Genomic DNA, 57,671 nt, shown 5'->3' on the forward strand with positions numbered 1-57,671 from the left:
GAAAAGTTGAGTATAACGTGAAATAACTCATAGCAAGATTTTGGCTGTGGGTTATTTGAGTTAAACGGAAACTTTTGGTTGTTGGAACACGTCTAAATCAAAGTGTGACTTCAACTGGGAAAAATCACTTGTTCATAATAAAGGGACCAGATCAAAATCTTAATTTTGAACTAGTCCCTTTAATTTTTATTGATAAATATAATCACGTGTTTTAGGCAAGTTCTTGCCACTTGGTCCCTTTGAAATCAAATACTGAATACAGTCAATGTTACCTGATTCAAATGATGCAGCACATGCTTGTAAATATAAATCCCACATTCGAACAAATTTATCATCCATTTGTTTCGAAATCTCATCTAGATGATTTTTGAAGTTTTCATCCCAAATTTCCAATGTATGTTGATAATGACGTCTTAGTGTCTCTACATCAAAAACTTGCATCCCTGCATCAACAATATGCTTTAAATTTTCATTTAAGCCTGGAATATAGCCACCCGGGAATATATATTGGTTAATCCATCCATTATAGGCACCACCTTGTTGCCTTGTTATTCCATGAATTAAAGCCACTCCATCATTACTCAAATATTTAGCAATCGTATTAAAATACGTCCCTAAATTTTCTTCGCCGACATGCTCGAACATCCCAACACTAGTAATATAATCAAATGGTGCATGTTCTAACTCACGATAATCTTCAAGATAAACCTCTGCTTGTTCTTCAAGCCCTTCATCTGCGATACGTTGTTTAACAAACTTATATTGTTCCTCACTCAAAGTTATTCCTGCAACCTTTAGCCCAAATTCCTTAGCTGCTGTCAACATTAACGTTCCCCAACCACAACCAATATCCAACAATGTCTTTCCTTGTTGCGGGTGAAGCTTTTTGATAATGTGACGTACCTTATTCATCTGAGCTTGCTCTAAGCTATCGTCTTCCTTCTCAAAGTAGGCACATGAATATGTCATCGTTGGATCCAACCATAACTTATAGAAATCATTTCCTAAGTCATAATGGCTATGAATATCTTCTTTGCTACTTTTTTGTGAATGAGATTGCTTTGGTAAAAATTTTTTTAGCTTGCTATTATAAAAGAAGCTTTCAGCTGAATCATACGCTGCCTTCACTAATTTTTGAATAGATCCTTCAATCTGAATTCTTCCATCCATATAAGCTTCTCCTAATGCAATAGAAGCATTCCTCATTATATCCTTTACCGGAACAGATTCTTTGAATGTGATAGTTACTTCAGGTGTTCCTTCGCCGTAAACTTCACTTTCTCCATCCCAGTAATTTACACGTACAGGGATACTAAAAGACTTGCTTAATAGTTTCTTATAAAAAATTTTATCAATCACAGTAAACCGTCATCTACCTTCCACTTACAATTAATCACTAAACAAATCAATTCTATCACTTTTTTCGAATTATTTCTAAGACTAGCTCATAAAAAAAATTAATTTACCCAATGATAACCTTTTCAGTTGGGTATTTATAATTAAAATCTTGTTCCTTTTTAGAAACAAAGAGCATTAGCATATACAACATTCCAACCCGGCCAATAAACATCAATACAATTATTACTATTTTTCCCACTAGACTAAGCGAACTTGTAATTCCTAATGATAGTCCTGTTGTCCCAAATGCAGATGCAACTTCAAAAACTAAAGAAACCAATGACGCTTTTTCAGTTAAAGACAAAATTAAAATTGCGACTGCACACAACATTATAGACAAGTTAACCACCACAACTGCCTTTTGAATATCATCTTGATTTATTCTTCTTCCAAAAATATTAACGTTCCGTCGTCCACGAATAAAAGATACCATGTACAACATTAAAATCCCAATAGTGGTTGTTCTTACCCCCCCACCAACTGAACTTGGACTTGCACCAATAAACATTAAAATTGAAAAAAGCAAAAGCGTGGTCGTTCTAAATCCCGTTAAAGAATCTAGTTGCAAGCCGGCATTTCTTGTAGTCGCACTATAGAACAACGAAGTAATCACCTTTTCTCCCCAAGGCATGTTAGTAAAACTATGGTTCATTTCAGAAAGGAAAATCAAGACAGCTCCCAATATAAAAAAGATGATTGCAAAAAAGAAAGCTAATTTTGAAAACAACGAAAATCGATACTTTCCCTTTCCTCTAGTCTTTATTTTCAGTAAAAGCCATTCACGAAATTCTATTAAAACAGGGAATCCGATTCCACCTACTAAAATCAACAAAATGACGAGCAGTAAAAAAAAATAATCATGTCGAAATGGCATTAAAGACTTGCCAGTAACATCAAATCCGGCATTTGTCACAGCCGATATTGAAATGTAAAACCCCTCAAAAATTGCACTTTTTAAATCATATAAGCTATCTGTAATATATAAATATACCGAAAAAACAATTCCAAATATAAACTGTAATGCCATCATTAATCCAAATACAGAATATACCAGCCGTACAGTTCCACTTAATCGCGGTTGATTCATATCAACTTGAATCAGTTGCCGATGCTGTAATGAAATTTTTCGACCCGTAATAACCATTCCAACGGTGGCTAACATAGTTACACCAAAACCACCAATTTGAAACAAAAATTCAAGTAAAATCACGCCATAGTTATTATAAATTTCGTGCAACGGTACAGTTGTAAGTCCCGTCACACTGATTGTAGAAACTGCCATAAAAAAGGTATCCAAGAGTGATATCTTCACCCCAGGGTACCTAAAAATTGGAAGGCATAACAAGAAAAATGTAACAACAATTAATCCAAAATATGCCAAAACTAATAATTGAATTGGCGTAGCTTTTTTTCTTGTTCTGGCAATAAAAGTCATAAAAGTAGACATTATTTTTTCTTCCCTTTTCAAAATTAATTTAAAAGTTTCATCTTGGAATAGCTAATAACTACTTTTTGTTTTAAATCAAGTGCCGTCTCAGAATTGCTGAATTCATTATCAAAATCAATAATTGCTGAATTTTTCAGTTGCTTTTCAACAGTTCCCTTAAAATGTTGCCTATTAAATATAAATGACACATGAACACTCTTTTGAAAAGGTTCTCCCATCTTATTAATCTCGATTATCTGCTTATTTTTTTCGATCTTTTTTTCATCACTCAAAACTATTCCTCCTTAGAAGCTAATTCCAATTGTACAAAAAAATAAAGACATATATTAATTGCGACTTTGGCAGATTCTATCTCTTATCATGTGTTAACTAAGCTTCTAACTTAATTTGCATAACTTTACCAACATACTTAATTATAACGCTAATCTTTAATCTCGACTAATAAACTAAATTAATTCAGTAAAAAAGTACTCCATGGCTTTATTTTTTTTAATAAAAATAAATTGCTCTCCAATACTTTACCAATCACATTGCGTCGTCCGTCATTTTTAATGTCTAATAAGGCTATCTGCATCTCACCACTATATTGTCCGTAATTATCATTAACCATAATTAAATCACCACACTTAATATCATGGGTATCATGTGCCTTGATACTAGTGTCCTTAAACTTAACCCGCGTATTTTGATCTCGCAATAAATACTCTGACGTATCTCCACGATACAAGTGCACCATATCTAAAACTGCCTCACGTTCAACATTAGAAATAGTTTCTGCTAATTCTACTTGTAAAACCGGATGAGCACTAAAAAAGCTACGAGCCACAACTTCTAATTCTTCATCTGTAGCAAATGCATTGCCAATTATTACATCATCAATTAGTCCAAATGACTTGAGATGTTCTACTTGCAATTCAATTTGTCGTTGCCTATCCTCTTCTATTGTTGGTAACCCATCTTGAACTGGCCACGGTCCAACTGTAGCGCTATTAGAACTAACAAACGCTGCAGTATTTAATGAATATTTTTTAAAAAGCTGTGAATACTTTTCCACAAAACTTTCACTAAGACCTGTATAGGCTTGTGGATAAAAATTATGACATCCAAGTAAATTTTCAGTTTTGGGTGAATATGACATAATATTTTCTAAATAATTAGTACCTGTGCTCATATTAACTTCAATTTTGAGGTCGTACGGATTACGTGTCATTAATGCCTCTTCAAGGCCTGTAAACCCAAGGTCTAATCGAATTCCCCAAACTCCTAATTTTTTAAAAAAGGAAAGATCATCATAACCTATCCCTAGCTGTTTAAAAAGCGTGGGGTTAATATCTATGATTGTTTTAAAATTTAATTCATTTGCAAAATCTATAACTGCTTTAAATTTTTCTAGCACATCTTCTTTAGACCCTTTTATTTCTAAAAGTGATGTAAATAATCTAGAATAGCCAAGTTTTGCTGCCTTTTTTATGTATTCAAAATTCCTTTTCAGATCTGTATGTTCTGGATAGACAGATATTCCTAATTCACCCATAGTAGACACGCTCCCATTTCATTTACTTTTATCTTATCATGGATGCTCACTTATTATCGTCATGATTTACAACTTTACATTTTACAAAATATTTGTTAGACTATGTATGTTTTTAAGAGATTAACAAACTGGGGTGCCTAATGGCTGAGAATTACCCATTGACCTGATCTGGACAATACCAGCGGAGGGAGTTTTGTATCGATTGATATTTTCACTTATATTAGTCAAAACAAACTGCTGGCATACTCATAGAGTGTGGTAGCTTTTTTTATTAGTACCCCTTTTTGTTATCTCCAAATTAAAAAAGGAGAGATTTTTTATGCAAACTATTAATAATACAAAAAAAGGTTGGTCTGTTAAAGATGTAATCTTTCTAGCAATTATCGGAATTTTCTTTGGCATTATCTATCAAGTTTGGAGCTATGCCTACTATGCTTTAGCCGCAACACCACTGAAACCATATGCTAACGATATTACACTTGGTGTCTGGATTATGGCCGGTCCCTTAGCCGGAGTCCTACTAAAAAAAGTTGGAGCTTCTTTGATTGGCGAACTTCTCGCTGCTGCCGTTGAAATGTTGCTTTTTTCAAGTTGGGGAGCTGCTACTTTAATTTCTGGTTTTATTCAAGGTATAGGAAATGAACTTGGATTTGCTGCAACAGGTTACAAAAACTGGGATAAATTAGGATTATTGTTATCTACAATTGGCTCTACAATTATTACTTTTATTTGGGACTGGTTTCAAAATGGATATAACGAATATCACATGGGACTGCTAGTAACGCTATTTATCATTCGTTTCATTTCTATTGGTTTCTTTTCTGGAGTGCTAGTCTATTGGATTAGTAGACTAGTCAATAAATCAGGATTAGGAAAATGAAAAACTCTTTAGTAATTCAAAATCTAACTTTTGCATATGCTGAAGATGAGCCGAATATCTTCCAGAATTTCGATTTTGAACTCCCTATTCAAAACTTTAATCTACTTGTCGGCCCTTCAGGAAGTGGAAAATCTACCATCTTTAAATTAATAGCAGGTTTGTATCCTCAGTATCGTGGCATCAAACGAGATGGCAAAATTTTATTGAATGGGCAAGAAATAAGCGAAGTTGTGCCATTTGAAAGAGCGCAACATGTTTCAATGCTCTTTCAAAATCCAACAAGACAATTTGCGATGAAAACGACCTTTGAACAAATTGTTTTTGTATTAGAAAACATTCAATATCCAGAAAACAAGATCGTTCCAAAAGTTAACGAAATTCTTGAAACAATGCATCTTAATGCCTTTAAGGACAGAAATCTGCAAACACTTTCCGGTGGTGAACAACAGCGGGTGGCACTCGCAATGACATTAGCACTAGATAGTCCAATTATCTTGTTAGATGAGCCTTTTGCTAATATTGACTCGAAATCAAGAATTGAGCTTCTGCATGAATTAAAAATTCTTCAAAAAGACCATGGCAAGACCATCTTTATCTCTGATCATGATATCTCTAATTACGATGGCCTTGTAAATCATGTTTATCAAATGAATGTCGAAAAGAAAAAAATAGTTGAATTGTCACTATCTTTTCTAAAAGATACCCTTTTGGAACAACATTTTGCACAAAATACTTTAAGTTCTTCACAAATTTTCAGTTGGAACCACCTTGGATTTAAAAGTGGTGATCGCACACTATTAAATGATAGTTCTCTCTTTCTCCCCCAAGGACAAATTGGCCTGTTGTCTGGAGATAACGGCATTGGCAAATCGACATTTTTTGCTGCTTTATCACACCAAAAGAAGTATACTGGATCAATTTTATTCAAAGATAATCCTTCGGAAAAAGTAAGACTAGGCAAATGGGCAAAAATAGTTGCTAATATTTTCCAAAATAGCAGTGATCAATTTATCAGATTGCATGCTCATGAGGAACTAGAACTGTCCGCTAGGCATTCACTTCGCAGTGATTATTGGAACGATAATCGAATAAAGAAAGCTATTTCACATCTCAATCTTACAGATGTACTAAATCATGTTAGCTATCAACTATCAGGTGGACAACAAAAAAAGCTCCAAGCACTTGCCGTTTTGATAATGTCACAGCCTATCATGCTTTTTGATGAGCCTTTTGCGGGGCTCGATATCGACTCTGTTAAATCTTTAATGGATATTATTACGGAAACTACCGTGGATCTCGAATTAACTTCATTAATTATCTCCCATCAAAGAAAAGGTATCGATAATCGAGTCAATTATGAACTGATCATGGCTGATCAAAAAATTAGACGACAAAAGGAGTTCTAATATGTTCACACACAGATTAAATCCTGCAATCTTGTTAATTATTATGCTAGGAATCGGTCTTCAAATAACATTTGCACGTAGTTTCCTAACAAATGTCGCTATTGTAATTATCGGCTTATCGTACTTGCTTTATTGCAAAATATCTATCAAACTTATTTCAATTATGATTTTGTCTGCTTTCCCAGTTGCATTAGGGAGCTGGTGGTCTTTTATTGCCTTTGGAACCAGTGATGTGTGGCATGTTGGCTGGATCTATGCAAGCCGTGTTTATGCTTATCTTTTTTTAGGTTCAATTTTGACACTCACAGTACCAATAAAAGATATTTTACTTAGTCTAGAAAAACATCTCAAACTTTCATCCACTTTTGTATATGGTATTCTAGCAGCTTTTAATCTAGTTAGTCGCATCAAAACACAATATAAAATAATTCGCTACTCAGCTACAATGCGTGGAACCGAGTATCATTTATGGAATCCTGGGCTTTACCTACGTATTATTATAGTTGCTCTAAATTGGTCTGGTGATCTTGCCGAAGCTATGACTTCTCAAGGATTTACTGAAGGTGGTGCCCGCTCAAGTATCTATCATGATAATCTACCTTTTTGGCAATGGCTTTTATCATTCGTACTAATTCTAATATATTTTTTCTTCTCATTCATAGTCCGTCCTTGGTAGTAAAATTAAAGCTTTTGGGAAATCAATATCTTGCTAAAAATAGTTTTATGACTAAGACTCCATAATGATGTATTTTCTGAATTTAAAAAGTTTAATATCAGAAAACAATTACAAAAAAGAAAGCAAAAGTTGAAGCATGCAACACTTCAATTTTTGCCTTCTTTTTTCTATATATCATTAATTAATAAATACAACAATATTCCCAAAATCTAATTAGTTTTCAAAACCAAAGTTTACTGGCTGTTAATACACAAACTGCAAGTATTGTTGAAGAAATAAGTACAGCTACAAAAGCAGGCAATCCTCTTTTTAGAATCACTTTAAAATTAACACTTGTTCCTAAAGCCGCCATTGCCATTCCTAAAAAAATATATGCGGCATTCACTAGGTAACCTAATACAATATTTCCTAAAGGTAAAAATGTTCCTAAAATACTGGCAACTAAAAAGCCTGCCATAAACCATGGAATTGGCAATTTTGCATTTGTATTATCTACAATTCCTTTTTTTACATTTCTCTTTTGATACCACATGCCTATCGCCAATGCAGCTGGAGCAAGCATTAAAACACGTGATAATTTTGTTATAAGCGCACTTGCTAATCCTACTTGACCTGCTGCACTTCCAGCAGCCACAGCATGTGCTATTTCATGAAGTGATCCACCCACAAAGACACCAAATTGTGTCGGAGTGAGATGTAATGCCTGCCGTAAGCCCAAATCAATAAAGGTAAATAAAGTTCCCATAATAGAAACAATAGCAACTGCTAAAACTTCATTTTCCCGTTGACGCTCCATTTTCTCTTTTGTAACCTTAATCTGTGGTGATATCCCCATGATTGCCGCCGCTCCACAAATTCCTGTTCCGCTTGCCGTCAAAATTGCTAATTCTGGCTCAACTTTAAATCTACGTTGGATAAAATATGTCATGCAAATACCGCCAACAACTATAACTATTCCAAGTAAAATTGTTTTAATCCCTGCCTGGGCTAACTGAATCAAGTTCAGTTTAAAACCTAATAAAATAATTCCTAATCTTAAAAACTTATTTGAAATAAAGCTAATACCTTTACTTGCTTCATTGACAAGTCTAGTTTCTGACTGCATAATCATTCCCAAAATAAGAGCTAATACCAATGGACCAAGCAAACTTAAATAAGGTATTTTTGCAAGCACTGAACCTACTAATGCACATATAAGAGTAATAATAGCCGCTAACCAGAATGACTTTGTCTTTACTATTTCTGTTACTTTCATTTTTCCCCTCCTTAATTAATATCTTAATAATACTAATTATGTTTCATAAAATAAAATTATGTTTTATTATATATTCATAACTATTACTTATAAGGAGAAACCATGTTAGCACAAGAATATCAAACTTTTTTAATCTTAAGTCAGACACTTTCCTATACAAAGACTGCCCAAATTATGTACGTTTCACAACCAGCGATTACACAACAAATTAAACGTTTAGAAACCAAGTTAAATCTACAATTGGTAACCTATAAACGTCCAAAGCTTATCATAACTCCAGCAGGTCAAGAACTTGCTAGTTTTCTGACTAGTACTCAAGCTCAAGCAGATAAAGTTTTAAATCATTTAAAAACAAATAATTATCAAGGAACAATTTCTTTTGGCATCACACGTTCCATTGCCGAAAAAATCGGAAGTAAACTAATAACTAGTATGCAAACTACTGAAAGTATGAAAAAGATAAATTGTAGTGTTGCTAATACAGAAACAATTCTCTCCCAAATTCAAAATGGTATGATTGACTTTGGCATTATTGAGGGAAATTTTCCTAGAGACAATTTCTCTTACCACGTAATTCGCAATGAATCGTTTATTCCCGTGGTAAGTTGCTCACACCCACTTGCATTAAAAAAACAAGTCACATGGTCAGACCTCTTAGAATATCCATTGCTGATTAGAGAACAAGGATCTGGCTCTCGTGACATTTTATTATCACTAGCACATGCGGAAAACATTAGTATTTCTGATTTTAAACAAGTTATCACAGTCTCAGAACCATTATTAATCAGGAAGTTAATTACACAAGGAGTTGGTACTAGCTTTATTTACAAAATTCTTGTAGAAAATGAATTAACAACTGGTAAAATCAAGCAACTCAACATAAGAAGAGGTTACGTGGAACATGAATTATATTTTGTTTATTCGAAAAATAATTACTTTTCAGCTGACTATGACAAATGGTTTTTACAACTCAAGTCACTAAATATTTAAGTATTTATAAAATTTCTAAAAATCTATTTATAAACTTTGCTTGTCCTCTTTCTTTCATCCCAAAATATGCTATTCTACACAAAAAAGGAATTCTTCACAGGTTCATAATTATGGGGTGGTTATAATGAAACGCAAACTCTTATTTACACTTATTGTAATGATATTAATTTGCGTCTCGAGCTTGGGACTTGTACACAGTGATAATATTAGAGCAAAAAGGTTTAAAAAAACAGATATTCCGACATTCTATATTCACGGCTATGGCAGTAGCTATCATGCCGAAAAATATATGGTTGATTCTGCACTTGAAAATGGTGTAACTAATACTGTTGTCCGTGCAAATGTTCGCCGCAACGGGTCAATTAGAATTTTGCATAATTATCGTTGGACAAACAAAAGTTATAATCCATTAGTGGAAATCAACTTTACAGATAACCATAACCGCAACTATCCACGTTATGCCTCATGGTTTGGACAGATTCTAAAAAAATTGCAATATCAACATCATTTTAAAAAATACAATGTAGTTGCTCATTCTTTAGGTAATCTCGACTTAATGTATTATCTACTAGGGAAAGAACGCAAGCCTGCTGAATTAGTTCATCAAGTCGATATTGCCGGACCTTTTGATGGCTCCAATATCGATGGTTTCAATTTTCCAAATAATACGCTAAACGCTCAGAGTCGTCCAAGTCAAATGAGCCCGTTTTACCGCTTTTTTTTGACTAATAGAGATTTGTATCCGATTGACCAAGTCAATGTTTTAAACATTTACGGTAATTTAGACAATGGTTCAAATACTGATGGTCGTATTAGTACAACTTCAGCTCGTTCTCTCAAATATTTAATCGGTAATCGTGCAAAAAGCTATCATCAAATAGAATTTAGAGGCTGGGATGCCGCACATAGTTTATTACGCCGTAATCCCGTAGTCAGCCAAAAAATTATTGACTTTATTTGGGGAAAAGATGAAACTTCATAGTAGATAAATTAAAAATATATAGGGCTAGGTCAATTTTCTATTATGACCTAGCCCCTAATTTATTTAGCGTAATCCCGTAATCTTAAATTTTCATTCATTTACAATCAATAAAGACTTAATAGCTTCTCTATTGTCCATTGCTTCATATGCAAATTGGACATCATCAATATTAAATTTTTTTGTAAATACTTTTCCAGGATTTATTTCGTTGTTAAGAACCGCTTTTAACAACAAATTCTTATCATAAGTAGTAACTGAAGCAATTCCCCCACGTAAACCAATATTTTTCCAAAATAAGTTATTAGTATTCATATCAGATTTTTGCGGAACACCAACACGACCGACGATAGCCCCGGGCCGTCCCAATTGAATAGCGATTTCAACTGCTTCTGCAGTGCCAACACACTCTAAAACAGCATCGGCTCCATTTCCAGTTAAAGTCATCACCTGATCAACAGCACGTTGGCCACGTTCTTCAACAATATCTGTTGCTCCGAATTCTTTGGCCAAATTTTGTCGATCTTCATGGCGACTCATAATAATAATACGTTTGGCTCCCAACAATTTTGCGGAAATCACCCCACATAAACCGACTGCACCATCTCCCATAACTACAACTGTATCATCTTTTGAAACCTCAGCTGTTTTGGCTGCATGATAGCCTGTTGCCATAACATCAGCCAACGTTACAAAAGAATTGAGTTGTTCATTATTATAATCAGCGGGTTCACCTGGAATTTTGACTAATGCCCAATCTGCATTTTGGAATCTTATATACTCCGCTTGATACCCTGAACCACCTGATTCTTTTTGATTCAAACAGTTTCCATCAAAACCAGCTAAGCAAGCAACACAATGCCCACATCCATGAGTAAACGGCACTATTACAAAATCTCCTACCGCAATATTATGAACATCTTCACCTACTTGTTCAACTATACCTATTGCCTCATGTCCAACCAAAGTGTTAGTCGCACGTTGACTGATACCTCTAAAAAACCATAAATCTGATCCACAAACACTAGCACGCACCACCTTGATAATTGCATCTGTGGTTCTTTTAATTATTGGCTTCTTCACTTCATGAACTTCAACTTTACCTGGCTCAATAAATACTGTTGCTTTCATAATTTTCTCCTATTTCATGTTTTTATCGATTCTGCAACAAATGATGTATCTTTTATTCAGACTTTTTCGAATCTACATAAATCATCCGCCAACGTCGATTTTCTTTCAGTATAACACATTAAGAAACACACACCGTTTATCACAACTTAGCTAGCATAAAATATAACCCTAAAAAAGAATCTTAGACACGTTCAATATTTGCATGACTAACCAACTGTTGATCGCTAAGTGTTGCCAAGAGATTAAAAATTTCATTGAAGAAGGAATATCCCCTGTGCGGATACTTATTTGATGCTATCTCAGAGATAACACTTAACATTGCAGTTGCATAAACAATACTGCAAAGCGATTTCTCAGATGCATAAAAAGCTGCAATAATTCCATCAAGCATATCTCCTGAACCAACATTTATTTTTAACTGTGCATCTCCATTTTTTACAGAAAATGTATTTGTTCCATCCGAGATAAAATCAGTTTCTCCAGTAATAACGACAACACACTGATATTTTTGTGCTGCGCTTATCACAAGGTTTATTGTATCCATTTTTTCATTACCAACATCAATTCCGTGTGAACTAATTTCCAAATCACAAATTGTCGCAATCTCAGAAACATTGCCACGAATAATCGAAAAATCTACCTTTTCTACAAGTGAGTCAAATACATCACGTCTAAATTGTGATGCTCCTACTGCCACTGGATCAATAATAATAGGTATCTTTTTTTTATTAGCATATTGTCCCGCAACAATTGCTCTTTGCAACAATGAATCTGTTGGTGTGCCTAGATTAATCACTAAACTGTTGGAAATATTCAAAAGATCCTCTGCTTCACGTACGTCGGAAAACATAATTGGTGAAGCCCCCAAAAAATTAATCGCATCTGCTACATGTTGCTGTGTAACAGTATTAGCAATATTAAGAACAATGGGATTCTTTTGTCGTAATTTTAATAATAGGTCTTTATCAATCATTTTATTTTTCACCTAACCTTTTAATTGTGTTTTTTAAATCTTCACTATTCATTATTGCGGAAATAACTGCTACACCTTCCACACCCATTTTTTTTATAACGCCTACATTTTCTAAGCTAATTCCTCCAATTGCCACAATTGGCAAAGTTACCTGATTCATTAATTCAGTTAATCCACCAATTCCAATTGGTCGGTGTGCGTCACTTTTGCTTGATGTTGGAAAAATTGGTCCGCAACCAACATAGGATAATCCGCTTAAATCACCAGATTTTTTCAGCTCAATGAGTGAACTGATTGACAGTCCAACAAACATGTTATTTTGCTGAGCTAACGGAATTATTTCATGAAAATCTCGATCCCCTTGTCCCACATGAATTCCATCTGCCTTGACCTTTACCGCTAAATCAAAATCATCGTCAACCACAAACGGAATACTATACTTTGTAGTAATTTTTTTAGCTGCTACAGCAAGTGCAGCTCTTTTTTCTCCAACAAGTGAACCCTTTCCTTTTTCTCTAAACTGAAATAATGTGATTCCATTTTTACATGCTAATTCCAATTTATATAAAAACTTAGCAACGTCTCCTGCAACATCTTGGCTTCCCGCAACTAGATATATTCTTAAATTCTTACTATCAAATTTCATCGCGAAACTCCTCTGCAGCCCAATGATTTAACGGGCCGTGACCATGTCCAACAATGATTCCAAACTCAATTGTTTTTGTAACAACCTTTCGCCCAAATCTGATTGCCTCTTCAACAGAGTGGCCTTTAGCTAACGCACTAGTAATTGCTGATGAAAGTGTATCTCCAGTTCCATGGGTACGATTTGTTTCAATCCGCTCACTTTCTAAAAAAAACTGCTTTTGATTTTCTAACAGTACAAAATCACGAACTCGCTTTTTATCATCATGACCACCCTTAATAATCACATTTTTTGAACCCATCGCTTGGATTTTTTTAGCAGCTTGCATAATGTCATTTTGATTTGAAATTTTGTGACCAACAATGACTTGTGCCTCCGGTAAATTAGGAGTTGTAATAAGAGCAAGTGGTAATAGTTGCTTTTTTAACGTCACAATTGCATCATCATTCAAAAGTTTTGCCCCACCCTTTGCAACCATTACTGGATCAACAACTAAACGATTTATTTTAAATTTAATTATATTTTCAACAACACACGTAAGTGAAACTCGATCAGCTAACATTCCAGTTTTTGCAGCTTTGATATTAAAATCTGCAAAAATCGAACTAAACTGTGCATTGATTAATGAAACAGGAATATTCAAAGAGTCTTGAACACCGAGAGTATTTTGGGCTGTAATCGCAACAATTACATTTGTGCTATAAACGCCACATGCTTGCATTGTTTTAATATCTGCTTGAACACCTGCACCACCACCTGAATCCGATCCTGCAATAATTAATGCTTCCGCGACATTATTCATTTGTATTACCTATTAGATTAGCAAATCGCCAATTTTGTTGGTAGAATGCCTGCTCCCAAAATTCAAATTCAAGTTCACAACTAATCAAGAAAAATTTTTTTGCTGTTTTTAATTCTTTTGGTGAGGCATTAGCTGCCAATTTATCAATCCAGTTAAAAAATTTTTCAGTGAACGTTTTTTCTTCCGGGCTTTGACTTTGGTTGGTATGATAAAATTCAATCCACTCCTTAAATGGATTATCATTAGAGTTCTTGTGTTCCTTTACTAATTTATCGGCAATTTCAGAATAGGTCCACGGGCATGGCTGAAATGCACAAAGAATGTTTAAAATGCTCCCGGTTTGAACAGCCCTGTGCATATGAGATTCATATAAATATGCCTTTGGTGATGGCTGTGCATGTTGCAAACTTTCGTATTTAACACCCGCAATATCACAAAAAATATGATGAGGATGACTCTCACTATTTAAAATAAAATCCATTGAATTCGTAAAATACTTCATTTCCAAACGGTCATTAAGCTTTGTAACAACACCCGCATAAATTTTGATGAATTCAGTTAGATAGCGGTAATCTTGTTCAACATATGAAATCAACGCTGCATCCTCGACAAACCCATCACCAATTCCTTGTACAAAGGGGTGCTGATGAATAGCTGTCATAATGGGTGTAGCACTTGATATTAATTCTTTAGAAAAAAGCATAACATCTCTCCTTTTTTCCACAAAAAAAACCTTTTCAAAAGTAGAAAAGGTGTGCGCAAAAAAAGCAGCACCACTTTCCTACGCTAGTTCTAACTAGATCAGGTTCAAAGGGATTGGTGTAAACACCATCTCAGCCATAAGGCACCCCTAGTGGAATTTTTTTATTTTATTCACTTTGACTTTAGCACATAAATTAAACACGTGCAATAAGCATAAATGTTACCAGTTATTCAGTCTGATAATCTTAAAACTAATATAAACTCAAGGAAGTTAATATTCACAAAGAAATTTCCAATCCCAATATTGTTTTTTTATTCCAAAAAAGATTTATTGGATTTGTTAATCTTTTCAATCTCTTCCAAACGCTTATCAATATTTGGTATCTGTTTGGAGACATCTCTCATTAGTAAATTGATTAACAACAAAGGTGTACTGTACACATCGAAAACTGACGAAATTGTAATTGGAGTTATTAAAGCGACATCAGCATAAGGAATAACAGGCGAAAGATTACTATCTGTCAATGCAACAATTTTAAATCCTTTATTTTTTAATTTTTTTATCTTTTCAAGTAAAGTTCGCGAATACCTAGGGAAAACTGTTGTGAAAACAACTGCTTCATTTGGGTCTCCAAATTCGATATTCTCCCATTCTGGAGAGCCATATTTAAGTTCAAATACATTTGCCCGTAATCTACTTAAAATATAATTCATGTATGGAAGAATTGTTGCAGACATTCTATTTGACATTAAATAAACATTCTGACTTTTTCCAAGTAGTCTTACAGCATCAACATACTCAGTTGTCCTTGAAAGTTCTTGTAACTCTTGCAAATTATTGACCTCTTGATTAAGAATATTTAGATTTTTATCATCTTCATTTTCTTTATCAAGCATCGAAAAGCGCTTGCTTGTTGTCATCTCAGAGCTAATAATCTTTTGTAGGTATCTCAAAAAATCATTGTACCCTCTATATTGCATTTTTACACAAAATCTCGAAATACTACCTTGACTAACACCAATTTCTTGGCTGATTTTATCGGCAGTCATAAATACAATTGAGTTATAATTTTTTTCAATATACATCGCTATTTTTTTGTTAACTGCTGATGTTTTTCCAACCACCATTAGTCGCTCTATTAACTCTTCTTTATTCTTAATCTCTTTAATTTTCGCCTCAGCCAGATTAATCACCTTTTTTCACTTCGAATAATACTATGCCGTATATATCACCAAATAAATCTATATTAATCTCTAATAACTCTTTGTTTGTGTTTTTAATAATAACACAGTCCCTGGAAAATAATGTTACCTTTTGTTCTCCGAAGCTAACTTCGGCCTTTTCATCCAAATTGTAAAAACATATAAAATTTGCATCTGTTTTAATTTTATTTTGGGTCTCGTCTAACATCCCCATATTTCCTACAAGCCCCCGTTCAAACATCAGATTAACATCTGTTGAAATTCCTTTTGACTTGATTGGGTCAGCACCATCAAAATTAAACACTTGCTTTGGCCTTACCTGTGTTATTTCGCCATTTTTACTTAGTTCTATCTCATCTGAAAGTGGCATGATTATACGTTTGAATTTTGGAAGAGAGGTAAATGTACTTTTTTCAACATCGACTGTCGCAAAGGACAAACGAAATTCAAAGTTTCTTTCCTTATAAGAGCTTGTTTCTGGATAAATATATAATTCAGTTGTTTCTCCTCCAGACCATTTAATTGTCTTATAAGTAGCTGCTTTTTTCAAAAACATTTCTATCATCTACACAGTCCTCCAATTCAAAATCAATTATTTCTCAAAAACTAATTTACCACTTTTTACAACCTTTTTTACCACATTAATCCCAGTGTTGTACATCAAATAACGATAGTCAGGATACTTTAAGAATACGAAATCAGCATCTTTTCCGACCTCTATGCTTCCTTTTTTCTCAGCGGCATTAACAGCTGCCGCACCATTTAGAGTAAGTGCAGTCAATACCTCTCCCATAGTCATCTGCATTTTAAAGGTCGCTAGTGCAATTATCAATGGAATTGAGCATGTGAATGAACTTCCTGGATTATAATCAGAAGCAAGTGCAACTGCACAATCACTATCAATTAATTCTCTTGCAGGAGCAAAGTTTTCCTGAAGACAAAAAGCAGTACATGGCAACAGTGTAGCAACAGTTTGCTTCTTTTCACTTAACTGTGTGATTTCTTCAGAGGATATTTTAATCAAATGGTCTGCTGAAGTCGCTTGAATATTAGCTGCAAGTTCAGCCCCATTTAGATTTGCAATTTCGTCTGCATGCATTTTAACCTTAAATCCAAGATTTTTTGCAGCTACTAATAATTCTTGTGATTGCTTATAATCAAAAACGCCTTCATCACAAAAAACATCGACAAATTCAGCCAGTTTTTCTTTTTTAATTTTAGGTAATATTTCTTCAATCATTAATTTAAGATAACCTGCTGCATCATTTTGAAACTCCAATGGAACTGCATGAGCACCTAAATAAGTAATTGCAATGTCTAGTGGTTGTGAAAAATTCAATTCTTGAAGTACTCTTAATTGTCTAAGCTCAGTTTCAGTATCTAGACCATATCCACTCTTACCTTCAACTGTTGTTACCCCTTGCTCAATCATCTCATTCAATCTTGACATTCCCAATGCTTTTAATTCTTCTTCTGTCGCCTCTCTTGTAGAATCGACAGTTGCTTGTATTCCACCACCATTGTTCATGATTTCCATGTAAGATGACCCTGATACTCGTGCATAAAATTCCTCAACACGATATCCTGCGTAAAGAAAATGCGTATGCGAATCTACAAAACCTGGAACAACAGCTTGTCCTTTAGCATCAATTACTTCATCAAAATCACTAATTCCTTTAATACGTAATTGTGTCAAAACCTCGTCTGTCTTACCAACATTGACGATAATTCCATCTTCAACGTAAATTGCTCCATCAGTAGTTATTTGGATATCATCCATTGCTAAACCATGTTTCATAGTCTTACCAACAGGCGTTGCGATTTGATCAACATGAATTACTAATAAATTTGACATTTACTCTTTACTCCTTTGGAAAACTCTGATTAATTGCAGTATTAATGACTTGTTCATCTGCGAGATATGGTTCAGTGATATGTGCATCTTGTTGGTGTAACTGATTAAACTCTACAGTTGTCGCCATAGCATTTTCATTCCTAGCCCAGTTTCTTCGAGCAACACCACCCATAACATCCCACAAAATAGCTTTTTTAATAATTTCGTCAATTCGCTGGCTACCATCTAATACTAGTCCAAAACCACCATTAATTGAACGACCGATTCCAACACCACCACCATTATGTAGTGCCACAAGACTCATTCCACGTGCCGCATTTCCAGCAAAACACTGAACCGCCATATCCGCCATTACATTACTTCCATCATAAATATTTGAAGTTTCTCTAAATGGTGAATCAGTCCCACTTACATCATGATGATCTCTCCCAATCATAACCGGTCCCACTTTGCCTTCACGAACTAGCTTATTGAATTTGAGTGCAATTTGAACCCTGCCAATTGCATCCTGATAAAGAATACGAGCTTGTGTCCCCACAACTAACTTATTTTCTTCCGCATCTCTAATCCAGTTATAATTATCCATATCTTGATAACGTCGATTTTTATCAATTGACTCCATTGCCGCCTTGTCTGTTTTGTGTAAATCTTCTGATTTTCCAGACAAGCATACCCAACGAAATGGTCCATATCCATAATCAAATAAATTTGGTCCCATTATATCTTCAACATACGAAGGAAAAATGAACCCATCTTTGTCATCAATCCCATTTTTTGAAACTTCTTTAACACCCGCATCATAGATTGCCTTTAAAAATGAATTCCCATAATCAAAGAAGTATGTTCCCTTCTCATCCAATTGTTTGATTAATTCAAAGTGTTTCTTCAATGTTATATTAACCAATTCATTAAACCTGGTACGATCTCTTTCAAGCAATTCTGTGCGCTCTTCGAAAGTTATTCCTTGCGGACAATAACCACCTTCATATGCAGCATGACATGAAGTTTGATCAGAAAGTAAATCAATCTTAATATTATTTTGCACCGCATATTCCAATAAATCGACAACATTACCTTCATATGCAATCGAAAGTGCCTTTTTCTCAGCTTGTGCCTTACTTGCCGTTTCAAAAACTTGTTTTAAATCAGATAATGCAATATCCACCCAACCTTGATCATGTCTTGTCTTAATCCTTGAAGGATCAACTTCGGCGATAATCGAAACAGACCCAGCAATTTTTGCTGCTTTGGGCTGTGCTCCACTCATTCCGCCTAACCCTGAACTAATAAATAATTTTCCGGCAAGATCTTCATCCAAAGGTATATTTAGCTTCTGTCGGCCAGCATTCAAAAGTGTATTATAAGTCCCATGAACAATTCCTTGTGGCCCAATATACATCCATCCTCCAGCAGTCATTTGGCCATAGTTAGCAACACCCATTTCTTCAGCTATTTCCCAATCATCTTGATTATCAAATTCCCCAATCATTAATGCGTTAGTAATAATAACACGTGGGGCTGTCTCTTCTGAAGGAAATAATCCAACTGGGTGTCCTGATTCAATAACTAATGTTTGCTTATTCGTCAAACGCTCCAAGTATTTCTTAATCAAACGATATTGCATCCAATTTTGACAAACACTTCCTGTTTCGCCATACGTTACAAGCTCATACGGATAAAGTGCTACCTCAAAATCAAGGTTATTTTCAATCATAACTTGGAATGCTTTTCCCTCTGTACAATTCCCTTGATATTCATCAATTGAATGTCCATAAATTCGTCCTTCTGGGCGAAAGCGATATCCATAGATTCGTCCTTTTGTATACAATTCATCTAAAAATTCAGGGATCAGTTCCTTATGAAACTTGACAGGGATATATCTTAAGGCATTTTTCAATGCAATTTGTGTTTGTGCCTCGGTTAGTCTAAATCCACGTGAAGGAGCACGCCTAATTCCTTCTAAAAATTTTGGATAGGCTGGTAATTTGTCATCTTCAAATAGTGTTAATTCAATTTGTTTTTCTTTTTCTTCAAGATTTGCCATACTAAATATTTGCCCCTTTCAATTAATTATCTAATTGTTTCAAAATACTTCATTGTTTCATTAACTTTTCTCAATACTTTATTTTCAGTTATATTTACTAATTCGCCATCACTAACAGTTTCTTTTCCATTCACAATAACTGTCTTGATTGCATCTGGTTGCAGTGAATATACAATATTTGGTAACATCTGTTCTAAATCGTCACTTAGAGGATTCATTGAAAAATTGTTCAAATCAATCCCTACAAAATCGGCTAATTGACCAACCTTGATTTCTCCAACATCTAAATCGAGCTGCTTACCACCATTCTTAGTACCCATATCAAAAACTTGCTTGCATTTCACACACAATGCATCTCTAGTTGCTGCTTTTTGCAATAAAGCTGTCATCCGCATCTCTTCAAAAACACTAATCCGGTTATTACCACAAGCACCATCACTTCCTAAAGAAATGTTAATATTGTTGTTGACCATTCTTGGAATATTAGTAATTCCATCAGCTAAAAACATATTACTTGAGGGACAATAATTAAGTGATGCATGATTTTCACCTAAAAGTTTAACCTCATTGTCCTCTAACCACACACCATGTGTAATTACCAAATTTGAATCGACTACCCCTAATTCGTCAAGGTATTCAACAGTTCTTTTTCCATGATCTTTAATAGTAGCATCAACTTCAAATGTTTCTTCGGCAACATGCATATGAAATTTTGTACCTAATTCATTTGCCAAATTATGACCTGCCTGAATCATTTCTGGACTGGCCCCATGTAAGCTATGAGGCGCTGGAATGATTGTAATCATTGAATCATTTTGGTATTTTTTAGCAAGATCACGTGTATTTTTTACTGCTTGATCAACCGTCTCTAGATAACCGTTTGGTGCCCCATCCCAATCATACATTGTTCGTGCTAATACTAATCGAATACCAATATCCTTAGCTGCTTGAATCACTGCCTCATCAGATTCAGTTCCATAGTTATGCAGATAAAAGAAATCACAAACAGATGTTACACCACACTTCATCATTTCTGCATATGCAAATAATGCACCATTGTATATATCTTCCAATCTCATTTGAGGCGAGTACTTATACAACGAGTTATCACGCCAAGTTAAAAAAGGTTGATCAATTGCTATTCCTCTTAACAGACTTTGAAAAGAATGATTGTGAGTGTTTACTGTTCCTGGAACAAATACAGTATCCGAATATTCTTTTTGAGCAAATTCAGGATAAAGTTCTTTTATGACTTCAGCGGGTGCTATTTTAATAATTTTATTGTCATCAATAGCAATTCCATAATTTAATACAAATTGATCTTCAAAATAAATATATTTAGGAAGTAATATTTTTTTCATTAATCCAACTCCTTATCAAGTCGTAAAATCGTATTCAATAATACATTCCCTGCGACTTCAATATCATCTATTTGTGAAAATTCTTCTTTACAATGGCTTTTCCCATCAACACTTTTCACAAAAAGCATCCCTGCTCGACCAATCCGTGCAAGATTTGCAGCATCATGGCCTGCCATACTTGTCATTTGTTGTGGTTGATACTTATATTCTTCTTCTGTACTTGCCACTAATGCAGCGCTAATTTGTTTATTTAAATCAGCTGGTTTTTGGTACAATATTTTTTCACGTTGATTTTGAATTCCCTTCTCCCATAATTGTTCAAAACATTCATCGAGAAAAGTAATCGTTTGTTCAACTTTCTGCCAGTTACCAGATCTAATATCAATATTGAACTTTACACTTCCAGGAATTATATTAGCAGCGTTCGGTAAAACTTCTGCAAACCCAATGGTTCCAACAACAGGATCAGTTTCATCAAATTCAGATAAAAATTTTCGCAGTTCAAGATTTATCCAACTCATAGCCAATAAAGCATCTTTACGATGTTTCAAATCAGTTGTTCCTGCATGATTTGATTCACCTTTTAATTCAACTAGTTCACGATAAATACCTGTTATACTTGAAACAACTGCAACTGGTTCTTCTCTCTCAAACAATCGTCTGCCTTGCTCAATATGGCATTCCAAAAATGCAGCAAAACTATCTGGTTTTAAAACATTTTCATCAATATGCTGAAAATCACCACCTAAGCGATCAATAGCATCTGCCAAAGATTCTTTTGTCTCAATATGACTAAATTTTTTTAAATTGTCTTGTCCGACAACACCCGAAATAATTTTGCTTCCTAAGGTTGAGATTTGATAAGGATTCGGTTCTTCTCCAGTCAATGAAATCACCTTCAGCGGATGTCTCAATGTAATCTCATTTTCAGACAATGTTTGACTAACTTCTGTTGCTAAAAGGACACCTAATGCTCCATCGTATTTACCCCCTTCAGGAACACTATCGTTATGCGATCCGATAATAATAGGAGCTAATTCTTTCTCACTTACATAAGGATAAGAACCCCACAAATTTGCTCCAACATCTGTCGTAATTTCACTAACAACATTCTTCAACCAATATTCTTTTATCCATTTGCGAGAATCAATATCAGCCTGACTGGCAAGTGAACGATTAACCCCACCTTTTTGACTGAGACCTATCTCTCCTAACTCAAGAATATTGTGTTGAATTCTCGCCTTATTGACCTTTAAATTCAACATACTAATTTCTCCCAACCTGATTACCTTCTTACTTACATACTTTTTTTAAATTACTTTTTCAAGAAACTTCTTTGTCCGTTCTGTCTTTGGAGCATAGAATAGTTCTTGCGGTGTACCAGTCTCCACAATCTTTCCATTTTCCATAAAAACAACTTTATTAGCAACTTCTCTTGCAAAACCCATTTCATGGGTAACAACTACCATTGTCATACCATCGTCAGCCAAATCTTTCATAACCTTCAAAACTTCACCTACCAACTCTGGATCAAGTGCAGAGGTCGGTTCATCAAAAAGCATTAATTCTGGATTCATTGCAAGTGCTCTTGCAATTGCTACACGTTGTTGTTGCCCACCTGACAACTTTGATGGGTAATAATCAACTCGATCAGATAATCCAACTTTACTAAGAAGTTCACGAGCTTTTTTTTCACTTTCAACTTTATCAGCTTTTTTCACTCTTATCGGGGCTATCATGACATTCTTTAAAACGGTCATGTGTGGGAATAAGTTGAAACTTTGAAAAACCATTCCCATTTTTTCTTGAACTTTTTCAACACATTTTTTATCATCTTGAACTAGTTCAATTCCATCAATATTAACTGATCCACTATCTCTTTGCTCTAAATTAATTAGACATCTTAAAAATGTGCTTTTACCTGCTCCTGAAGGCCCGATAATCGCAATAACATCACCTTTTTCAACATCAAGATTGATATTATCTAGAACCTTGTGATCATTAAAAACTTTATCTAATTTATCAACTTTCAACATAACCATATTTATAATCCCTCCTAGTATATTGATAATTTGGCTTCTAGTTTGTTAAATATATATGAGAATATTGATGTTAATAACAAGTAAATTAGTGCTGCTGTTATATAAACCTCAGTATATTTAAATGTTGCTGAACCAATTAACTGTGCTTCTCTCATTAACTCAACCATTGCAATTGTTGAAACTAATGAAGTATCTTTCAACATACCTATGAATTGATTGCCCATAGCAGGCAAAATATTTCTCAATGTTTGCGGTAAGACAATATGAAACATCGTTTGAATGTAACTCATACCCAATACATTAGCAGCTTCATACTGTCCTTTTGAGATAGAAATAATTCCTCCACGCACAATCTCCGCTGTATAAGCTGCACTGTTAAAGGAAAGACCGATAACTGCTGCAGCAAAGGGACTTAGTGTGATTCCCCATGACGGAAGAGCATAGTATAGAAAAAATAATTGTAAAATTAAAGGTGTCCCTCTAAAAATCCATAAATAAAATCTGGCAATTGCATTTATAACTTTTTGTTTTGATATTCGCATAAATGCTATTATTATTGCCAAAATCGTCCCGGCTACCAGTGAAACAACCGTTAGCTCAATAGTCATTACACTCGATTGCAACATAATTGGCAATTTTTCTAATGTGAATTGTAAGTTCATCTTTTAAACCTCCAGAATTTATTTATAAACGTCATAATCAAACCATTTCTTTGAAATCTTTGTAAGTGTTCCATCTTTCTTTAATGAATCCATTGCTTTTTGAACTGCCTTTTGTAACTGCTTATCATTCTTTCTAAATGCTATTCCATAAGGTTCCTTAATATTCAAAACTACTTTAGAATATGTTCCCGGTACTTTTTGCATATAATAATTAGCAACTTCAAAATCATCAACATATGCAGCAATTCGTTTATTTGCTAAATCCTGTAAAGCAAGTGTTGCTGAATCGTACTTTTTAACCTGTTTAACACCCTTAATTGCATCTACTCTATCGACAATTGCTTGTGCTCCAGCTTGAACACCCACTGTCTTGCCCTTCAAGTCACTTAAGCTCTTTATCTTCTTAACATTAGTTACCTTTTTATTGACGATAATCGTCATTCCACCATTAAAATAGGGCTTTGAAAATGAAACGGCCTTTGCACGTTCTGCTGTAATTCCCATTGCAGAAAGTACCATATCGAATTTCTTTGATTGTAAAGAAGGAATGATTCCATCCCAATCCGTTGGGATATTGTTAATCTTGACACCTAATTTAGCAGCCAATGCTTTGTCTACATCGATATCAAAACCAGTTAACTTTCCATTACTATTCTTGAAGTCCATTGGTGGATATGCATCGTCTATCCCATTTTTTATCTCACCAGACTTTTTAATTCTGGAAGGTAAAAGCTTATACAAACTTTTGTCTTCTTTAACCTTACCTACTTTTGCAATTGAAACAGTTGAATTTTCTTTATTTGAACTTTTAGAACTACATCCCACCAAAATCACGCTAACTAGAAAAAACATCAAAGTAGTAAAAATTAATTTTCCTTTTTTCATAAATAATTTCCTCCTAAACATTTAAGTCGACTCCGACACTTCCCACTATTTCTTCTACCCTATCTATTAAAATTCCTTGATTTAATATTTTCTTTATATTGACTAAATCATCATAGAAGGCTCTATCATGTTCAATCTTTGGAACGGTCTTTCGCATCTCGCTAATTACACTTTGCAAACTCGGAGCTAATTTTTTAATATCCAAAAATTCCAATGCTTCCTTGGTTACAAAAAACCAAATTGACATAACTTCTTTGAACTTTTCACTTACAACCAATGCCTTTTTTGATGCTAAATATGCAAAAGTTACTACATCCTCTTGTTCAGCTGACATCGTACTATTATTAATATTGACTGGATTAGTTAGTAACTTCATCTCGTTCAATATTCCTGCCAATGTATAATGAACAATCATTAACCCATTATTAGCACCCGGGGAACTAACTAAAAATGGAGGAAAGCCGCTGTGTCTTGTATCCAAGAACCGATTTACAATTCTTTCTATAGTATTTACAAAATTTGTTACTGCAATTACCAAGTAGTCCATATGTAGCGAAACATATGTTGCATCAAAATTACCATTCATCCATGCCTTTGCCCCATTACTATTTAACAAAACCGGATTATCACTGACAGATAGTAATTCCTCATACACACTTTGAAGGGTCTCTTTGAATACACGATCAAGTGCTCCTATCATTTGCGGCATTGTCCTAATTGACAACGCGTCTTGCACTCTTAAGTCTTGACTTTCTAACAAATTTTGACTTCCTTTTAGAATTCTTCGTATATTAGCTGCCACTTCATATTGCTCTTGATGTTTCTTTAACTCCATTACATTTTCATCTAACTCACTAAATGCGCCTTTTAAACCTTCAAAACTAAGAGCTGCTCCCAATTCAACATTCTTCAATTCAGAATAGATATTGTAAGTTGCTAGAATTGCAATCCCAGTAACGGCCATAGTCCCTGAAATTAATGCCAATCCTTCTTTTGGTTGCAACTGTGGAATTTTAATTTTTAGTCTAGTAAGTTCAATTTGACTATCTATTATTTTTGAATCAACAAATACCTTACCATCACCTATCATTGCTCTGTATATATGAGCCTCAATGCTGAGATATCCCACAGATCCTTCCCCTGGGGCAAATGGATAAATATGTCGATTCAGCATTTCTTTGACACTTATTAAAGTTTCTAATGAAACTCCAGAAAAGCCCCTGCCTAAATTCACTAATGCCATTAACATTATTGCTCTTGTTTCTGCATAACTTAAAGGGTTCCCTACAGCAACAGAATGAGAGCGAAGAATATTTTTTTGTAGATTAGCTTGTTGTTTATAATCAATTTCCTTAGTCCAATTGTCACCAAGGCCTGTATTTACACCATATATTTTTTGGCTGCTCTTTAACGCATTCTTTAGTGTTTGATTTGATTGTTCAACCTTTTGCTTATATGTTTCATCAAATTCAACTATAGCTTCGTAATTTGTAACAGCAATAAATTCGGTAATACTTATCTGCTTTTCTCCAAGAATCACTTTCGAAATTTCTCGTGGATTCCCTCTCATTACTGCATTCAAGTCCAAATATGCATTCCTCCTTTAAGAACAGTAAATAATATAATTATCAATAGCATAATAAGATTGATGGTTTCATTACTATAGGTAGTAGGTTAATATAGATAACGCTAATAATCAATCGCTAAATTAAAAAACAATTAAAAACAATAAATAAAACGGTTGCTTTTTAATTAAACAAAGCAAAAGATGGACTTCTCATAACTTTTTTTGCATAAAAAAACAGAACTCAGAAAAAGAGTTCTGTTCTATCTTACTTTATTCAGTTGTTTTTTCTTCATCTGTCGGTTCAATATAACTAATTGATCCATTCCTTCTTTTTGTAACCATTGTCACCCATAGTAATATCAAGGAAATAACCATAAAGATCAACATTATTCCAATTGATGTTGCTATTTGTCCAGATCCAAGACCCGAAGTCAAAGCCTCACGGAATCCTAAAATTGAATACGTCATTGGTAGATATGGATTAATAAGTTGGAAGAAGCCGTCCATTCCATTTGTAATATTAATAGGGAATGATCCACCTGAACCACCTAATTGAAGAACCAGAAGTATCATTCCTGCAAATCTACCAGGATTTCCCCCAGCCATCGATAATAACATTACTAGATACATCGCTGTTAATGAGAAGATAATCGCATTAAGAATCATTTGTACTGGATGATTAGGTACAAGACCTGCAGCCATCATCAATAGCGTTTCAACTAATGCCGTTCCAACTGCTACTACTGCACCAATACTTATTTTACTCAAGAACCATTCTGTACCTGTGCCATCTGGAGTCGAGAATCGACGAATTGGGTAAACAAGATTGAATACCAATGCACCAACGTACAATGCTACAGAAAGCATATAAGGTGCAAGTGCATATCCATAATTAGGTACTGTACTGTAATTCTTGTGAACAAGTTTAGATGGCGAAGCAAACATCCTAGCTGTCTTGTTAGATGTCTTAACTGCATTAACTTGCTTAGCTCCCTTATCAAGAGCCTTTGCTAGGGCTTTATTCCCTGAAGCCAACTTCAAGCTACCTTGAAGTAATGATGCAGAATTATCATTAAGTTGCGCTGTTCCGCTTGCTAACTGGGTAACACCAGATGTAAGTGTAGGAACACTGCTATTAAGGGTACCTAATCCTGTCGAAAGCTGTGAAGCTCCAGATGTTAGTGCCGCACTGTTAGCAGCAAGCTGACTCGCTCCCGAGTTAGCTTGCTTCGTACCAGAAGTATAAGTAGAAACACCACTAACTAATTTTGATACTTCAGAAGTCAGAGTTGATGTACTTGCAATAGTCGCAACTTCCTTTTGAATAGATTCAGTTGACGTTAATTCAGTCGCATCAATTTCTGGACTGCTTGCATTAACCTTTGAATTAAATTGTGTGGCACTAGTTGCAGCAGTGGCTGATAATTCTTTCAATTGCGAAACTTTATCAGTCAAAGTTAAAATTGACTTAACCATCGTTTGTGCGCTTACATCTGTCAACTTGTTGCTAGTATTCATTAAACCACTTAAATTATCAACCGCCGTACTCAAAGAATCTAGCTCTGAGACTAAACTGTCCATTGAATCTAATTCTTGCGCAAGTGAGCTCAAATCAGTTTTTGCATTTAATGTTGTAGCTGCATCCTCTATATTGCTAATTTCTCCCATGTTACTTGTAGCACTCGTATTAGCACTACTATCAGTAGTACTTCCAGACATTTCTATAATCTTCTCTAAGTTTGCCTTGTCTTCGGTTGTCATATTACTTTCAGACTCCATACTCTTAGCAAGATATGAGACTGCTGTAGAATTTTTTGCAATCTGAGTTAAACTAGCTGATAAACTGCTACTAAAATCTTTTTTTGCTTCACTTACAGTTTCCATGGTAGTTTTTAAGTTAGCAACCATTAATTTTATACTATCAGTTTGACTTGCCAAATTTTCCAGTGTACTCAACTGTTGTTGAAATTCACTGCTATTCAGCTCAGTGTTAATTTTGCTCATTTCACCATACATTGAACTAACATTATCTTTATTTGCTTGAAGAGCACTATTTATCTGACTAATATCCTGTGCTAAGGAGTTATTCAGAACATAAAAACCAGCCGCAGCAGTAGGTAACTCTGATGTAGAACTTGCCAATTCTTGTATGCCTTGATTAAGAGCATTGGAATTATTTGAAAGTTTGCTCAAACCACTTGATAATGTTCCAACTCCACTAGTATACGTTCCCAATCCACTCGAAAGCGTATTAGATCCAGTAGCCAATTTATTTACACCACTTGCCAATGTACCTGTGCTACTATTTAAAGTTTGAGTGCCATCATTGACCTTCTTAACACCTGCTGTATATGTGTTGAGCCCATCTGATAATGTTGTTGAACCTATTTTTAATTTAGTTGCACCTTTGGATGCTGTGGTAAACCCTTTTCCAACCTTTTTGATAGTTGCAAACATTGCACTAGCATATGCCTTAGTAACTGTTGAATTTATTTCGGTATTGAGCTGCTTAGCCCCTTCCTCACTAATAACTTTACCTATATAGTTCAAAGAATCATTTGTCTTATAGGTCAGCTCCATTTTCTTTGGATTCTTATCTAAAACAGTTGTAGCATTCTTCGAAAAATTCTTTGGAATAGTAATAATTGTATAATACTTCTTGTTCTTCATTCCCTGTAAAGCTTGCTTTGCAGAAACAAAATGCCATTGCAAAGAATTATTTGTCTTCAATTCCTTGACTAATTTGTCCCCCACCTGCATCTTCTTTCCCTCATAAAAAACCGCTTGGTCTTCATTAACAACGGCAACCGGGAGTGAACCCGTATTACCATATGGATCCCATACCGATTTCAGGAAGAAGACCGAGTACAAGAAAGGGATGAACATAATCGCTGATACTGTAGCAATCAGTATCTTGTGGTTCAAAATATTCTTAAACTCTGCTTTAATCATATTCACTTTTCTCTCACCTCTATATTTTTATCATCTACTTCAACAATCTATAATATACACTCAATGTCCATGAAAAACAAGAAGGCCTCATATCAGTTAACTCAACCACTTAAACTTAACATTCTCTTAACATTTTTATTTTACACCACAAAAAAAACTGAACCAACTGATATAATTGGCTCAGTCTCACATTATTTTTATCACCGGATTCAACTAATCAAGAGGCTTCGCAATCTCACATAGTTGATCTACCTAAAACAAATTGCTAAAGAAATTTTTAATTGCTCGTCCCATAATAACGAATAGATTTGCTTTCTCAATTTTTTGAGTATTTACCGCAGCTAACTTCAAAGTACTTGCCCCATCAAGATAACTAAGTTCTTGGCCCTTGACACTTAATGATAAAGTACCAATATTCCTACCCTTAGCTAAAGGTGCAACTAATCCTCCATTTTTCAACAACTTTTTATTTGCAGTTAATTTAGCAGTGATATTATTTGCTGACACTCCATTTTTTAACCACACATGTGTTGCTTGTTTGTTAACAATCTTAGCCGTTAATTTCTTTCCTTCATAAGTCGACAAACTATCTGCTTTTTTGAATGCTTTATTTGCTGCAATTGTTGCATACGTAAAATTGTCATAAACATATGACATTAACTTTTGCGTCTGCACGAATCTTGACATATCAGTGTCACTTGTATGTTGTGCTCCCATAACAACTGTGATGATTCGGTGTCCATCTTTGTGCACCGTCCCTGTAAAATCTGCTCCAGCTGTATCAGAGGTCCCAGTCTTTAACCCATCAACAGGTAATTCTGTAAATGAACTTGCTAGCCCTTTCAACATCCAATTCCAGTTTTCCATCTCAGTCTCAGTCGTTCCATTATTGAATTTCATTCTTGTAATACTTGTCGTTTTTAAAATATCTGGATAGTACTTCAAAATTTTTTCTGCCACAAGTGCCATATCTGACGCAGATAACTTATTAACTGCATCAGTTGAAGCTCCTGGATATTTCGCATTACCAACCTGATCATTATCCAGCCCTGAAACGGTATATAATTCAGCATCTTTTATGCCCCAACTCTTAACCAACGCTCGCATTTTATCAACAAAAGCCTTTTGGGAGCCTGCAACAGCATTAGCAAGTGTCATAACTGCCCCATTAGCCGAATAAATTAGACTAGCTTGATAAAGTTGTTTAACAGTATATGTATGATCTTTTAGCAATGGAACATTTGACAACGTTGTATTTTGACTCACTTCATATGAATCATTATCAACCGAAACCTTTTGATTCCAAGATAATTTGCCCTCTTTAATTGCTTGTAATACCAAATAAACTGAGATTAATTTGCTCATTGAAGCAATTGGTAGAGCTTGATTTTCATTTTTTGCATAAAGAACCTGACCTGTTGTCGCATCAATTGCAATTGCAGATTTAACATTTAAATTCAAATCTTGTACATTAGTACTATCGGCCTTAACTTTTGTTATATTAAAAACACCTGCACTTGCGGTGAATGCTGTAGTTGCTATTACCAAACTCAAAAATAACTTTTTCACTCTCTTAAATACCATCATTTTCTGTCCCTTCAAATTTCAAGTCTATTCTAGAATACCTAAAAAGGACTAACGTTACAACGTTTATTGTTACTTTTTTTCATCTTTTTCTCTCTTTAGCTGAACTTCTTGATTGATAGGAAAGTGCATAATGAAACTCGTCAGTTTTTCATCTGATTCTGCATAAATGTAGCCATGATGTAATTCAACAATACTCAAGGCAATTGCTAATCCCAACCCACTGCCACCAGTTTCCTTAGAACGCGAGCCTTCCACTCTATAAAAGCGATCAAAAAGTTGGGCAAGTGATTTCTTAGGAATCGCTTTGCCATCGTTTGAGACCCTCACAACAATCTCTTCTTCACTTTTCTTTTTAGCATCAATGCAGATTGAATGCGCACCTTCACCATACTTTAATGCATTGGTAATCAGATTATTAAAGACTCTTACTAACTTTTCAGCATCAGCCTCCATTAAGAGATTGCTTTCAATCTCACCTGTTTGAATAATCACTGATTTCTTCTTGGCCTCAAGATCAAATGAGATTGCAAGTTGCTCCAACAATTGTCCCAAATCAATCTTGCTTAAATTCAACGGTGTATCAGTCTGTCTGACTTTTGTATACTCAAATAAATCATCTACCAACAGCTTCATTTGCTTAGCTTTTTCATATGCCGTCTGCGTATATTTCAAAATATCTTCTTCTGAACCATATTGACGTTGCTCTATCAATCCTAAATACCCGATAATTGATGTCAAAGGAGTCCTAATATCATGACTGACATTTGTAACAAGTTCATCTTTTGAGCGTTCAATCTTACGTTCTTCTTCCATCGCACGCAGTGAACTATCAACAAGTGCATTAATACTTAAAACCACTTTTTGCATGTCACCTTGCAGTTGAAAGGAAATCCGATGATCCAGATGACCATCTGCAATATAATGCAATTCAGAAATAACATGTTGCAACTGCATCTGCCTGTATCTTCTTATTAAGCGCCAGTATACGATAAATACATCTATTATTAACATCGCAGTCAAAAAAACCCAGCCCCAACTCCAAAATTGAATATGGTTTGGACCAAATGCTAATGACATTTTTATCTGAAAAATACCATTTGCAAGTTCTTGATTAGACTCAACCCACTGATCTAACAATACATATATTGATAAGTTGAGCAATAAGAGCAAAATAATGGTTACAATTCCTTCACCGAACAATTCACTCTTTTCACGCGCGGTGAGTTTCATCTAGCCAGCCCCATTCTAATGTGTTTCAACTTTGTACCCAACTCCCCAAACAGTTTGAATAACTTTTTCGCCATTAGTAGCTTCTTCAATTTTGTCACGCAAATGACTAACATGTACCATAACTGTCTTTGCAGAGACAACTGATTCTTGCTGCCATACACGTTCAAAAATATCATCTGCCGAAAACACCCTATTTGGATGACTTGCTAGTAAGTGCAAAATACCAAATTCTAATGCTGTAAGTTGAATCAATGTCCCATCAACTGTTTCGACTTCGTGGGAGTCTTTCTTAATTACCAAAGGCCCTACTTCCAAAATATCTGGAGTTTCATTTTTTACCGTATGCTCTGCACGACGTAATAATGACTTGACTCGTGCCATGACCTCGAGTGGGTTAAACGGCTTTGTCACATAATCATCGGCACCTTGAATTAGGCCTTGGATTTTATCCATATCACTAGCCTTGGCTGAAAGCATTAGAACTGGTATTTGAGAATCTTTGCGAACCTCTTTAATAACCTCACTTCCATCCATCTGTGGCATCATAATATCTAATATCATCAGACCAATTTCTGGATTAGTATTTAATTTTGTAAGAGCTTCTTTACCGTTGTACGCTTTTTCAACTTCATAACCTTCATTTTTAATATATATACTTAAAAGTTCAACAATATCTTTGTCATCATCCACAACTAATATTTTCATAATATTTTACCTCACAGATATTAATTTTATTTTTCCATGCTTTATTTCTGTTTCTTACAAAGCACCGTATGATACAAAACTGCCATACTTGATATCTTTATTGTAGCAAACTACAAGCCTATCGTATCTAAAGAATTCTTTAAAATCAAGGTTTATCACCTAGATATCGTGCATTTTCTTAACTACTTCATAAAATATTCACATAACTGACATTTGAAAATCAAAATCCTCCGATTTGAATTATATATGTTATTATTTTAATGTTGAGATGTCATTTGACATTTTGGACCAATTACGTTTTTTATTTACAAGGAGAAATTAATTATGGAAAATTCAAAAACACTTTATCAACATGGTACATTAGCTTTACTTGTTCCCGGTCTATTAACAGGTACAATTACGATGGGAGAATTACTTGCCCACGGAAACACAGGTATTGGTACTGGTGAAGGTCTTGATGGTGAACTCATTATCTTAGATGGCGTTGCTTATCAAATTGATAGTAAAGGTAATGTCAATGTTCTTGCTAACGATTTTATTATGCCCTTTGCAAACAGTCATTTTGCTAATTATCAAGAACTAACTACAATTAGTGACGCAACTCCTGCCGAATTTGAGAAAGTCTCGCTTGACGGAAAACCAAATTCTAATACATTCTTTTCAGTACTAGTTAAAGGGACTTTCAGTTATATGAAAACTAGAGCTGTTGCTAAATCTTCAAGGCCATTTGACACACTCGCAAAAACTGCTGAAAAACAAAGTATTTTCGAAGCAAAAGATGTCACAGGTACCTTATTAAGTTACTATTCACCTGCTTTGTTTCATGGTGCTGCAGTAGCTGGCTTTCACAATCATTTTTTAGCTGACGATCATTCAATCGGTGGTCATGTCCTTGACTTCAAAATTAAAGAAGGTGCTGTCGGTATCCAGGTATTTGATACACTTGAACAGCATTTGCCAATTACAAACACTGAATTTATGGAACACGATTTTTCAAAAGATGATGTTGCAAGTGCCATTGCTGAAGCTGAATAAGAATTAAAAATCATTTATTACAGTAATCATTTCAAAAAAATATTCACAAAGTAGGGACTAAGTCAGAAAATAACTTTTATGTTATTTTCTGACTTAGTCCCTACTTTGTGCCATGCCTATAAATCTATAAGTTTTGTTGTAATTTATTTGCCTTTTAGATATCACGCAAATAATTATTTGCCATCTCACTAAGCACTTTTTGCCAATTATTATTGTTTTTATGTAATAAAACTTCAAGATTGCTTGCTTGTTCTTGATTAATTTTTGTTATAACCTGTTTTCCCAAATCTGTTAAAATCAACACCTTGACTCTTTTGTCTTCTTCCAAAGCCCTCGTATCTATCAATTTGCGCTCGTGAAGATTTCGGTATAATTTGTTAAACGCCTGTTTTGAAATTCGCATAATCGCCAAAACTGATTTTATAGTCGGTACATCAAGGTAATCTGTTAGGAAAAGGATTCGGTGCTGATTTTTATTAATATCATATTGTATAATATTTATTTTTTGTGAAAATTCCTGATATGCCAAATAAAATAACGCTAATTCACTCCTTTTGTCCATTTTTATCCCCCTTTGAAAAACAATTTTATAGCTAATATACCCTATATTAGTAAAGCTTGCCACTTTAATTAATAAGTAAATCTAGTTGACTTATATTTACAAATGTTTTAATCTTATTGGTGACGATATTACGTCAACTAAATTGACATAAATGGAGATGAAGTTTTTGTATACTATATCCGATTATCTGTTAGACGTTATCAACTTCATGGGAGCTCCTGAAATTTTCGGTGTCCCTGGAGATTACAATTTGCAATTTTTAGATCATATTACACATAGTTCAGACATGCGTTGGGTTGGAAATGCTAATGAACTAAATGCCGCTTACATGGCTGATGGATATGCACGTCAAAAAGGTTTTGCCGCATTTGTAACTACTTTTGGTGTTGGCGAATTAAGTGCAGTTAATGGCCTTGGTGGAAGTATGGCAGAACATGTACCGGTCTTAGAAATTGTTGGTTCCCCAACTACAACTGTTCAAAATAATCATAAACTAGTTCACCATACTTTTGGTGATGGCAACTTCTTGCGTTTCGAAGAAGCTCATCGTGCACTTGGATACGAAATTGCCCATTTAACCGCAGAAAATGCTATCAATGAAATTAATCGTATTGCTCAATATATCTTTACCACAAAAAAACCAGCTTATATTAATCTTCCAACTGATCTAGTTAACATCCCCGTAAACATTGAATTGAAATCTGATATTCATAAGCTATTTGAAGTGGATGAGAAAAATAATTCAGATTTTGAACAATATCTTGTTGAAAAACTAGAAAAGGCTAATAAATTAGTGGTTATTGCTGGACATGAAGCAGCTCGTTTTAACCTTGGTTCACAAATAGAAAACTTTGTGAAAACCAATAATATTCCCTTGAGCGTCTTAGGATTAGGTAAAGGGGCAGTTGACGAAACAATCACACAATTTATCGGTACCTATAACGGTGAGCTCTCAGATGAGACAACAAATAAAATTGTCGATCAAGCCGATACTATTTTATTAGTTGGTGTTAAACTAACTGATTCTGTAACTGGTGCCTTTACACAAAGTTTTGGCCCAAGTAAAACAATTGCACTGAACTACAATGAAGCCGTAATTTTTGGTACAAAATATCAAGGAGATTACGACTTTAAGCAAAGTCTTGATTACTTAGCTACTAACAAATTGAGTGACTCCAATACTGTTGCTAAATTGGAAAACCACTCAAAGGTTACCCCAACATCTGCAAATCTAACACAAAAATTTTATGATGAGGCTCTTGAACAATTCATTAGTTCGTCTGACACTTTTGTTGCAGAACAAGGCACATCTTTCTTTGGCTTATCATCCAATCTTTTGCCAAAAAATGCACATTTTATTGGACAACCTTTGTGGGGGTCAATTGGCTACTCATTTCCTGCGATGTTAGGTAGTCAGATTGCTAATCCAGAAAGCCGGAATATCTTATCAGTTGGCGAAGGCTCTCTTCACCTGACTATTCAAGAATTTGGCATGGCATTTCGTGAAAAACTTAATCCAATTATCTTTATCATTGATAATAGTGGATATACTGTTGAACGAATTATCCATGGAATGACAGAACCTTATAACGATGTTCCTAAGTTAGAATACAAATTAATTCCAGCTGCTTTTGGAGCTACCGAAGATCAATATCTCTTTCAAAAGGTTACTACAGAAGAAGAATTAGCGGCTACAATGGAACTTGCACGTAAAACTAAAGACAAAATGATTGTTGTCCAAGTAATTATGGGAGCAAAAGATGCTCCAGAAACTTTAGTCAAGATGGGACAACTATTCGAAAAACAAAATCATTAATTTTTAAAAATAACCTAGACGAAGAATAAGGAGCACAGGCAAAAGATAACTTTTAGTCAGCTCCTTACTTTTCACTTGATATTCTACCTACTAGTAGGTATATTATAATAAACAATCTTTTCAAAACTCATCTCAAAATAAAGGAGTCTTACTCATGACAAATATTTATGACTACTCAGCAACACTCGAAAATGGTACTTCTTATAATTTAGAAAAATATCACGGTAAAGTACTCTTACTTGTTAATACAGCGACTAAATGTATTTTTGCTCCTCAGTTTAGTCAACTTGAAGACTTATATCAAAAATACCAAAAAGATGGTTTAGAAATTTTAGGTTTCCCATCCAACCAATTTAAACAAGAGTTAAGTTCAAGTCAACAGGCTGCCCAAGCTTGCCAAACTACTTATGGAGTGACATTCCCAATGCACCAACTAGCTAATGTTAATGGAAAAGATGCCAACCCAATTTTTACCTATCTAAAAGATGCTGCACCTGGAACCTTTGGAAAATCAATTAAATGGAACTTCACAAAATTTTTGATTGGCACAGATGGGCAAGTTGTTAAGCGTTATGCACCTAAAACAAAGCCCAAAGATATTGCAGCAGATATAGAATCATTATTAGTATAGTAGAAATTCTGTATACTAACATGGCCTTTAAAACAAACCATTAATTTATTCCGTTAAATAAAATTTTGATTCAGCTTCTTGCTATCTATTAACTTACTGATTAAAATTGAAAAAAAGGAGTTGAGTACAATAGAACGGAAAACACAGATTATGGATATTGCATATGATTTACTAGTTCAACGGGGTTATTATGATTTTAGCTATGCTGACATTTCTGAAAAAATTGGAATAAAAAAAGCCAGTATCCATTATTATTTCCCCACTAAAGAAAGTCTCGTCTTGCAAGTAATTCAACGATATCGCTCAAATATACAAAAAAAACTTGCACAGCTAGACGAATCTACTGAAACTCCAAAAAGTAAAATTAAAGCTTATATTGACTACTGGAATAACTGCCTGAACGATAGCCCTAACAACATTTGTTTGTGTATGCATTTGGCATCATCAATTCCTATGCTCAGCGCACCTATTCAAAAAGAACTTCAATCTCATTTCACTGAATTAACTAGTTGGATAAGTGAGCTCTTATTGGAAAATAAAACAGCTGTAAGTCAAAATGATATTCAGCAATTAGCAACTGATATTCTTGCAACTTTCCATGGTGCAATGTTGTCAGCTCGTGTATATCAAAACAGCCATTATTTTACAAAAATCAGCAATGATATACTCAAGTTTTTTTAGCCTAAACAAATAAAACGCTAAATTAGAAATTGCGTCTAATTGCTATACTTAATGTTGATAAATTACAGAAATGGTAATTTATCAACTTTTTTGACTAGAGCTACAAACATCTTTATTTCCTAAAGCAATCGGCATGACCAGCCTTGGGTTTATTCACCCAATATTATTTTCCAGGTAGTTTTTCAAATATTAAACTCCATTTTTTGATTCACATTTGGAATCCATCCCATAAAAATGTAAATTTTCAAAGGATAAATTCAATTATTTATCTTCTACTAAAATTAACTGAATATGCTAAGACTGCAAGGATTTTTGAAACTTCATGCCCACCGCCGGCTCCTCCGCCACCTGACTTAGGAATTAGTGTATGGTTAACATCTACTGGGATATTTGACGAATTAAAAAATTGATTAAGTAGGACATTATGATCCTGACTCAAATTATCTCGGAAACTGTAATTTGTTTTTTCTGCATAGTTTTCTATTACAAGCTTTGACTGTTTTTGAAAGTCGACATCTTGTGAAACAGATACCTTGATATTTTTTTGATTCCCATCTTCATTATCATAAGCTCCATTCCAATTACTTTGCACCTGATAACCATGTTTTTTTAAAGTTGCTGCAACAACATTAACTGGGTAAAAGCCTTTTTGCTTTGGCAATATATCTGACTTAATAACTTTTCCTGTATTCTGCTCCACAAACTGTACAAGCCCAGTTGCGCTATGATCTATTGATTTGCTTTCTGCCACACCATATTTGTCAACCTTATCTTTATCCACTGTTTGTGAATTCTGTGAATCCATTGTATTTTTAGGTGTTATTTCAATTGGTAATACTTTAACACTATAAATTTGACTTTGACCATCTTGATTAAATTGTATTCCAGTTTTGGGAATATTACTTTCTTTAACAAAATATCCCTGACTGCCTATTAATGCTATGTCTTGTATTAAATTATAATTTGAACTAGTTCCAAATTTTCCATTTATTTGCCTTTCAAAAATAACTTTCCCAGTTGTTGCATCGACAAACCTGATAATCGCTTGCTCGTTTTTTGGTGAATACTTAACAACATAGTTTTCATCTTCACTATCTTGTTTAATATTTTCTTCTGCTGGTATCGCAACATTATTCGCTTTATAACCTGTAATTACTGGTGAATCCACTGCAATAAACGTTGTTCCTGCGACTGCTTCCCATGTACTTGTACTTTCATTTGTAACTTCATCTTTTACAATTTTATTCCGAAAAATCAACTGTTGTTGGCTATCTTCCGCTGCTTTTGTACCATCTTCATATTCATAGCTAATTGTCCTTTTGATTGCTTTTTGTGAAGTTGTCGTAGACGTCTTATGCTTCAAATAAACCGAAAATGTTTGATTTTTCGTATCATCATTATCAAATTTTGATTCCTTTGTTAGATCCGTCTTACTTGTATCAACTTCGTAGCCTTCATTTTCATAATCTTCTATTTTAATATCTGGATAAGTAACAAGTGAATTAGAAACTCCACTAATCTCATCTGTAGCCAGTGTTTTTCCTGTATTCTCATCAATATAATTGATTGTTGCATTTTGATTTTGATATGCAACATACTTCATAGAATCAAATCTAAATGCCTGCACAGCAGATAATGAACCTGTTGAAGCAGCCACGGAGAAGGAATACTCAGGATCTTGCGTGTTTATTTTGTCAGCTAAACTCTCACTAAAAGTTGTTCCTTCTAACACAATACTTAATATCTTTGTACTTGCATCATACTTGATAACCAAACTATGCATCTCACCATTGGTAAAATCCGAGCCCATTCCTTGAACTGATTGTTTATCAATCGTTCCTTTGCCCGTAGCATCAGTAGATACAAATGCTCCATATGGTGTCGGCAATCCTTCATCTGAATCACCATCCACATCGTTACCATTAGCATAAGTATCTAATTTCCAACCAAAAACGTTTGGAACACCATATATACCAACATTCCCTCCGTAAATGTTATTACTGGTACTATACTGTGTTCTTTCTCCTTGATAAAATGCAAATCCAATTCCATCAGCTACTTTTGATAATGCTGTTGCCTTTCCAACATTGATAGCTCCTCTTATTTCAAACGAATAGTCTAAATTAATCAGATTTTTGAAAGTAATATTTCCCGCTTGATTTGTAGTGGTTGTAAATGTTTGAATTCCTGTTTCATTGTTATAATTATTACTTGCCATTCCATTTTGAGTGAAATACTCAAGAAAATCATTCCTATTAATCAATGTATAATTATCATCTGCCTCTTCATTTGTAGAAGAAGCCGTCTTTTGAGTATTTATCCTAGGCATATCAGCATGAACATCGATAATCAACGGTGTCGCAAATAAACTACCAGTAACTAAGCCTGTAATTACCCATCTATTTTTTATTCTACTCATCCTGATTTTTCTCATATCCTCATCTCCTACCTAAGATACTCAATTTACTATTTTTTTGCAGATTGATACTTTTGATGCTTAATTTCTACTATTTTTTCACCTAATTCAGCCCAGTCAAGTGGTGTTGGCGGTTTCAACCATATTACCTGATCAATTAGCTGGTATTCAATATATTGATCGCTAAGGTATAAATCAGTTTTACTTGTTAAAATATTAGAAACATCGACATTGATATTCACATAGCTCTTGAACAAACTCAGTATATATGAATTCACATGGGGGCCACCCGAAAAATCTATACATAAGGTAATTTTGTCATTTTTTGTAAACGGAATTTTTGAGGCGAGCATCGATGTCATCATATTAAAATATGCTCTTTTTCTATCTGGGATTAACCATTGATGCGATATTTTATCGACCATCTCTCTCACTCTACTATCTAAAAATGGATATACCTCGGCAAAATATTGAATATTAAGACTAAATTGATCAGTCTGTATAAAACAGATTTTGTCTAAAATAACTTGTGAACTAATTTCATTAAAAAATTTTTTTATACTATCTTCATAACCTTTTTCTTCAACTATTACATCAGAAACGCCATTACTTAAAACATCCGTAATCTCCCTAAAGCTTTTTTGTTCGCTTTCTTTAAAATCATCAGCAGAAAGTTTTTCAACATTAAAAACCCCTATATAATAGTAAAATTGGACAATAAAAGCAGATTCTTTTTGTAATCTTTTCTTTGTTATTGGAAGAAAATCAAGTGTTGCATATTTTGCAAGTTCAATGTTAATAACGATAGTTTCTTCCAAAACAAATTTCTTATTTAAAACTCTCTTTTCTACAATCCATAACATTAATTCTGCTTTAAACTTCTGCGTGTTTGAAAGCCCATTTAAAATGGTGTAGTCTTTCAAGACCTTAATCAAACGATCTAGTCTATCGGGAAATCCACCAAAAAATGCAAATGCATTATAAATGAAAAATCGCAAATTAGATTCAGGGTCTATTCGATAAGATGTTGAAAAGCTTTGATAAATTTCATCATATTTATTCTTTTGCTGATAAAAGAAGGTTTTTGGCCAAGCATACTTTAATTCGATTTTTTGAAAAGTTGGAAAATCACCCTCATCTAAAATTTCTAGCATCAATATTCGTAACGGCGAAAGTTCAAAATAATACTTTTTTAACATACTAAGTGTATGACGAGATAAATTTCTCGTTGGTACAACCATTTTTGCGTTAGTAATTATTCCCCTTTTTTCAGTTAACAACTTAACATCATAATCCAAACTTTCCAGCAAATTAGCAACTTTGTAACGAGACATTTGCATTTTTTCTTGTAAACTCTTTAATTCAATCTCTCTGTTTGGATTATCTAAAATTTCTACAAATAAATTTATTTTTTCACGCTCGAAATCATTTAAAATGTTTAAAAATTCCATAATATGTGCACCTTTATTCAAAAAAATCAGCAGCTACTCTCATCACCCCAAATTATACCAAATTTGTTTCAAAAGTTATACAAAAATTGTTAACTCCACAATAAGCTACCCCTAATCCTCTCAAATACTTCCCTAAGTATATAGCAATCAATGATCTGGTAAGTTTCTTTTTTTTTCTTTTTTTTAACTATTCAAGACTAACCAAAAGTTTATGCGTTTATTGAGTAATTATATTGTTATACTGATTTTTAATCGCCCTAAAAAATATTTATTCATTAAATTAAGAAATAATTGGTTTTTTATAAATAAACTATTGAAATCAAAAATAAAAAGGTCTATAGTTATCATCATCAAAATGAATTGTTATTCATAATTTATGAATTAAAAGGAGTGATTTCATGCATGTCGCAATTTTGGGAGCAACCGGTTACAGTGGAACTGTACTCTATGGCCTTTTGTCTCAGCACCCAAATGTTGAATCAATAAATTTATATGGTCATGAAGGAGGCAAAGGTTCCCGTTTCTTCGATAATGAAGTACCTGCCTTTTCCACCCACTTACCAATACTTCCTTTCAACCCAGCAGAAATCATGTCACATAATGACCTGCTCTTTTGCGCGACCCCCGCAGGAGTCACTAAAAACCTAGTAGCACCATTTATCGAAGCTGATTTTCCCGTTATTGATTTATCTGGTGATTTTCGATTGAAAGACCCGTTGATATATAAAAAATGGTACAACAAAGAAGCTGCTCCATCCTCTTTACTATCAAAGTCTTCATACGGTTTAACTGAATTTCCAGAAAAAAACACCACAAAATACATTGCCAATCCTGGATGTTATGCAACAGCCACATTACTTGGATTAGCACCTTTAGCTATCGAACATATGATTGATCCCAACTCAATCATTGTTGACGCTAAGTCTGGTGTTTCTGGTGCAGGAAAAAAATTAAGCACTACAAGTCAATACAATTTTATAAATGAAAATGCATGGCTATACAAAATGAATAAGCATCAGCACATCCCAGAAATTATGCAAAAGCTAAGGGAATGGGATTCAAAAATTCCAGCTATCCAATTCTCAACAACATTAATTCCTGTAACTCGTGGAATCATGTCTACAATTTATCTTAAACCTATCAAGCACTACACTAATGATGAAATACTGACAAGTTTCCATAAGCATTACGATAATGCTCCCTTTGTCCGTTTTAAGGAAAACTATCTACCAGCAATCAAAGAGGTAACAGGCTCAAATTACTGCGACATTGGTGTCAACTACAATCCAGTAACTAATACAATCACTATAGTATCTGTAATTGATAATTTAATGAAAGGTGCTGCTGGCCAAGCTGTTCAAAATTTCAATCTCTTTTGGAATTTAACTCCAACGAGCGGCCTTCCATTACTTCCCGTATTTCCATGATTACACAAAAAATAAAAGGAGTTTTAAAGATGATAACTACTGAAGACTTTAATGAATCAACTTTTGCATGGCCAAAAGGATTCTATAGTGACGCTACCCATATTGGTCTAAAAAATCAAAAACTTGATTTTGGTTGGATATATTCCAAAGTACCTGCTAAAACTGCAGGTGTCTACACCACCAATAAATTTTGTGCAGCCCCAACTGCTAAAACAAAAGAAATCGTAAGTAAAAACCATGAACTTCAAGCAATCATTGCAAACAGTGCCATTGCTAATTCATGTACCGGACTTCAAGGTGAAAATGATGTCTTAACAGAGCAAGCTTTAGTTGCAAAAAGACTAGATATCTCTCCTGAACTTGTTGGTGTTGCTTCAACTGGACTAATTGGTGCATTCTTACCAATGGATAAAATTGAAAAAGGAATTTCCGAGCTAACATTAGCTACAAATACAGATATTACAAAGGCAATTCTCACAACAGATACAAAAGCTAAAATTATAAGTGTAGACTTTGATATTCAAGGAATTCCTTGTAAAATTTCAGGCTTTGCAAAAGGATCGGGAATGATTCATCCCAAAATGGCAACAATGCTTGCATTTGTGACAACTGACATCGCAATTGCTGATAATACATTACAACCATTACTTAGCGAACTAACTGATATAACATTCAATCAAATCACAGTTGATGGGGATACTTCAACAAACGATATGGTCTTGACACTTGCTAATGGTTTAGCAGGTAACGCTCCCATTAAAGAAAATAGTCCCGATTATCAATTGTTCAAAGCAGCACTCCATTTTGTTTTACAAAAACTCGCACAAAAAATTGCAGCTGATGGTGAAGGTGCTACTAAATTAGTTGAATCAAATGTTTTAAATGCCCAAAGCTCCTCAGATGCACAAAAAATTGCCAAAGCAATTGTCGGATCAAATCTTGTGAAGGCTGCAATTTTCGGTGCAGATCCTAATTGGGGAAGAATTATTAGCACGATTGGTGCAACTTCAGCTGACTTTAATCCTAAAACAATCGATATCAAAATAAACGAATTTCCAGTTGTTCAACAAAGTCTTGCCGTTGACTTTGATGAAGCGCAAATCAGCAATAGTTTAAAAAAAGATATTATTACTTTAACTGTTAACCTCAATGATGGCGACTTCGCTGGTCAAGCTTGGGGCTGCGATCTAACTTATGACTATGTAAAAATTAATGCAACATATAGTAGTTAAATAATAGAAAGGAGCATTTAGAATGGATAATCTCATTGTAATTAAAATTGGCGGAAATTCGATTAACACACTTCCTCCATCTTTTTTCTCCCAGATTCGTCAATGGATGTTGGCCAAAAAGCGAATTTTATTAATTCATGGTGGTGGCAGTCAAATTTCAGAATTATCTGACAAATTAAAAATACCTGTTAAAAAAATTGATGGCATGCGTATCACAGATAAAAGCACGCTTGAGTTAACACGTATGGTCTTGCTGGGTCAAACTCAACCTCAATTATTAATGAAATTTACAGAAGCAAAGATACCCGCAATTGGCTTGAATGCAGCTGATGAGTCCATTCTAAATGGAACTTTCTTAGATGAACAAAAATATGGTTTGGTGGGACAAATAGATTCGCTCAATATCAAATTACTATCTGAAGTTTTGACTCATCATCTAGCAATTTTAGCTCCTATGGCATTAACCGCAGATAATCAATGGTTAAATGTCAATGCTGATACTGCAGCATCTAAAATTGCCGGACTTTTGAAAGCAGAGAAATTGTATCTTTTGACTGATGTACCTGGAGTTTTGCATAATAACACAATTATTCCTAGTCTTTCTCCTAAAATTGCTGACTTATTGCAATCACAAAATATTATTACAGCTGGAATGAAGCCTAAAATACAAGCCGCTTTTAATGCATTAAATTGGGGAGTTACAAGTGTACAAATTACAAATCAATTAGCTAGCTCAGGAACAACTTTTGTCCAGGAAGGAGATAATGAAAATGCAATCAGTTTTTAAAACATATAATAGATTTCCCTTCGAAATTACTAAGGGTGACGGGGTTACTTTATTCGATGACACGGGGAAAAAGTATCTTGATTTAACCAGTGGAATAGGTGTCTGTAATCTTGGATATAATAATAAAAAAGTTAAGCAGGCAGTTAGCGACCAATTGGATAAAGTTTGGCATACCTCCAACCTTTATGAGAGTCATCTTCAAGAAAACGTCGCTGAATTATTAATTCAAGGTATGGATAAAAAAGTATATTTTTGTAATTCTGGAACAGAAGCCAATGAAGCTGCCCTTAAATTAGCTCGAAAAGCAACTGGGAAAACTAAAATATTAGCCTTTGATCACTCCTTTCATGGAAGAAGCTATGGTGCTCTTTCCTTAACTGGAAATGACAAAATTAAAGAAGGTTTTGGTCCATTTTTACCCGACATCTACTTTGAAACTTATAACTCAGCCGATGCACTAAATAAGATAGACAGTTCATTTGCAGCTGTTATCTTAGAAATAATTCAAGGTGAAGGTGGGATTGTAGTAGGCGACTATACTTGGCTACATGAAGTTGAAAAAAAGTGTCACCAAAATAACGTTTTACTGATTATCGATGAAGTCCAAACAGGAATTGGTAGAACTGGCAAACTGTTTGCCTATGAACATTATAATTTAGATCCAGATATCGTAACAATCGCTAAAGGCCTCGCTAACGGGATTCCTGTCGGTGCAATGATTGGGAAAAACGCTCTGGCTGATTTCTTTGGACCTGGTTCACATGGTTCAACATTTGGTGGGAATCCCCTTGCAATGAGTGCTGCCTGTGCTGTTTTAGATACCCTTGATGAAGCATTTTTAGATGATGTCCAACAAAAAGCAAGTTTTCTTTGGTATTTTCTTGAAAAAGAGATTTCCTCATTAGATAGTGTTGACTCCATCTCTGGCAAAGGACTGATGATTGGTATTCATTTAAATCAATCCGTTCCAGTTAATCAAGTAATCACACAATTACATGAAGTTGGGATATTAACATTATCTTCAAGAGGTAATACTTTGCGGCTTTTGCCACCATTAATAATTATGAGTTCAGAATTACTAGAAGGTGTTAAAAAAATAAAAGAAGTTTTGCAAAATGAAACTGTAAGTTTATAGGAGGATCATTATGAATCATTTTTTTGGTAAATCATTTCTTAAAGAAAACGATTTTTCGGCTAAAGAGCTAACTTATTTAATCGATTTTGCAATTCATCTAAAAGATTTAAAAAAGCAAAATATTCCCCATCAGTATCTTGCAGGCAAAAACATCGCATTGCTTTTCGAAAAAGCTTCTACGCGTACACGTTCAGCTTTTACCGTTGCAGCCACTGATTTAGGTGCACATCCCGAATTTCTAGGCAAAAATGATATTCAATTTGGGAACAAAGAATCCGTCGCTGACACTGCCATTGTACTTGGCAGCATGTTTGATGGAATTGAGTTTCGTGGATTCTCACAAGAGACTGTTACTGAATTGGCAGCTAACAGTGGTGTTCCCGTTTGGAATGGGCTTACCGACGACTGGCATCCCACACAAATGATTGCCGATTTTATGACACTCAAAGAACATTTTGGCAAATTAAGTGGCCTCACTCTAACGTACGTTGGTGACGGACGTAACAACATGGCAAATAGTCTTTTAATGACTGGAGCTATTCTGGGAGTCAATATCCATATTGGTGCCCCAAAATCTCTCCAACCAACTAAAGAAATCCAAGAAATGGCAGAAAATGCGGCCAATGTTAGTGGCGCATCATTATTGATAACGGATGATGTTAATGAAGCTGTTAAAAATGCTGATGCACTTTATACAGATGTCTGGGTATCAATGGGAGAAGAAGTTGATTATGGCGAACGAATTAAACTACTTCTCCCTTATCAAATCAATAATGAACTATTAATGAAAACAGGTAAAAAAAATACGATTGTTCTCCATTGTCTACCAGCATTTCATGATAAAAAAACATCTATCGGTAAAAAACTCACGGATCAGTATAATTTAGAGGCGTTAGAAATAACCGATGATGTTTTTAAGAGTGATAATTCCGTTGTTTTTCAAGAAGCTGCAAATCGAATGCACGCAATTAAAGCAATTATGGCAGCAACGTTAGGTCATCCATTTATTCCAGAAGAAAGTGTTCTATAATTTTTATTTTCTTACACAAAAACTCCATATTATTTAAGTAGCAACGTAACTAATTTGCAACTAATAATATAGAGTTTTTTAGTTTTAACTTAAATTGATTATTACAGCAATTCTTTAAAGGTTGAGGTGCTTGGAATTTTCTCACCCCAATATACTGGCGTAAATGTTGCCTGTAAAAGTCCGTCATCGCTTAAGACGTCTGCGCGTAACCAATGATAACCTGCAATTTTTTGCTTTAATTCATAACTACTCTGACTTTTTTTGGAACTTTTTACAATTTTCCCGTCGAAGACCCAGTTAATCACGTATGAATCCTTACTTTCTAAGTCCAAGCTGAACCTTCTTGTACCTACCGCTACTTGCTTGCCTGGAACAAGATCATCATCATCTTGACTTGTAAAGTTAATTTTACCAACGCGACTAACAATTGTTGCACCCTTTTTAATTCCATCAAGCACATTTTCTTCTGTAAGTTCTTTAACATGAACAAATGTACTAGGATCACCCATAATCGATGGTTGATTTGCATCAGGATAATGTTCAGTAGGTAACATATGACTATCAGAACCACCAACACCGGTAATTTTCCATCCAGAATTCCAAAGTTTTGTCCAGTAGGCCAAAGCTTTTTTTGTTGCTCCATCATTATCAGGATTGGTTGGATCATTAATAATTTCATAAGCTGTAATCAGCCGTATCGGAATATCAACCTGCCACTCCCATGGATGTAAAAATGAGTGATTGATTGACAAAATACCCTCTCCCTCATTTTCTTCTATGAGCTGTGCAATTGTTGCTGGTTTTAACATCTTTTCGGCATCAGTAATATTTAAAATCTCTTTTGTTACTCCCCAATAATTACAATGTCCAAATTCGGTTGTAAGTTCGCACCCTGGAATAACGAGCACATCTGTGTCTTTTGGCCAAATTGCCGTGACAATATTATGATCGGTTGCGGCAAAGAAATCAAGCTGTTGTTGCTTCGCTACTTCTAAATTCTTTTTTCTTGTCATTCTACCGTCGCTATACAATGTATGAGTATGTAAATCACCCTTAACCCAATCACCTTTACTTTTAACTTGTGGTACTTCTGTCAAAAGGTCAATCTCGCTTTCTGAAACCTTACTTTCATTTGCAATTGTCTCATAAGAAATTCCAAATTCTTCTTCTGAATTACCAATTCCCGTAATAAAAAACAAGATTCGCCAGTGACCTGATAGTTGCTCTTGCGGTAAAACCGTCGGTGAAGTCATCATTGCTTTTTTCCCAACTATCACTTGGCGTGTAACTTGTTCGTGTGTCAGCAATGTTTGCCCTATTTGTTCTCCATTTTTTAGTATAAAAACATGAGCCCATAATTCCTGTGAAATTGAAAAATCTAGCTTAAGTTGTTCGCATTTATCGTCAACTTCAAAATCATACGCATCATAAAAGTGTTCTTTACTAACTCTAAACTTTGAACTAGTCATAGCAATCACCCTTCCGTTATCAAACCTTACGCCCTGGATTCAAAATATTATTTGGATCAAATGCATTTTTCACTCTCTGTTGTAAGTCGACAACTTCCTGACCTAATTGTGAGACAATCCAGTCATGTTTTAAATCTCCGATTCCGTGTTCAGCAGAAATTGTTCCTCCTAATTCCTGAGCAAATGTAAAAATTTTATTGATTGCACTTTTTACATCCTCAGGAATCACATCTAAACTCTTCGAAACAGCAATATTTGGATGGAAATTACCATCTCCTGCATGACCACCCAAAAAAGCTTTAACAGGTGAAGTAAAACTAAGATTATCCACAAATTCTGCAAGTTCTGGTAATTTGGATAGTGGTACAGCTACATCTTCGACAACTAATCTTCCATATGCAGCCTCTGCCTGATAATAATCCTGTCTGATTTTAACAATTTTATTGGCATATTCAGGATCATCAGTTACTGAAACATGTAATGCATTATTTGCCTCTAATATTTCTTTAAGAGCTTCTAGTGCACCTACTGGCGTAACATCCAATTGAAAAATCAGTAATGCCTCTGCACCTTTTCCACCCATCTCAGTACCCTCTAATGCATCTAATGCTTCAATTGATGTCTTATTCAAGGCCTCCAACATTGAAGGGCTTAAACCACTTGCTGATATCTTTTCCACAGCAACACTTAACGCCTTCATATCGCTGAATGTCGCAAGACCAGTAGTTGGATTACCAAAGGGAATTGGCAAGATTCTTACAGTCGCCTCAACTACAATTCCTAAAGTCCCTTCAGAGCCCACAAATAAATCTGTTAAATCATACCCTGCATTATTTTTAAAACACTTTCCACCAGTTTCAATTATCGTCCCATCTGCTAAGACAGCTTTAAGTCCTAAAACGGATTGTTTCGTCGTGCCATATTTTAATGAACTCATCCCACCTGCATTTGTTGCAATATTTCCCCCAACAGTACTAATCGGCTTAGACCCAGGATCTGGTGCAAAGAAATATCCCTGTTTTCTCACTTCTTCATCCAATGTCCCATTTAAAACACCAGCTTCAACAATCGCTGTTTGATCTGCTGTATTAACTTCAATAATCCTATTTAACCTTGAAAGATTTAAAACAATACCTCCACTTTGTCCTGCAGAACCGTTCACTATCGAAGTTCCTCCACCATATACGGTTACTGCAATCTTCTCTTGACTCGCAAATCTAACCGTTGCTTGCACATCAGCAATACTTTTAGCAACTATGACTGCATCTGGTACACTTCCCTTAATTATTTCTTGGGTAAATTTATTTTGACCATATGCCTTAAGTGTTTCAACATCAATTATTATTTCTCCATTGGGCAATTGTAATTTTGCTAAATCTAAAACCATTTTTCTCTCCCTTTCTGTATAAAAAGTCGCCCTTCCAAATACGAAGGACGACTCTCACCGCGGTACCACCTTAATAAACTTATACTATAAGTCCACTCATATGCAGTAACGGGCATCTCCGTAATTAGTTTATAGCGACTCACTAACTCATCATAATCAAAGACCATCTTCAATTAATTTCTCAGCCATCTTCCATCAAATCAATAGCTCGCTTAATTCAAAATTAATTTACTCATCTTCTGATTTTAATGTAATTATGGATTTCACATTGAAAAAAGTCAAGAAGTTCTTTATCACTATCTTATTGTTTCTAAATAATTGAATTGATAAATTTCAAATTATGCATAGATTTTTATCAGTGAAAGAAATTCAATGATACAATAAAAATATCTTATCAAAATAGGAGCTGATTAACGTGCATTTACGTATCATCAAATCGGAAGACAACCAAGCAATCAAAGAAATAATTCAAACAACATTAAAAGAATTTGGTAATGACATTCCAGGTACTGCTTTTTTTGATCCCCAACTTGATACACTTGCCGAATTTTATAATTCACAACCAAAAAAAGCACGCTATTGGGTTATTGAAGATAACAATAAAGTTCTTGGTGGTGGTGGCCTAGCACCTTTTGCACAACCTGGCGTCACCGAATTACAAAAACTTTATTTTACTCCCGAAACTCGTGGTCATGGATTAGGTACAAAGCTAATCCATTTAATTGAAAAAGAAGCTAAAAAAATGCACTATAATCAAATATATATTGAAACATTCAAAAATCAGTCAAGTGCCGTACATCTTTATGAAAAATTTGGTTACACTGAACTTACAGCTCCCCTTCAAGGCAGCGAACACAGCGCCTGTGATATGTGGTTTATTAAAAAAATATAATCTATATTTAGTTTTAAAAATTCTAAGTAAGCTATTTGTCAAATTAGCAAACTATCACTAACTACCTCGAAATGATGAATTAGGTTGTTAGCTAATTAATTATTCGTTCAACAATTGGAACAACAAAAAACCAAAGAGATTCAATTCTCTTTGGTTTTTTCACATTCAATGCATGACTCCAACCACACTTAGTATTTTTAAAACGTTTCGAAGTGGTTGAACGCCACTTGATTTGATTAAGGCATATCTTCGATAATCTTTTTATGGGATAGATAATACGGACATATCGGAATAAAGCTGTGCTCAGATATGCTGAGAGTCCCAAACACTAATAAATGTACCATCCAGTATCGATTACCTCCCAGAAATCCAAAAAAATAGTGTTGTTTTCCCTAGAGAAAACAACACCATCTCTCAAAAAGTACGATTAGTTACCGTGAATCTTGTCCTGTAACTTATCTCCTAAATCATCTATTTTTTTAGAGGCAAAAATTGTCCCGCCAATTAAAGTTCCCCCAACAATCAAAATAACTGCAAGTAAAAATTTGAATAAACCCTTAAGTAATTCCATATTTAGTACCTCCATTATTTGTTTTTATTTTTAGCTGTTTGAAATTCTTTATACACCGCCATCACTAATTGCGCTAGTGCCAATAAAAGTGATAACTTAGACCAAAAACCTATTCCCGAACCTATCTTTTTCATACTAGCACCTCCATACAAAGAAAAATCTACCACATCACTATAACTATATTATAGATTAACGTAGTAGATTAAAGCTAATAAGAAGCCTTACATACTATAAAGTATCAACCAATTCTTCATTGTTGGATTGAACATCTTCGTTTAAAACAATACCTTTAAGTACTTGTGTAAATGAAAAATCATCATTTAGTGCGGGAACCATTTCAAAATCCTTACCCCCACTTTTAATAAAATACTTTTTATTCTCAATCTCTAATTCATGCAAAGTTTCTAAGCAATCAGAAACAAAACTAGGGGCCACAACTAAAACACGTTTGATTCCCTCTTCAGGAAATGACTTCAATGTATCATCTGTTGCAGGTGTTAGCCACTTATCAGGCCCAAATCTTGACTGGAATGTTTCCGTATAAGGCACATCTCCTAATTTTTCCATTATTAACTTTGTAGTTAATTTACAACGTTGCGCATACGGATCACCTTTTTGCACATAGCTAACTGGAATCCCGTGATATGAAAACAGCAACCGATCCGGTTTAAAATTCTCAATCGCTTTTTCTATCTTATTTGCCATTGCACTTATGTATGGATCATAATCACAAAAATCCGTTACTATTTTCAAATTAGGAATCCTAATTCTCCCCATATAGAATCTATTAATATCATCAACAACAGAACCTACAGTTGTTGTCGAATACTGTGGATACAATGGAATAATCGTCAATTGGTCAATTTCTGCTTTTTCCATTTCTAGTAATGCTTCTGCGATTTCAGGATCACTATAACTCATCGCATACCGTACTCTATAAGTTGGCAATTCTTCTTGTAACATCTCCGTTTGTCGTTGAGTGTAATAAAGCAGTGGAGATCCATGTTCTTTTGACCAGACTGTCTGATATAATTTTGCTGATTTTTCTGGTCTGTGCGGAAGAATTGCCAAATTTAAAATTGGATTCCACTTCCAAGCTGGCATATCAATTACCCGTGGATCACTCAAAAATTTTTTTAAATATATACGAACATCTTCTGGAGTTGGACTTTTCGGAGTGCCTAAATTAATTAACAAAACGCCTTTTTTCATCATCTTCACCTTTTCATTACCTTTCAATAAATTAAAATAAAATTAAATGATAAGTGTTCTCAATTAGTTTTTTTTAATTTTAGCACAAACACTAACTGATTCAAAGTAAATTTTTCGTCTCTTTAGCTTTTTTACAATATTAGTTTCTGATTTACTTTCTTCCGTTTAAACACTATAATTATTATTAACTTAGAATTATTCTAATTTAAGCAAGGAGTAGGTATTTATGGAAAAAAAGCAAAGTCTCGCACAAAAAGTTAATATTATGCGTGCTGCTGTCATGGGAGCCAACGATGGAATATTGTCTGTTGCAGGCATTGTAATTGGAGTTGCAAGTGCAACAAATAATAACTATGCTATTTTTCTTGCAGGCATTGCCGGCATGTTAGCCGGTACTGTTTCAATGGCAATGGGTGAATATGTTTCAGTCAATGCGCAAAAAGATGCACAAAAAAAAGCAATCATTCAACAAAAGGCTATACTTGCAGCGAACTACGACGAAGAAGTTTTATTTGTTAAAGAAAAATATCAACAAAAAGGGATTAACCCAACTCTTGCGGCCAAAGCTGCGACCGAGATGATGCAAAAGGATCCATTATTAACATCTATCCGTGAACATTTCGGTTTTGATATTCATGAATTTACAAGCCCATATGCGGCAGCAGTTTCATCAATGATTTCATTTCCTTTAGGTTCAGTCTTACCTTTAACTGCAATCACTCTATTGCCTATATCAATAAAAATTGCAGCCACATTTATCTCCGTTATTGTTGCACTAGCAATTACTGGATTCATTGCTGCTGTTTTAGGTAATTCAAATCGCAAAAAAAGCATCTTGCGAAATACCATTTCAGGTGTAATTACAATGCTTGTAACTTATGGTATTGGAACTTTAATAGGGAGGTAAGTTAAAAATAATGGTTAGTATTTCAAGAATTAAAAAGATACCAAAAAATAAAATGACTATTGATGAAAAGTTAAACAATTTACGTGCCGGTGTTCTAGGATCAAATGATGGCATATTAACAGTGGTGGGGGTCTTATTTAGTGTTGCTGTAGCAACTAGTAATCAATTTACAATTTTTATTGCTGGTTTAGCAGATTTAATTGCTTGTGCCCTCTCTATGGCTGCTGGTGAATATGCTTCGGTTAGCACACAAAAAGATACGGAAAAAGCCGTGGTCGCAAGCGAAAAATTAATCCTAAAGGATAACCCTTTAGCTGAAACTAACAAAATCGCCGCTTTTTATGAAGAAAAAGGAGTTACACGTGAAACCTCCTTGAAAATTGCAAAAGATCTGATGTCAAAAAAGCCGCTCGAAACATTAATAGAAATTAAATATAATTTACAACTTGGTCATTATATGAACCCCTGGGCTGCAGCATTTTCATCCCTTTTTTCTGCGACAGCTGGTGGTATTTTCCCACTAGCTGCAATGACCTTAAGTCCTGCAGGTTTTCAATGGCCAGCAACTATTTTGGCAGTCTGTATCTCTGTTTCACTGACCGGTTATCTAAGTGCTAAGCTGGGAAATGGGTTGGTTAAAATAGCAATCATTCGCAACTTATTAGTTGGCATTTTAACAATGATCATTCACTATAGTATCGGAATTTTATTGTAAAACTGGTGTTCCTTCTTGACTTTTAAAAAATCTAAATTGACATTTTGCAAATAAGAAATAGCTTGACATCAAAATATGTTAATTATAACATATGATATAATTAACATACCTTAAGAGAGGATATATTCATGAACTATTGGCTATTATTATTAACGTTTGTAAGTGTGAATTTAGATTTTTTCTTTATTCTACTTTTTTTAGTGAAAAAATATCGGATGCTAAACGTTATCTTAGGTTACTTACTAGGCACCTGTATTCTTTTAACAGCAAGTTTTGCAATTGGCAGTACTTTGTCACAACTCCTTCCAGAATGGTTGCTTGGAACCCTTGGAATCTGGCCAATATATATGGCATTCGATGAAGATGAAGATGAACCAGCTATAAAAAAACATCAATCTGAAATTTTAAGTGTACTAATAACCTACCTCTCAGTGTGCACTGGCTGCACACTATCCATTTTCCTTCCAGTTTTAATCGGAACAAGCACTACTTCATTTATCCATACTATATTATTTATAGAGTTATTAACTATTCTGATGGTTATCTTAATCAAATTTCTCTCAAAAAATCGTGTAATCTCTGCCGTAATGGAAAAATATGGTGAGTATCTTACGAAAATATGCTATATTTTTGTCGGTTTATATGTTTTTTGGGATAGTGGATTGATAAAGCACATAATAGAACTATTCTAGAATAATTCACTAAGGAGGACTCTAATGAAATCAAAAACAAATGAGGAAATTCGATTACTTGATGCTGCACACTTGAAGGAATCACAGAAAATCTTCAAAATTTTGAGTAATCCAATTCGTTTGCAATTACTGAAAGTCCTCGAACAGCAATCCCTTAATGTCAGCAATCTAGTAGAGTTACTCGATATTGAACAATCAATAATTTCTCACCAGTTGGCAACCTTACGTAAACATCAACTTGTTACTGCAACAAGAATAGGAAAAGCAAATTATTACAAACTTGATGATCCACACATTCTCGATGTAGTAAACGAAACACTTGAACACGCAGATCATGTTATTCGCGGGAAAAAACATGGTGAATAGAATGATGAATTATGCGAATGATACTATTGTTAATTTTGATGCAAAAATTTATTGGATAAAGTCAGCTCTAATATAGATTTAACAGATGAAAATGGAATAATAGACGTAACTAAATTAAAAAACAATTGGTTCCCAGAAAACAATTATATTATCAAAAATGTAGCTATACCAATGATGCCAGAATAGCTGGCTTGTTAATTTAGACTAATCAGCTTAAATTTTGGAAGGGATATGTATGAATACTAAAACACTAAGAGTACTTACATATTCAAATAGTATTACATCACGATATTCAGGCAGAAAAACATATTTTACAATGCATCTAACCTTTCAATATTAAACTTCATTGGGTAAAAATAGTTTGCCATGTACGGCAAGGGGGGACTTTAGGAAAATGACAGATATAATTTATATAGTCAAAGATACATACGAAAGTGAAGAATTAGACGCTTTTGAGTTTTTAATCGAGAACAAGGCTATGCTTGGAAAACACAATGCCGATAGAAGCCTTAAACTTTATCATGTAAATAGCAACGGGAAGGTTTACCCTAAAAATAAAAAAATGCAAGCTTTTATCGATGTCATTGGCTTAAAAAGTTTACCGATTGCATTAACATTAAAAAGAAACTCTTTATATACCGCAAATGAACTATCTTCCTTGTTCGAGGGTTTGGATATTCAAATTCCTAAATATGATAAGGATTAGAAAAAAGGCTCTTTGTCAAATTCTGTTTATAGTTAAACTTATTTAGAATCGGAAGTTAACTCACTTCTGGTTCTTTTTTTATTTTGTAAATCTGACTCGTATTTGTTATAGCTTAATTCGTGAAATCATATGATGGTAGTTATTGAATCCAAAGGCTATTCATTGGCTTTGTTTAATCATCTGCTTAATGGTTCTGATGCAAAAAATTTCAAGTAAACTTGTTTTGAATATAATTTGGCCTAAAATGAGGTAGCCGTTGGCACTTTAAAAGCCATTAAACAAGTAATTAAAGATGGCTTATTGACGAAAGTAAATCATCAATGTTATAAATATCTCAATATTTTGATTGAACAAGATCATCGGTTAATTAAACACGTCTTAATAAAATCAAGCGGTTTTCAATCACTACGAACTGCGCTAAAAACGCTAAATGAGATTGAGAAAATCATGCATTAACTACATTGAAAAAGCCAAAGGGAACTGAGTCTCTTTGGCTTTTTGTCATCATACAGACTATTTTATTAATTTACACCAGAACCATTTTTATTATCTGACTACCAACACTGAAATCGGTGCATGTTTTGCCATGTAAGCAGCCTGACTGCCAAACCGCCCCTTAATTCCTTTCTTTGACTCTGAGCCAATTATCAAAAGATCCGGAGCCACCTTAGGAATCACATTTTTAACAATTGATTCTCCCGCATCACCCTCGGCAATAATCGTTCTGACATCCTTAACTCCTTGTTTAAGTGCTTTATCCCGATACTCAAGAATATGTTTTTCAAGTTCTGAGCGCTCACCATGAATATAATCTTTATCCATTGCTTGAAAAATACTAAGTTCATCACTCTCAAGAACTGAAGTAATTATTAATTCCGCATCTTCTGCGACTGCTCTTTCAATCGCGTAATCAAAAGCAAGCAAGGCATCTGCCGAATCATCTACTCCGACTAATATTTTTGCCATTTTTTTCATTAGACTTCCCTACCCTTCCACTCATAAATCTTATTTTCCTTCTGCTACACTCGTCTTGGAAGCAAAAGCTTTGTTTCCCTTATAAAGTTCATAAACCGTCCAAACAAGTAATATCAAAATACCAATAATCAAACTGTATGCAATATAATCAGCAACTACTAATTCTGTAGCTGATGCTTTATCTCCAAAAAATCCCTCTATCTGAGCAGGCAACCCTATGATATTAAGCCATGTTAGTGAGAGAACTGAAACCCACCCTAAAACTTTAATCCATACTGTGTTCTTGAACTTTTCCCCCATCTCAGCATTGCTGTCTGTTAACATTAACAATGGTAGCATCGAAAATGGTAATGCAAAAGCTAAGAACACTTGTGAATTGTTCATCAAAGTATTTAGTGCCTCATGTTCTGCAATCTCACTCTTTCCACTTGTTAAAATCACACAAATTAATACTGGAATAACAGAAATCAACCGTGTCACTAATCTCCGGAGCCATAAAGGCATTCTCAAATTTACAAATCCTTCCATAATGACTTGACCTGTTAATGTACCTGTAATAGTCGAATTTTGTCCTGATGCTAACAAGGCAACAGCAAATAAAATCGATAAAACACCTGAACGTGCAACTTCAGCTAACAACCCATTGCTTAACGTTGAAGTATCT

The 57,671-nt window shown here is 34.4% G+C and carries 53 protein-coding genes, 1 pseudogene, 2 riboswitches and 1 other annotated feature (1 of these 57 only partly in view); of the genes and pseudogenes, 21 read left to right on the top strand and 33 right to left on the bottom strand.

Annotation, left to right across the window (positions count from 1 at the left end; genetic code table 11):
• Window positions 1-186: 186 nt before the first annotated feature.
• The 4 genes from FC80_RS02290 to FC80_RS02305 all read right to left on the bottom strand — a co-directional run bounded on the left by FC80_RS02290 (window position 187) and on the right by FC80_RS02305 (window position 4,379).
• Window positions 187-1,359, bottom strand: coding sequence for an SAM-dependent methyltransferase (locus FC80_RS02290; protein ID WP_057828535.1), 1,173 nt, complete (start codon window positions 1,357-1,359; stop codon window positions 187-189).
• Window positions 1,360-1,462: 103 nt separating this feature from the next.
• Window positions 1,463-2,845 carry a TrkH family potassium uptake protein gene (locus FC80_RS02295; protein WP_157055572.1) on the bottom strand — a complete coding sequence of 461 codons (1,383 nt, stop codon included), beginning with the start codon at window positions 2,843-2,845 and terminating at the stop codon, window positions 1,463-1,465.
• 23 nt (window positions 2,846-2,868) lie between these two features.
• Window positions 2,869-3,063: a hypothetical protein gene (locus tag FC80_RS02300; protein ID WP_420806304.1), complete on the bottom strand. Its 195-nt coding sequence runs from the start codon at window positions 3,061-3,063 to the stop codon at window positions 2,869-2,871.
• 233 nt (window positions 3,064-3,296) lie between these two features.
• Window positions 3,297-4,379, bottom strand: a complete 1,083-nt coding sequence (locus FC80_RS02305; protein ID WP_057828537.1) for a DUF871 domain-containing protein — start codon at window positions 4,377-4,379, stop codon at window positions 3,297-3,299.
• Window positions 4,380-4,498: 119 nt separating this feature from the next.
• A riboswitch (TPP riboswitch) is annotated at window positions 4,499-4,586 on the top strand.
• A gap of 112 nt (window positions 4,587-4,698) precedes the next feature.
• On the opposite strand from FC80_RS02305, the gene FC80_RS02310 reads away from it, so the two are divergent.
• Genes FC80_RS02310 through FC80_RS02320 form a run of 3 tightly spaced genes read left to right on the top strand, consistent with a single transcriptional unit; the run spans window position 4,699 to window position 7,341 of the window.
• Window positions 4,699-5,259, top strand: a complete 561-nt coding sequence (locus FC80_RS02310; RefSeq protein ID WP_057828538.1) for an ECF transporter S component — start codon at window positions 4,699-4,701, stop codon at window positions 5,257-5,259.
• Window positions 5,256-6,665, top strand: a complete 1,410-nt coding sequence (locus FC80_RS02315) for an ATP-binding cassette domain-containing protein (protein ID WP_057828539.1) — start codon at window positions 5,256-5,258, stop codon at window positions 6,663-6,665. The genes FC80_RS02310 and FC80_RS02315 overlap by 4 nt, the downstream gene beginning before the upstream one ends.
• 1 nt (window position 6,666) lies before the next feature.
• Complete coding sequence (locus tag FC80_RS02320) at window positions 6,667-7,341, top strand: energy-coupling factor transporter transmembrane component T family protein (protein WP_057828540.1); 675 nt, start codon at window positions 6,667-6,669, stop codon at window positions 7,339-7,341.
• A gap of 220 nt (window positions 7,342-7,561) precedes the next feature.
• On the opposite strand, the gene FC80_RS02325 is transcribed toward FC80_RS02320, so the two are convergent.
• A complete protein-coding gene (locus FC80_RS02325; RefSeq protein WP_057828541.1) occupies window positions 7,562-8,596 on the bottom strand; it encodes a YeiH family protein in 1,035 nt (344 codons plus the stop codon).
• 102 nt (window positions 8,597-8,698) lie between these two features.
• Here FC80_RS02325 and FC80_RS02330 point away from each other — a divergent pair, with 102 nt between their 5' ends.
• Together FC80_RS02330 and FC80_RS02335 are read left to right on the top strand one after the other, a co-directional pair.
• Window positions 8,699-9,586: a LysR family transcriptional regulator gene (locus tag FC80_RS02330; RefSeq protein WP_057828542.1), complete on the top strand. Its 888-nt coding sequence runs from the start codon at window positions 8,699-8,701 to the stop codon at window positions 9,584-9,586.
• A 124-nt stretch (window positions 9,587-9,710) separates the two neighbouring features.
• Entirely contained in the window at window positions 9,711-10,568 is an 858-nt protein-coding gene (locus FC80_RS02335) for an alpha/beta hydrolase (protein ID WP_057828543.1), read from the top strand.
• A 90-nt stretch (window positions 10,569-10,658) separates the two neighbouring features.
• Here the strand turns inward: FC80_RS02335 and FC80_RS02340 are convergent, their stop codons facing one another.
• The 19 genes from FC80_RS02340 to croR all read right to left on the bottom strand — a co-directional run bounded on the left by FC80_RS02340 (window position 10,659) and on the right by croR (window position 32,912).
• A complete protein-coding gene (locus FC80_RS02340; protein ID WP_057828544.1) occupies window positions 10,659-11,696 on the bottom strand; it encodes a zinc-binding dehydrogenase in 1,038 nt (345 codons plus the stop codon).
• A 181-nt stretch (window positions 11,697-11,877) separates the two neighbouring features.
• Window positions 11,878-12,669, bottom strand: coding sequence for a hydroxyethylthiazole kinase (thiM, locus tag FC80_RS02345; protein ID WP_057828545.1), 792 nt, complete (start codon window positions 12,667-12,669; stop codon window positions 11,878-11,880).
• A 1-nt stretch (window position 12,670) separates the two neighbouring features.
• A complete protein-coding gene (thiE, locus tag FC80_RS02350) occupies window positions 12,671-13,315 on the bottom strand; it encodes a thiamine phosphate synthase (protein ID WP_057828546.1) in 645 nt (214 codons plus the stop codon).
• Window positions 13,305-14,117 carry a bifunctional hydroxymethylpyrimidine kinase/phosphomethylpyrimidine kinase gene (gene thiD, locus FC80_RS02355; RefSeq protein WP_057828547.1) on the bottom strand — a complete coding sequence of 271 codons (813 nt, stop codon included), beginning with the start codon at window positions 14,115-14,117 and terminating at the stop codon, window positions 13,305-13,307. The genes thiE and thiD overlap by 11 nt, the downstream gene beginning before the upstream one ends.
• Complete coding sequence (tenA, locus tag FC80_RS02360) at window positions 14,110-14,820, bottom strand: thiaminase II (protein ID WP_057828548.1); 711 nt, start codon at window positions 14,818-14,820, stop codon at window positions 14,110-14,112. Before tenA ends, thiD begins: the two co-directional genes overlap by 8 nt.
• A gap of 58 nt (window positions 14,821-14,878) precedes the next feature.
• Window positions 14,879-14,979: riboswitch (TPP riboswitch) on the bottom strand.
• Window positions 14,980-15,131: 152 nt separating this feature from the next.
• The gene (locus FC80_RS02365; protein ID WP_057828549.1) at window positions 15,132-16,013 is read right to left on the bottom strand and encodes a MurR/RpiR family transcriptional regulator; all 882 of its coding nucleotides are present in this window, start codon (window positions 16,011-16,013) and stop codon (window positions 15,132-15,134) included.
• Entirely contained in the window at window positions 16,006-16,587 is a 582-nt protein-coding gene (locus FC80_RS02370) for a HutD family protein (protein WP_057828550.1), read from the bottom strand. Before FC80_RS02370 ends, FC80_RS02365 begins: the two co-directional genes overlap by 8 nt.
• A 27-nt stretch (window positions 16,588-16,614) precedes the next feature.
• Window positions 16,615-17,877 (bottom strand): imidazolonepropionase, encoded by a 1,263-nt coding sequence (hutI, locus tag FC80_RS02375; RefSeq protein WP_057828551.1) that lies wholly within the window; start codon window positions 17,875-17,877, stop codon window positions 16,615-16,617.
• Window positions 17,878-17,884: 7 nt separating this feature from the next.
• Window positions 17,885-19,921, bottom strand: a complete 2,037-nt coding sequence (locus FC80_RS02380; RefSeq protein ID WP_057828552.1) for a urocanate hydratase — start codon at window positions 19,919-19,921, stop codon at window positions 17,885-17,887.
• A 26-nt stretch (window positions 19,922-19,947) separates the two neighbouring features.
• Window positions 19,948-21,282: an amidohydrolase family protein gene (locus FC80_RS02385; RefSeq protein WP_057828553.1), complete on the bottom strand. Its 1,335-nt coding sequence runs from the start codon at window positions 21,280-21,282 to the stop codon at window positions 19,948-19,950.
• On the bottom strand, window positions 21,282-22,547 hold the full coding sequence (locus FC80_RS02390; protein ID WP_057828554.1) for a Zn-dependent hydrolase: 1,266 nt from the start codon (window positions 22,545-22,547) through the stop codon (window positions 21,282-21,284). Before FC80_RS02390 ends, FC80_RS02385 begins: the two co-directional genes overlap by 1 nt.
• A 45-nt stretch (window positions 22,548-22,592) precedes the next feature.
• Window positions 22,593-23,324 carry an amino acid ABC transporter ATP-binding protein gene (locus tag FC80_RS02395; protein ID WP_057828555.1) on the bottom strand — a complete coding sequence of 244 codons (732 nt, stop codon included), beginning with the start codon at window positions 23,322-23,324 and terminating at the stop codon, window positions 22,593-22,595.
• Between the two features lie 14 nt (window positions 23,325-23,338).
• The gene (locus FC80_RS02400; RefSeq protein WP_057828556.1) at window positions 23,339-23,986 is read right to left on the bottom strand and encodes an amino acid ABC transporter permease; all 648 of its coding nucleotides are present in this window, start codon (window positions 23,984-23,986) and stop codon (window positions 23,339-23,341) included.
• Between the two features lie 18 nt (window positions 23,987-24,004).
• Complete coding sequence (locus FC80_RS02405) at window positions 24,005-24,871, bottom strand: substrate-binding periplasmic protein (RefSeq protein WP_057828557.1); 867 nt, start codon at window positions 24,869-24,871, stop codon at window positions 24,005-24,007.
• Between the two features lie 13 nt (window positions 24,872-24,884).
• Window positions 24,885-26,459 (bottom strand): HAL/PAL/TAL family ammonia-lyase, encoded by a 1,575-nt coding sequence (locus FC80_RS02410; RefSeq protein ID WP_057828558.1) that lies wholly within the window; start codon window positions 26,457-26,459, stop codon window positions 24,885-24,887.
• A gap of 249 nt (window positions 26,460-26,708) precedes the next feature.
• The gene (locus FC80_RS02415; protein WP_057828698.1) at window positions 26,709-29,390 is read right to left on the bottom strand and encodes a YhgE/Pip domain-containing protein; all 2,682 of its coding nucleotides are present in this window, start codon (window positions 29,388-29,390) and stop codon (window positions 26,709-26,711) included.
• Between the two features lie 252 nt (window positions 29,391-29,642).
• On the bottom strand, window positions 29,643-30,977 hold the full coding sequence (locus tag FC80_RS02420) for a serine hydrolase (protein WP_057828559.1): 1,335 nt from the start codon (window positions 30,975-30,977) through the stop codon (window positions 29,643-29,645).
• Window positions 30,978-31,046: 69 nt separating this feature from the next.
• Window positions 31,047-32,207 (bottom strand): sensor histidine kinase, encoded by a 1,161-nt coding sequence (locus tag FC80_RS02425; protein WP_057828560.1) that lies wholly within the window; start codon window positions 32,205-32,207, stop codon window positions 31,047-31,049.
• 15 nt (window positions 32,208-32,222) lie between these two features.
• Window positions 32,223-32,912, bottom strand: a complete 690-nt coding sequence (gene croR / locus FC80_RS02430; RefSeq protein ID WP_057828561.1) for a response regulator transcription factor CroR — start codon at window positions 32,910-32,912, stop codon at window positions 32,223-32,225.
• 324 nt (window positions 32,913-33,236) lie between these two features.
• Between croR and budA the strand changes: the two genes are divergently transcribed.
• Window positions 33,237-33,947 (top strand): acetolactate decarboxylase, encoded by a 711-nt coding sequence (gene budA, locus FC80_RS02435; protein ID WP_057828562.1) that lies wholly within the window; start codon window positions 33,237-33,239, stop codon window positions 33,945-33,947.
• Between the two features lie 154 nt (window positions 33,948-34,101).
• On the opposite strand, the gene FC80_RS02440 is transcribed toward budA, so the two are convergent.
• Entirely contained in the window at window positions 34,102-34,509 is a 408-nt protein-coding gene (locus tag FC80_RS02440) for a MarR family winged helix-turn-helix transcriptional regulator (protein WP_057828563.1), read from the bottom strand.
• A 157-nt stretch (window positions 34,510-34,666) separates the two neighbouring features.
• Here FC80_RS02440 and FC80_RS02445 point away from each other — a divergent pair, with 157 nt between their 5' ends.
• The 3 genes from FC80_RS02445 (at window position 34,667) to FC80_RS02455 (ending at window position 37,637) form a co-directional block, all read left to right on the top strand.
• Window positions 34,667-36,325, top strand: coding sequence for an alpha-keto acid decarboxylase family protein (locus tag FC80_RS02445; RefSeq protein WP_420806302.1), 1,659 nt, complete (start codon window positions 34,667-34,669; stop codon window positions 36,323-36,325).
• A 154-nt stretch (window positions 36,326-36,479) separates the two neighbouring features.
• Window positions 36,480-36,956, top strand: a complete 477-nt coding sequence (locus FC80_RS02450) for a glutathione peroxidase (protein ID WP_057828565.1) — start codon at window positions 36,480-36,482, stop codon at window positions 36,954-36,956.
• Window positions 36,957-37,106: 150 nt separating this feature from the next.
• Entirely contained in the window at window positions 37,107-37,637 is a 531-nt protein-coding gene (locus FC80_RS02455; RefSeq protein ID WP_057828566.1) for a TetR/AcrR family transcriptional regulator, read from the top strand.
• 265 nt (window positions 37,638-37,902) lie between these two features.
• Here the strand turns inward: FC80_RS02455 and FC80_RS02460 are convergent, their stop codons facing one another.
• Window positions 37,903-40,071 carry a lectin-like domain-containing protein gene (locus tag FC80_RS02460; protein WP_057828567.1) on the bottom strand — a complete coding sequence of 723 codons (2,169 nt, stop codon included), beginning with the start codon at window positions 40,069-40,071 and terminating at the stop codon, window positions 37,903-37,905.
• Window positions 40,072-40,103: 32 nt separating this feature from the next.
• Entirely contained in the window at window positions 40,104-41,504 is a 1,401-nt protein-coding gene (locus FC80_RS02465; protein ID WP_057828568.1) for a hypothetical protein, read from the bottom strand.
• A gap of 398 nt (window positions 41,505-41,902) precedes the next feature.
• Here FC80_RS02465 and argC point away from each other — a divergent pair, with 398 nt between their 5' ends.
• From argC to argF, 5 genes are read left to right on the top strand one after another with little or no spacing between them, the layout of a single operon-like run.
• The gene (gene argC / locus FC80_RS02470; RefSeq protein WP_057828569.1) at window positions 41,903-42,931 is read left to right on the top strand and encodes an N-acetyl-gamma-glutamyl-phosphate reductase; all 1,029 of its coding nucleotides are present in this window, start codon (window positions 41,903-41,905) and stop codon (window positions 42,929-42,931) included.
• A gap of 29 nt (window positions 42,932-42,960) precedes the next feature.
• Window positions 42,961-44,163, top strand: a complete 1,203-nt coding sequence (argJ, locus tag FC80_RS02475) for a bifunctional glutamate N-acetyltransferase/amino-acid acetyltransferase ArgJ (RefSeq protein WP_057828570.1) — start codon at window positions 42,961-42,963, stop codon at window positions 44,161-44,163.
• Window positions 44,164-44,185: 22 nt separating this feature from the next.
• A complete protein-coding gene (gene argB / locus FC80_RS02480; RefSeq protein ID WP_057828571.1) occupies window positions 44,186-44,950 on the top strand; it encodes an acetylglutamate kinase in 765 nt (254 codons plus the stop codon).
• Complete coding sequence (locus FC80_RS02485; RefSeq protein ID WP_057828572.1) at window positions 44,934-46,085, top strand: acetylornithine transaminase; 1,152 nt, start codon at window positions 44,934-44,936, stop codon at window positions 46,083-46,085. The genes argB and FC80_RS02485 overlap by 17 nt, the downstream gene beginning before the upstream one ends.
• A 10-nt stretch (window positions 46,086-46,095) precedes the next feature.
• Window positions 46,096-47,115 carry an ornithine carbamoyltransferase gene (gene argF, locus FC80_RS02490; protein WP_057828573.1) on the top strand — a complete coding sequence of 340 codons (1,020 nt, stop codon included), beginning with the start codon at window positions 46,096-46,098 and terminating at the stop codon, window positions 47,113-47,115.
• Between the two features lie 101 nt (window positions 47,116-47,216).
• Here argF and FC80_RS02495 read toward each other — a convergent pair whose 3' ends face one another.
• Window positions 47,217-48,584: a CehA/McbA family metallohydrolase gene (locus FC80_RS02495; RefSeq protein WP_057828574.1), complete on the bottom strand. Its 1,368-nt coding sequence runs from the start codon at window positions 48,582-48,584 to the stop codon at window positions 47,217-47,219.
• A gap of 19 nt (window positions 48,585-48,603) precedes the next feature.
• Window positions 48,604-49,971 (bottom strand): FAD-binding oxidoreductase, encoded by a 1,368-nt coding sequence (locus FC80_RS02500; protein ID WP_057828575.1) that lies wholly within the window; start codon window positions 49,969-49,971, stop codon window positions 48,604-48,606.
• A gap of 40 nt (window positions 49,972-50,011) precedes the next feature.
• Window positions 50,012-50,224, bottom strand: a binding site (T-box leader).
• 162 nt (window positions 50,225-50,386) lie between these two features.
• Here FC80_RS02500 and FC80_RS02505 point away from each other — a divergent pair.
• Window positions 50,387-50,863: a GNAT family N-acetyltransferase gene (locus FC80_RS02505; protein WP_057828576.1), complete on the top strand. Its 477-nt coding sequence runs from the start codon at window positions 50,387-50,389 to the stop codon at window positions 50,861-50,863.
• 427 nt (window positions 50,864-51,290) lie between these two features.
• Here the strand turns inward: FC80_RS02505 and FC80_RS09585 are convergent, their stop codons facing one another.
• Both FC80_RS09585 and hemH read right to left on the bottom strand, forming a co-directional pair.
• Window positions 51,291-51,434 (bottom strand): hypothetical protein, encoded by a 144-nt coding sequence (locus FC80_RS09585; RefSeq protein WP_169790541.1) that lies wholly within the window; start codon window positions 51,432-51,434, stop codon window positions 51,291-51,293.
• A 228-nt stretch (window positions 51,435-51,662) separates the two neighbouring features.
• A complete protein-coding gene (gene hemH, locus FC80_RS02510; protein ID WP_083486902.1) occupies window positions 51,663-52,646 on the bottom strand; it encodes a ferrochelatase in 984 nt (327 codons plus the stop codon).
• A 226-nt stretch (window positions 52,647-52,872) separates the two neighbouring features.
• Here hemH and FC80_RS02515 point away from each other — a divergent pair, with 226 nt between their 5' ends.
• The 6 genes and pseudogenes from FC80_RS02515 to FC80_RS09315 all read left to right on the top strand — a co-directional run.
• On the top strand, window positions 52,873-53,553 hold the full coding sequence (locus FC80_RS02515; RefSeq protein WP_057828578.1) for a VIT1/CCC1 transporter family protein: 681 nt from the start codon (window positions 52,873-52,875) through the stop codon (window positions 53,551-53,553).
• Between the two features lie 10 nt (window positions 53,554-53,563).
• On the top strand, window positions 53,564-54,268 hold the full coding sequence (locus FC80_RS02520) for a VIT1/CCC1 transporter family protein (RefSeq protein WP_057828579.1): 705 nt from the start codon (window positions 53,564-53,566) through the stop codon (window positions 54,266-54,268).
• Between the two features lie 128 nt (window positions 54,269-54,396).
• The gene (locus tag FC80_RS02525) at window positions 54,397-54,960 is read left to right on the top strand and encodes a cadmium resistance transporter (protein ID WP_057828580.1); all 564 of its coding nucleotides are present in this window, start codon (window positions 54,397-54,399) and stop codon (window positions 54,958-54,960) included.
• Between the two features lie 24 nt (window positions 54,961-54,984).
• Window positions 54,985-55,326, top strand: a complete 342-nt coding sequence (locus tag FC80_RS02530; protein WP_057828581.1) for an ArsR/SmtB family transcription factor — start codon at window positions 54,985-54,987, stop codon at window positions 55,324-55,326.
• Between the two features lie 394 nt (window positions 55,327-55,720).
• Entirely contained in the window at window positions 55,721-56,032 is a 312-nt protein-coding gene (locus FC80_RS02535; protein WP_057828582.1) for a hypothetical protein, read from the top strand.
• Window positions 56,033-56,290: 258 nt separating this feature from the next.
• Window positions 56,291-56,494: pseudogene (locus FC80_RS09315) on the top strand (DDE-type integrase/transposase/recombinase); the annotation flags it as partial.
• 84 nt (window positions 56,495-56,578) lie between these two features.
• Here the strand turns inward: FC80_RS09315 and FC80_RS02540 are convergent.
• Window positions 56,579-57,007 (bottom strand): universal stress protein, encoded by a 429-nt coding sequence (locus FC80_RS02540; protein WP_057828583.1) that lies wholly within the window; start codon window positions 57,005-57,007, stop codon window positions 56,579-56,581.
• A gap of 30 nt (window positions 57,008-57,037) precedes the next feature.
• Window positions 57,038-57,671: the end of an Nramp family divalent metal transporter gene (locus FC80_RS02545; RefSeq protein ID WP_057828584.1), read on the bottom strand. It continues 944 nt past the right edge of the window; the window shows 634 of its 1,578 coding nt (coding positions 945-1,578); its start codon lies off the right edge, out of view — the gene reads right to left on this strand; its stop codon occupies window positions 57,038-57,040.

This window comes from Liquorilactobacillus cacaonum DSM 21116 (assembly GCF_001436735.1).
Lineage (GTDB): Bacteria > Bacillota > Bacilli > Lactobacillales > Lactobacillaceae > Liquorilactobacillus > Liquorilactobacillus cacaonum.

Bases quoted from the DNA above. Each gene is read 5' to 3' on its own strand.
- FC80_RS02295 (WP_157055572.1), bottom strand. From the start codon at position 2,845: ATGTCTACTTTTATGACTTTTATTGCCAGAACAAGAAAAAAAGCTACG.
- FC80_RS02300 (WP_420806304.1), bottom strand. From the start codon at position 3,063: ATGGGAGAACCTTTTCAAAAGAGTGTTCATGTGTCATTTATATTTAAT.
- FC80_RS02305 (WP_057828537.1), bottom strand. From the start codon at position 4,379: ATGGGTGAATTAGGAATATCTGTCTATCCAGAACATACAGATCTGAAA.
- FC80_RS02310 (WP_057828538.1), top strand. From the start codon at position 4,699: ATGCAAACTATTAATAATACAAAAAAAGGTTGGTCTGTTAAAGATGTA.
- FC80_RS02315 (WP_057828539.1), top strand. From the start codon at position 5,256: ATGAAAAACTCTTTAGTAATTCAAAATCTAACTTTTGCATATGCTGAA.
- FC80_RS02320 (WP_057828540.1), top strand. From the start codon at position 6,667: ATGTTCACACACAGATTAAATCCTGCAATCTTGTTAATTATTATGCTA.
- FC80_RS02325 (WP_057828541.1), bottom strand. From the start codon at position 8,596: ATGAAAGTAACAGAAATAGTAAAGACAAAGTCATTCTGGTTAGCGGCT.
- FC80_RS02330 (WP_057828542.1), top strand. From the start codon at position 8,699: ATGTTAGCACAAGAATATCAAACTTTTTTAATCTTAAGTCAGACACTT.
- FC80_RS02335 (WP_057828543.1), top strand. From the start codon at position 9,711: ATGAAACGCAAACTCTTATTTACACTTATTGTAATGATATTAATTTGC.
- FC80_RS02340 (WP_057828544.1), bottom strand. From the start codon at position 11,696: ATGAAAGCAACAGTATTTATTGAGCCAGGTAAAGTTGAAGTTCATGAA.
- thiM (WP_057828545.1), bottom strand. From the start codon at position 12,669: ATGATTGATAAAGACCTATTATTAAAATTACGACAAAAGAATCCCATT.
- thiE (WP_057828546.1), bottom strand. From the start codon at position 13,315: ATGAAATTTGATAGTAAGAATTTAAGAATATATCTAGTTGCGGGAAGC.
- thiD (WP_057828547.1), bottom strand. From the start codon at position 14,117: ATGAATAATGTCGCGGAAGCATTAATTATTGCAGGATCGGATTCAGGT.
- tenA (WP_057828548.1), bottom strand. From the start codon at position 14,820: ATGCTTTTTTCTAAAGAATTAATATCAAGTGCTACACCCATTATGACA.
- FC80_RS02370 (WP_057828550.1), bottom strand. From the start codon at position 16,587: ATGATAGAAATGTTTTTGAAAAAAGCAGCTACTTATAAGACAATTAAA.
- hutI (WP_057828551.1), bottom strand. From the start codon at position 17,877: ATGTCAAATTTATTAGTAATTCATGTTGATCAAATCGCAACGCCTGTT.
- FC80_RS02380 (WP_057828552.1), bottom strand. From the start codon at position 19,921: ATGGCAAATCTTGAAGAAAAAGAAAAACAAATTGAATTAACACTATTT.
- FC80_RS02385 (WP_057828553.1), bottom strand. From the start codon at position 21,282: ATGAAAAAAATATTACTTCCTAAATATATTTATTTTGAAGATCAATTT.
- FC80_RS02390 (WP_057828554.1), bottom strand. From the start codon at position 22,547: ATGTTGAATTTAAAGGTCAATAAGGCGAGAATTCAACACAATATTCTT.
- FC80_RS02395 (WP_057828555.1), bottom strand. From the start codon at position 23,324: ATGGTTATGTTGAAAGTTGATAAATTAGATAAAGTTTTTAATGATCAC.
- FC80_RS02400 (WP_057828556.1), bottom strand. From the start codon at position 23,986: ATGAACTTACAATTCACATTAGAAAAATTGCCAATTATGTTGCAATCG.
- FC80_RS02405 (WP_057828557.1), bottom strand. From the start codon at position 24,871: ATGAAAAAAGGAAAATTAATTTTTACTACTTTGATGTTTTTTCTAGTT.
- FC80_RS02415 (WP_057828698.1), bottom strand. From the start codon at position 29,390: ATGATTAAAGCAGAGTTTAAGAATATTTTGAACCACAAGATACTGATT.
- FC80_RS02420 (WP_057828559.1), bottom strand. From the start codon at position 30,977: ATGATGGTATTTAAGAGAGTGAAAAAGTTATTTTTGAGTTTGGTAATA.
- FC80_RS02425 (WP_057828560.1), bottom strand. From the start codon at position 32,207: ATGAAACTCACCGCGCGTGAAAAGAGTGAATTGTTCGGTGAAGGAATT.
- croR (WP_057828561.1), bottom strand. From the start codon at position 32,912: ATGAAAATATTAGTTGTGGATGATGACAAAGATATTGTTGAACTTTTA.
- budA (WP_057828562.1), top strand. From the start codon at position 33,237: ATGGAAAATTCAAAAACACTTTATCAACATGGTACATTAGCTTTACTT.
- FC80_RS02440 (WP_057828563.1), bottom strand. From the start codon at position 34,509: ATGGACAAAAGGAGTGAATTAGCGTTATTTTATTTGGCATATCAGGAA.
- FC80_RS02445 (WP_420806302.1), top strand. From the start codon at position 34,667: ATGAAGTTTTTGTATACTATATCCGATTATCTGTTAGACGTTATCAAC.
- FC80_RS02450 (WP_057828565.1), top strand. From the start codon at position 36,480: ATGACAAATATTTATGACTACTCAGCAACACTCGAAAATGGTACTTCT.
- FC80_RS02455 (WP_057828566.1), top strand. From the start codon at position 37,107: ATGGATATTGCATATGATTTACTAGTTCAACGGGGTTATTATGATTTT.
- FC80_RS02460 (WP_057828567.1), bottom strand. From the start codon at position 40,071: ATGAGAAAAATCAGGATGAGTAGAATAAAAAATAGATGGGTAATTACA.
- FC80_RS02465 (WP_057828568.1), bottom strand. From the start codon at position 41,504: ATGGAATTTTTAAACATTTTAAATGATTTCGAGCGTGAAAAAATAAAT.
- argC (WP_057828569.1), top strand. From the start codon at position 41,903: ATGCATGTCGCAATTTTGGGAGCAACCGGTTACAGTGGAACTGTACTC.
- argJ (WP_057828570.1), top strand. From the start codon at position 42,961: ATGATAACTACTGAAGACTTTAATGAATCAACTTTTGCATGGCCAAAA.
- argB (WP_057828571.1), top strand. From the start codon at position 44,186: ATGGATAATCTCATTGTAATTAAAATTGGCGGAAATTCGATTAACACA.
- FC80_RS02485 (WP_057828572.1), top strand. From the start codon at position 44,934: ATGCAATCAGTTTTTAAAACATATAATAGATTTCCCTTCGAAATTACT.
- argF (WP_057828573.1), top strand. From the start codon at position 46,096: ATGAATCATTTTTTTGGTAAATCATTTCTTAAAGAAAACGATTTTTCG.
- FC80_RS02495 (WP_057828574.1), bottom strand. From the start codon at position 48,584: ATGACTAGTTCAAAGTTTAGAGTTAGTAAAGAACACTTTTATGATGCG.
- FC80_RS02500 (WP_057828575.1), bottom strand. From the start codon at position 49,971: ATGGTTTTAGATTTAGCAAAATTACAATTGCCCAATGGAGAAATAATA.
- FC80_RS09585 (WP_169790541.1), bottom strand. From the start codon at position 51,434: ATGGAATTACTTAAGGGTTTATTCAAATTTTTACTTGCAGTTATTTTG.
- hemH (WP_083486902.1), bottom strand. From the start codon at position 52,646: ATGAAAAAAGGCGTTTTGTTAATTAATTTAGGCACTCCGAAAAGTCCA.
- FC80_RS02515 (WP_057828578.1), top strand. From the start codon at position 52,873: ATGGAAAAAAAGCAAAGTCTCGCACAAAAAGTTAATATTATGCGTGCT.
- FC80_RS02520 (WP_057828579.1), top strand. From the start codon at position 53,564: ATGGTTAGTATTTCAAGAATTAAAAAGATACCAAAAAATAAAATGACT.
- FC80_RS02525 (WP_057828580.1), top strand. From the start codon at position 54,397: ATGAACTATTGGCTATTATTATTAACGTTTGTAAGTGTGAATTTAGAT.
- FC80_RS02530 (WP_057828581.1), top strand. From the start codon at position 54,985: ATGAAATCAAAAACAAATGAGGAAATTCGATTACTTGATGCTGCACAC.
- FC80_RS02535 (WP_057828582.1), top strand. From the start codon at position 55,721: ATGACAGATATAATTTATATAGTCAAAGATACATACGAAAGTGAAGAA.
- FC80_RS02540 (WP_057828583.1), bottom strand. From the start codon at position 57,007: ATGAAAAAAATGGCAAAAATATTAGTCGGAGTAGATGATTCGGCAGAT.